Source organism: Winogradskyella ouciana, from assembly GCF_965284585.1.
Classification (GTDB): Bacteria; Bacteroidota; Bacteroidia; order Flavobacteriales; family Flavobacteriaceae; genus Winogradskyella; species Winogradskyella ouciana.
This window is the reverse complement of record NZ_OZ260095.1, coordinates 3,171,927-3,229,597: the sequence shown is the minus strand read 5'-3', so window position 1 is coordinate 3,229,597 and position 57,671 is coordinate 3,171,927. Positions and strand designations below refer to the sequence as shown.

Sequence of the window (57,671 nt, the reverse complement as noted above, 5' to 3'; positions counted from 1 at the left end):
GCAAGCGAGTTATGCAGTTACGCAGGATTAACACCAATAATTAGACAGAGCGGAAGCAGTGTCAATGGACGAGCACGGATTAGCAAAATAGGGAATCAGAAACTAAGAAATCTATTGTTCATGTGCAGTTTTAACGCCTGTAATACAACAAGGCCTGCCGAGATCTTTACGAGCGAATTGTGGCCAAGGGAAAGAGCAAAAAACTGGCATTGATCGCAGTGTGCAATAAGTTGTTAAAACAAGCTTTCGCTATTGCAAAATCGGGTTTAATATATGATGATACTTATAGAAGTACCTTAGTGAAAAATTAATGAGATTTTACTTGTTTTTTACCACAGTACTTTGTTGTACGCAGGCTTTTTATATTTCCATAATTTCATCTCTGCTTTTTAAGCTTGATTTCGGTATTATTTCCATTTTATCTGTGTATTCATCATAATATTTGATGTCAGTATCAGGGAATAAAAGGTCGTCAATATTCAGGTTTTCTATTAAATCGTAATATTGAACCAGTTTCTTCGCTTTTGGAAAAAATAAAGCATTATAGAATAAAAGTAAAAGTTCTGTATTACTCATTTGTGCTTGTAAAAATTGAGAGTATTTTTTAAATTTTTCTTTTATTCCTTTTATAGCGATATTTTCGTTATTGATATAAATCCCAACTTTATCTCCATTCATTTCGTTAACTACGTTGGCACTTATTTCTCTTTCCTCGTTCTCTTTTATATACAACAGAATATGATAGATATTCCGAAAGTAATGGCTCAATTGATTGTTGAATCTGTTGTAAACAATTTTAAAAATTATCTTAGGATATAAAGAAGGATTATCTTCAACTAAATCATATGATATTGAATAATGCTTTTTAAATTTTTTTAAAAATTTTTCACTTCTTTCTTTATCCCAATATTCGTCTTCTATTTCCGAATCTGCTTCTAATATACTTTTAGCTTTTTTCGATTTGGTAAGATTACTCTCTAAGATTTCTTTTTCTTTTAGTAAAATTTCCTTGATTTCTTCAAATGCTGAGTTGCCTCTTGTGTAGTCATTTTGATTAGATTGTGTTTCGTAATTGTAATTTTTTTTCTTTATTTCCGTATTTAGTCTTATTTCGTTTTGGTTTTTTAATAAATTGAAAAAAGTGTTTTCAAATTGTTGAGTTTTAAAAACCAGTCTTGTGTCTTTTAGCTCTTCTAATTGTAGACTTAGTTCTTTACTTTGTAGTCTAAGAGCTAAGAAGAATAATATTACTCCGGCAAAAGACCAAATTGTTCCTACGATTCCACCAATGAAATCACCAATAACACCTGTTAGCTGTTGGTCAATCGACTCTCCACTTTCTATAAGCCTTACAGATGTTGAAATCTTGCCTATGAAAACTATTGTTATGTATATTCCAATGGCTATACTTATAATTGAAATAATCAAAAGTATAATTCCGAAAGAACCATATTTTTTATGGGCTTGTCTTAATTTGTATGATATATAGTCTTTCAATTAGTTCTGTTTTTTAGCTTGCGTACAACGGTCTCGTATAACCGTCAGTTACGGGTTTTAAATTACTATTTTTCGATTAAGCACTGACGCTCGCAATTCCGAGTGGATTCGGACGTAGTCGAATCCGCCGTAATTGCGGTTATACATTGTTGTAAAACGTTTTTTATTTTCCATTTCCTCGATAATTCGGATTCGCCATAAATTCTCCAATGATTTCTCCTTTTTCGTCCACTTTCCAAGCTCCTTTTATGAATTCGGGTGGAATTTCTTGTTTTCCTTCAAATTCTTTGTCCAGAACATAAACCCAACCATTCGGATTATTTTTAGCTTCTTTAATCAGTTCAGGATTATTCTTATTCATCAGATGAAACTTAAAATGGAAAGACTTTAGGATTTATCTCATAAACTATCTGAATGATTATGGTCAAAATTCCAGCGATAATTATTGGTAAAATTGTCCATCGCCACTTCACTTTTTTTGTCATTTGAGTATTCCATATTAATATCAGTCCAAGTGTATAAAATGGAATAGCAAAAATCGTTGATGACGGATTTAATAAAAAAATCGAAGAAAACGCTAATAATTGTTTTCCACCGCCTTTTTTAAACCTTTCAAAATGATATTTAATTCTTTCGCTCAAATGTTTTACAACGTGTTTGTGTATGGTTAGTTGCGTGGTTAAGCAACTAATTTAGTAAACAAAAACGAACGCGAGAAAATTACGAAGGAATTTTCCAAATAAGCACTTGCCAAAGCAATTAATTATACACGTCTTAAGTTTACAATTGATTAAATTAGGTTAATAAACCAGAAAGAACAAAAGAGAGAATTAAGGTTACTATACACGGTGAGACTTAGATCTCGACAACATTGATAATCCTCTCTCTTTTTCTACTCTTATTTCGTTCAGTTCTGTGAGACTTTTAGATCTCGATTTTAAGTTGTTGAAACAGTAGTAGCTCGTTCTTTCCAAAAATCAGTTCTTATGAATAAAGATAAAGAAATTTACGGTATTGACATTAGCAAATCAGTGTTCGATGTTTACAGTGAGAGTGCTGGTCACCTTCAAATGGCAAATGACCAGAAAGGGTTTAAGTTGCTACTGAAAAGCTTACCTGAAAGAGCTTTGGTTGTTATGGAGGCAACCGGTTATTACCATTACAGGTTGGCTCAATATTTATACAAGAAAGGAGTTGAGGTATCAGTAGTTAATCCTTTATGTGTAAAACGTTTTATCCAGATGAAACTGGCCAAGGTAAAGACCGATAAGAGCGATGCTAAGTGGATCTGTGAATATGGTCAAAAGAACGAAGTTCCGCTCTATAATGCCTTAACAGATGTACAGGCAGAGTGCCTGCAACTCTTTAGATTATTGGATGTGTATGTAAAAAAGAGCACGGCGACCAAGAACAAGCTTCATGGTGAAACAACCTTGGATATTCCATCTAGAGTCGTTTATAAATCTTTACAGAGAAACTTAAAACATCTTAAGAAAGAGATTGAAGTATTAGAGCTTAGGTTGCTTGAATTAGTAAAACAAGATCAAGAGCAACAATTGACGTTATTGCAAACCATACCAGGTATCGGTATGAAGACGGCACTGTTTTTAATAGTGGTTACAGATGGATTCAAGAAGTTTGAGAGTGCCTCACAACTTTGCAGTTATGTAGGTATCACACCCACAATAAAAATATCGGGAAGTAGTGTAAGAGGCAGGAGCAAGATCAGTAAGGTTGGGAATAAAAAGCTGAGAAATTTATTATTCTTGGCAGCCTTTTCAGCCTGTAATTACAATAAGGCTTGCAAGGCATTGTTCGATAGGATTGTGGCCAAGGGAAAGAGTAAAAAACTGGCATTGATAGCAGTGGCGAATAAACTGTTGAAACAAGCTTTTGCTATTGCAAAAAGCGGATTGCCATACGATGAAAACTATGTTTCAAAATTAGCTTAAAATTGCTTGTTTTTTAACTCAGTTCTTTGTTGCCAGTAGTTTTTATTCCGCTATAAACTTTTCAAATTCCGATTTATCTATTTTCTGAATTATCGTTGGATTTTCCATTTTAAATTTTCCAGATTCAGTTACCGAAACGATTTTATCATTCGGTTTCTCAATAAAATATTCGGATGTATTATTTCCAAAATTATATTTCGACCACGCAAATGTCCCTTTTTTATTGTCTTTTTTGTAATAATCAGTTTCAGATTCTGCATTTAGAATTCCGTATTCAATTATTTTTTTAAAGTGTCCATCTGTTGATTCAGTTTTCCACCATTGGGTTTCGAACTGTTCTGAATGATATTCTCTATTTTCCCAATTATCTCCAATTTTTGGTATTCCGAGTTTTTCACGTTCCGAATTAAATTCAATTCCGTGATTCTTATTTATCGGTATTACTAATTCGTAGATTGCATTCAAACCAATTAGAATTCCCACGTAAACAAATCCTTTGAATATTCCTATTCCCATAGTTTTAATTGAGAAAGTAAATTCTTTTGGGTCTTTTTTATAGTCATAATAATATGCGATTCCGATCGGCACAATTATTAAAAATATTATCAAAATTCCGTATATCATTCGTGGTTTCTTAAATTACTGGCAACGGTCTCGGCTATGAGTAGTTGCGTTGGTTAGCACTTAACTCTGCAAGTACACACCAAGTTGGAAATTCCGCAGGAATTTCCAAAGTAGGCGAGAACAAGCAATTACTTATAGCCATTGTTGTAAACAGTTTTTTATTCGTTATCGTAAAATTCTATCGTATTCAAGAGTTGTTTTTCGAAGCGATAAATATCATCTACTGATTCGATTTTCTCTCGTGTTTCATTTTTGTCTTGGTCAAACAGACTTATGTACTTAACTCCTCCGTTTAAATGAAGTCGGCAAATTGGTTTTCTGTTGTTATCGTCTAATAAAATTCCGAAATAAGATTGTGTGTCACGATGTACAATTCTTTCTTTTTCGATTTTTCTTCGCAAAATTGCAACTACAATTTGATAGCCTTCCTTTTCTTCTTCGGTAGTTTCAACCTTACTTTTTGGTTGTTCCTCAACTTGCTCTTCCGCTTGTTGTTTTTCCTGCTCTTTGTTCAGTGCGGAATTCAGTCTGTCGTTTACTCTTTCGCTAATTATTTGGTTAAACGCTTTGTTTACGATTTCTGTAAATTCCTCCATTACTTTAGAAGTCAAACGTCCGCTATAAGCTTTGTTTGCAAACAACTTGACAAAATCTTGAGAAGGTTCCGCAATTTCTTGGTCAATCAGAGATTTTATTTCACGAGTGTATTTTAAATTACTTGCATTATCTACAATTGAGGAAATATCAAATTTTGACTTATGGAATTTTTCAATTTCCTTGACAGTACTTTCTTTTAGTTTAGTAATGTCAAATTCCAAAAATGGTTTTTCGTCCATTTTATTGGTTTCTTCCAAATCCGTGTAAAATCTGTATTGTATTCCGTTTGTCAAAAGTGCGAAACGAGTTTTTGAAACGTGGAAGTATCTAAAAAGTTGAGAGTTGTGAACATCTAAATTTTGTTTCCAATGTTTACACTCAACTATTAAAATCGGATTTCCATTTTGAAAAATGGCATAATCAACTTTTTCTCCCTTTTTTAGTCCTAAATCGGCTGTGAATTCAGGTACAACTTCTGTCGGATTGAAAGTGTCATATCCTAAAATGTTAATGAACGGAAGTGTGAAAGCGTGTTTTGTCGATTCTTCAGTGTCGATTTTGTCTTTCAGTTGGTCGACTTTCTCAGCAAGTCCTTTAAGTTGGCTGTGTAATTCCATATGTTTATTTTATTTTCTGTGTTTTTTCAAAATTGTTTACAACGGTCCAGTATATGAAAAGTAGCGCTGAAAAAGTACGCAAACCATTCGGTTGAACTCAAGCCGAATTTTTAAATTTTTTCTATTTATCTTTCTTTTCTCAAATAGCCAAATTTAAAAATTTGGCGACCTCGAAAAAAATGCCCGAACCTCTGTGTTAGCAAATGCTCGCGCTATTTTTTATATACATTGTTGTAAGTAGTACTTTTTGCGTTTCATTACTCAACTATATATAAATATTCTTCAAAAAATAATCTTCTCTCATATCCTTTTTCGTTCAGTTTTCCTCTTTCCACAACTGCACCTCGAATTCTTTTTTTCCCGCTTGTTTCGTAATCCAAGCCAAATTCAGATATATGATGAAATGGGAAATCTAATTCAGACAATTCTGGATGTGGAATTCCGTCGTTTATTAAACTTGGAAATGTATCAAGTTTTATCTCGAAAAAGTTTGAATAATCTTCTTTTAATTTAGCATCATCAAACGGTAAAAGAATATACATATCAGATTCATAACTAATAGTTGGTTCTCTTAAATAAAATCTTAAACGAGTTACTTCTCCTAATGGCGTTGTGTCATTTATTATAGTTTGGTAAAAATTACCTCCGATTGTATCCTTTTCTTTATTAACAAGCCAAATCTGGTTAGCGTATTCTTCTCCATTTATATTTAGATATTCAACAATACTATCTTCAACAATTTTATTTGCTACTTTGAATGAAACTTTTCCAGTCCTGCCAACGTAATTGTCTTTTAAATCATTTTTGTTATCAGATTTACAAGACAAAATGAGAAAACATATAATTAGAAGATAAATATTTCGCATTATTTTTTTTTCAGTATTACTTACAACGGTTTTGTGTATGGCTCGTTGCGGAAAATCAGCTATGATTTTCCGCCGTAACCGAAAGATAGCAAATTGCAATGAATTCCGATTAGGAATTCAGCTGCAATGAGCTATACACGTCTTAAGTTTACAATTGATTAAATTAGGTTAATAAACCAGAAAGAACAAAAGAGAGAATTAAGGTTACTATACACGGTGAGACTTAGATCTCGACAACATTGATAATCCTCTCTCTTTTTCTACTCTTATTTCGTTCAGTTCTGTGAGACTTTTAGATCTCGATTTTAAGTTGTTGAAACAGTAGTAGCTCGTTCTTTCCAAAAATCAGTTCTTATGAATAAAGATAAAGAAATTTACGGTATTGACATTAGCAAATCAGTGTTCGATGTTTACAGTGAGAGTGCTGGTCACCTTCAAATGGCAAATGACCAGAAAGGGTTTAAGTTGCTACTGAAAAGCTTACCTGAAAGAGCTTTGGTTGTTATGGAGGCAACCGGTTATTACCATTACAGGTTGGCTCAATATTTATACAAGAAAGGAGTTGAGGTATCAGTAGTTAATCCTTTATGTGTAAAACGTTTTATCCAGATGAAACTGGCCAAGGTAAAGACCGATAAGAGCGATGCTAAGTGGATCTGTGAATATGGTCAAAAGAACGAAGTTCCGCTCTATAATGCCTTAACAGATGTACAGGCAGAGTGCCTGCAACTCTTTAGATTATTGGATGTGTATGTAAAAAAGAGCACGGCGACCAAGAACAAGCTTCATGGTGAAACAACCTTGGATATTCCATCTAGAGTCGTTTATAAATCTTTACAGAGAAACTTAAAACATCTTAAGAAAGAGATTGAAGTATTAGAGCTTAGGTTGCTTGAATTAGTAAAACAAGATCAAGAGCAACAATTGACGTTATTGCAAACCATACCAGGTATCGGTATGAAGACGGCACTGTTTTTAATAGTGGTTACAGATGGATTCAAGAAGTTTGAGAGTGCCTCACAACTTTGCAGTTATGTAGGTATCACACCCACAATAAAAATATCGGGAAGTAGTGTAAGAGGCAGGAGCAAGATCAGTAAGGTTGGGAATAAAAAGCTGAGAAATTTATTATTCTTGGCAGCCTTTTCAGCCTGTAATTACAATAAGGCTTGCAAGGCATTGTTCGATAGGATTGTGGCCAAGGGAAAGAGTAAAAAACTGGCATTGATAGCAGTGGCGAATAAACTGTTGAAACAAGCTTTTGCTATTGCAAAAAGCGGATTGCCATACGATGAAAACTATGTTTCAAAATTAGCTTAAAATTGCTTGTTTTTTAACTCAGTTCTTTGTTGTACGTAGTTTTTTTATTCATAAATATAAATGTGAGTCATAATCGGTTTGTCCTCTTCAAGATATTTAGTTGTTTTAGCAATTCGGTTTTTTTCGTCGTAAACAGTTGTTAATTTACTAATAAATTCGCCTGTCTCAGTCGTTGCTAATTCCTCTAATTCTTGTCCATTTTCGTTAAGTTTATACTCACAGATTTTTTGAGGTCTATATTCCCAACTTTTGCTTTTGTCTTTTAAGTGTCTTGGATTTCCCTCATAATCGTACCAAGTCATAGTATATTTATAACTGTTTTCTTGATATTCATAGAGTTTAGTCCAAATAAGTCTATCCTCGTCAAAGGATTTCTCTTCTTGGATTCTACTTTGATTGTCATAAGTCCAAACGTATCTATTTTGACTACTCCAATGTTTTTCGGGCGCATTATATTCTATTTTCCGACCAAGGTTATCGTATGAGTAAAAAGTTTCTGAACTTAATTCCCATTGACGTTCCTTTTCAAAGTCGTCAGAATTTAAGTTGTCCTTAAATGGCGTTCCTTTTTTTAATACACGTTTATAATCGTAAGCAATTCTTCTTTCCAATAAGTTTTTGTTATTGTAGAAAAATTCCATTTTTGAACTGTCACAACAAATGCCTTTGAGATTAGGACGATACTTTATAGTTTTTGTAAGCAAAGTATCTATGTAAATATAGGTTGTGTTCACATCGGATATACTATTTGCATTATCAGATTTATAACCTCTATATTCCTCATAGATGACCAAGCTATCTGAATTAAACTTAACCTTTTTGACAATTTTAGTATTCAAGCTGTCAGTTCCCTCGTACTGAAGTATTTTGTAATCAAAATATTTTTCTTGACACGAATAGAATAAGGAAAATAGAAATACTAAAATCAGAAGTTTATTCATTGAGTTCAGGGTTTGGTCAAAATTACGTACAACTCGTATATAACTCTGTATTTACGTTTCTGTTACCCAATATAAGAATTATTTCAAAACCCTTATTAACAATGACCTGAAATAAATTGTATTACCATGTGTTTTGTATAACGTTCGGATTGTTTAAATATCACGATTTATACAAAATACCTGTATAGAAAAGCAAGGTGCTTATGGCTTTATAAAATCCTTGTACTCCTCAAAAAAAGCTTCAAACAAGGTCATATTTACATTAAAGAATTCCATAACTACTTGCCAGGTATTTTTGTTGTGAATGGATACGTTTTGGTCTAATGGCACGTAGATGCGTGAGATTTCCTTGCCATTGTCTAAATAGTAGTCTTCCTCATAAATGGCGTTGGGTAAGTATTCAGACTGTAAGATACCTTTTAAGGCTACCAATTTTTCCCAGCAGTTAATACGGTTTTCTAAATCATCTTCTAGGTCTAGCGCAATTAATGCAGACTTCGTATCAAAATGAAATTTAAAGGATAGGCCTTTTATTTTGGTATTGTACAACAGCCATCCTTGCCTGCCGTTAGGCAGGTTTCTTGGAAATGATTTTCCAAAACTGGTCCAGAATTCCTGGCGGAGTTGTCGGCTTTCTTCTTTACTAAACATTTTAAATAAAATAGGCAATCAATACTCCCAAACAAATCGCAACCAGTTTAGAGAGGTTAAACTTGTGGCCTTCACCGGTTTCAAACAAAATGGTTGTAGAAATATGCAAAAAGATACCGATAACAATCGCATTGACAATATCTAAATAGCCTGTGGCTAAATCGGTATTGTTAGAAATATAGGTGCCTAAAGGTGTCATTATTGCAAAAACCACTAAGAAGCCTATAATCTGTAACTTACTATAATTAGACTGCAATAAAAAGGCACTAATCAGCGCAGCAATTGGAATTTTGTGAATTAAAATACCATAGACCATATCATTATGCTGATGGATCGGGAAACCTTCCAACAAACTATGAAGACAAAGACTTAAAAACAGTAACCACGGAAACTGCGTATTATCCTTATGAATATGTACATGGCCATGCTCAGCACCTTTTGAGAAGAACTCTAAAATAATCTGAAGCAAAATACCGCACATTATAAATAGACCTGTTTGTTTAGCGTTGAGATGATGGTACACCTCTGGCAATAAATCAAAAAGGGTTAATGCCAATAAAAATGCTCCACTAAAAGATAATAATAGTTTGGTGCCAATGGACTTTTGCTTTTTAGTTATAAAAGCAATGACCACACCAATAATTATAGCATAAATAGGGAAGAGGTACTTATTCATTGAATTCAATTTACTTAAAAATCATAATCAACCGTTCAGAGGTTTGAGCATGGTAGGTTTTTAGTTTGTAATCACCAAAAACATCCAACAAATATACTCCGGCTTCTTCAAATAAAGCTTCAAAGTCCTCTAAGGTGAAGGCTTTTACACGCTCTTGAAACTCATAGTGTTCACCATCAGCATCAAAACTAATGTCTTTTACAATGTAGCCATCCTTAACACTGCGATTTTGATGGAAGTCAATACCCTCAACGGTTTTTATATCTTCTGAAACCAATTGATCCATCACGTAGTTGACGTTCATAAAGTCAATGACTCCAAATCCAAAATCGTTGAGTTCTGCCTTTATGGATTTTATCGTTTTGAGGTTACAGGTTTCATCTTCAAAATACCCAAAGCTTGTAAAGAGATTAAAAACGGCATCAAAAGTATCAGGATACGGTTTGCTCATATCATGCACATCAAATCTTAAGGTGTCATTTTCAAACTGCTGGGCGTGTTTTATGCTTTGCTCAGAGAGATCAACTCCTGTAACATCAAAACCTAATTTGTTTAGGTATATGGAGTGTCTGCCTTTGCCACATGCCAAGTCCAATATCTTACCACCTTCTGGTATGTTAAGATAGTTGGTGAGGTTATCCATAAAAAGCTGTGCTTCAGAATAATCCCTGTCCTTGTATAAAATATGGTAGTAAGGCGTGTTAAACCACGAGGCGTACCATTGTTTTGTTGGTTTTGTCATATATATGATATGTCCTGCAAAAATAGCTTAAATTTGCAATCTATTTGCTCGCTATTCGAGTTTTGAATTGAATACCTTATCAAAAAAGCACCAAGACATTTGAAATAAATAGGTTGTGGACTTTGAAAGAATTACATTTTAGTACATGGACAATAATTTTAAAATGGTGGCCAAGACCTTATTTGGCTTCGAAGATATATTAGCAAAGGAATTAACTCAGCTCGGTGCTATGGAAGTAGAAAAGGGCGTGAGAAACGTAAGCTTTGTGGGTGACAAAGGGTTTATGTACAAGACCAATTTGGGTATTAGAACGGCCATTAAAATCTTAAAACCTATTAAGTCCTTTAGAGTAGCAAGGGAAGAAGACCTTTACAAAAATGTAAAGAACATTAAATGGGAAAACTATCTTAAACCTTCAGGTTCTCTGGCTGTTGATGCCACGGTTAACCATAGTGTGTTTACCCATTCGCAATACACGGCTTTAAAGACCAAAGATGCCATTGTAGATCGTTTTAGGGAGATGGATGGTACACGACCTAATGTGGATTTGCGCTTTCCGGATTTAAAAATCAATGTGCATATAGACCGTCAGCGCTGCACCATTTCTTTGGATACTTCTGGTGAATCACTGCATAGAAGAGGGTACAAAACGGCAACCAATATTGCTCCTATCAACGAAGTACTGGCAGCAGGATTAATTATGATGAGCGGTTGGGACGGCCAAACGGATTTTATGGACCCAATGTGTGGTAGTGGTACCATATTGGCCGAAGCGGCTATGATTGCTTGTAATATTCCGCCGAATCTAATGCGAAAGGAATTTGCTTTTGAACGCTGGCAAGATTGGGATGTGGAATTGTTCGAAACCATAGAAGAATCCTTATTGAAGAAAACCCGAGATTTTCACCATAAAATTTTAGGATACGATAAGTCACCTTCGGCTATAAGAAAAGCGAAGGAGAACATTAAAAATGCGCACTTGGATGAATTTATACATATTCAACATGAAGATTTCTTTAAGACCCAAAAGGCAGGTGATGAGAAATTGCACATGGTGTTTAATCCTCCGTATGGTGAACGTTTAGAAAACCTGAATGTTGAAGAGTTTTATGGTAATATTGGTACCACCTTAAAGCATGGTTACCCTAATACCAACGCTTGGCTTATCACATCTAATCTTGAAGCCTTAAAACATATCGGTTTACGACCTTCTCGAAAAATAAAGGTGTTTAATGCCAAGTTAGAGTCGCGATTGGTGAAATATGAAATGTATGAAGGCAGTAAAAAGGCTAAGAAGCAAAACCAAGATTAGGTTTCGGTTTATTTTTTAACGATCCAAATGTCTTGTGGCACCCAACTTTTATGTTCTGAAGATTGAACGATGTGTTCTAAAACTTCAGTTTTACTGAATAAAGATTGCACAAATGCCTTTGGATGAAAAGCAGAGTAAGTGCGATGGCCTTCCTTTACATTTCCTCTTACTACAATATTGCCTTGGTTATAGGTATTAAGTTCCGAGTCATTGAGCTTTATCTTAAAATTATCTCCTTGCATGGTTAAAAGCATGATGCCATTGGGTTTTAAAACACGATATAACTCATTAAACCAATCGTAATGCATTTGCTCAGATAGATGGGTAAATATTGAAATGCCATAAATCACATCCATGGAATCATCTTCGTATGGCAAACTTGCCAACAATTTATTTTTGTTGAAATGGATTCCAGGTAGATTTTTAGAGCACCAAGCAATGGATTTTTCATTGTAGTCCGTGCCAAAAAATTCACAACCGTTATTTATAACTTTAGGCATGTGCCTTATGATGCGTCCAGGTCCACAACCCCAATCTAAAATGCGTTTGTTCTCTAATTCAATGTGATTTTTGAAGTGATCCGTTAAGGATTTTGCCATCTGTAATCCACCGTTATAGTACTTATCGTAATTCATCTGAAACGACTCATACATCAGATAATCTAGTGGTAACTTTACATTAGGATGCTTTTTCTTAAAGGCAGCATTGACTTTGCTGTTCTTATATTTTTGAATACGAAAGCGTAATAAATCCGTTAAGTAGATTAATTTAAATTGTCTTAATAGCGTGGAGATTTTCGCTTTGTTCATTCTTGTTTTTTGAGTTTAAATCAGTGCAAATGTAAACAAAGGTTTATTGTCGTAAGTCTTGTAATTGTAGATTATAATCGTATTGTAAATCCTCATGCAGAACACTTATTTTTTTCTTTATCGAAATGATTTGGCGTTCATAAAGATTGCTTAGCGTTCTATTTCTATGAATAGAAGGTTTAAGCTGGTTTAAGCGTTCGCAAAAATAGAGTAGGAGTTCTACTTCAGTTGTTTTTTTATTGGAATACCGACTGTAAACTCTTATTTGCCTCAATATTTTCCGGATTGTTTTTTTCATGTAGAAATAACTGTCCGTATTCATGCCTTCAAATAACTCGTCTAATGTAGATTTTACACTAGCGATATAGCCATCTTCATCATGGGATTCAAACAGTAAATAGGTGAGTAATGCTTTGTTTTCTTTCTTAAATTTTCCTAGACGTAAACATAGTGCCAACAGGTCTTCCTTTGGTAAGTGCTGAAGCTCTTTTTTTATGGTGACGATAGATTCAATCTTCATATCTATGAGGTGCCTTTTAAAAGGTTAATACTAACCGTAGCCAATTCACTATCTGGGAATCTGGCAAAGTGAGCATCATCTGGTTCTAAACCTGAAAGCTCTGCTATTTTTCTAAACACATCAACCTCAACAATGTACTGATCGCTATAACCATGTGTAGCATCGTAAGCAGTAGCTGCAGTTTTTCCTATATTTTTTGAGACCAACTCAGGACTAATAGTATGTAGTTCTATAATTAAAAGTCCAAATTTTTCTACGTAGGGTTTCCATTTGCTCAAATGTTCTAATAGAGAGGCTTCTACATCATTATTGCTCAACCTACTCCCTTTTGATGCATAAGCACCAGTGGAATCACTTATAATGTTATGGTCGTTTTTTGGTGCTTCCCACACACGATTGTGGTCTAAAAATGTTCTAACGTTTAATAAATCGAGCAAATCAATATTATAATCTTCCTTCAAATCTGAAGCCAAAAGATCTGGCCTTCCAATATCTCCCCAAATGACTTTTGCCCAAATATCTGCTTTTATTAAGTTGGCTCTTGTCACTTTTAAAGCGGCTTTGTTAAAATCTGCACCCACCAAAAATAATGGATGATCATCCAATAGTTTCCCTCTTAAAGTTTGTTGCTCTATAACATTGAAAATATGCTCTATAAACGCTCCATTACCACAGCCCATATCCAAAATGCCTTTGGGTTGCTCGTCAATGGGTCTGTTGAACAAATCGATAATGACTTCATCTATGACCTTAAAATAAGTGGCATGGGCACCACCACTTCCCCAAACATTCATTTCGCGATGTACATGTATTTCGGTATCGCTTGGTGAGTCTGTTTTTAGAACCAGAGGATTGCCAAAGATAAGTTCATCTAGATGTAAAAACGTTGGAATGTAAGACACGGTTACTCCATAGGCACTGGCACGTTTCGCAAAGAACAAGCCTTTATCGGTGAATTGATAAGTATTCTTTTTTTTGTTAAACCAGCCTAAATGGGCTAAGAAATCAAGTATTTTCTTAAAGCTCTCAGGGTTTTTATGATATTCTTCAGCCGTAAAGGAAGCTTCCATAAAGTATTTATGAAAAAGGCCGTTAACACCTAATAGCACAATAATAGGACCTGCGATAACTCCTTCAATATGTTTATAGATTTGGTATTCTATGGAATCTTCATTAGAAATATTGAGACCGTAATTGGTTTCAAATTTTTTAAAGATGCGCTCTAAAACTATAAAAGCATCTGTACTGATCATTTTTTCATCGGCAAAACGATCAGAGTACTTAAGTAAATTAACGGCATCTTCATATAAACCAACCAAACCAAAGGCTTTTTCAGAATTTGAGTTTGTGGTATAAATAACAGTGTTATTCTTATTATCCAATTGCTGATCTAACCACCCTTGAGAACATAAAACACGGAGCGCGACATTGAGATAACCCTCATTGGCATTAAACATTTTGGACAAACTGTGTAATGCAACACTTTTGTTTTCCAATAGGTGATTTAGAATGCCCTTTTTGTAAAGCGAATATGCTGAAGTTGACGTAGCAATACCGTCTAAGTGTCTAAAAATAGTACTCCTCAGTTTGGTTTTATCTGATTTAGTAAGCATGTATGATTGGTTTAGCTATAAATATAAAAAAACCATCACGTATGTAATGGTTTATATAAAAATAATATAGTTTGATTTGTTACCTCAATTTCGGAAAATCACTAGGACTCATTTCGTGCATCACATCATATACAGCTTCAAAAACATCTTCAGTAGAAGGCTTAGAGAAATAATCTCCGTCAGATCCATAAGCTGGTCTGTGCGGTTTTGCCGCTAATGTTCTTGGTTGGCTATCTAAATACTGAAAAGCGTCTTGAGTGTTCAATATATGATCTAGGATATACGCTGAAGCTCCACCTGGCATATCTTCATCGATAACCATTAAACGATTGGTTTTTGCTACACTTTTTACGATGTCATGATTTAAATCTAGTGGCAATAAAGATTGCACGTCTATAACTTCGGCGTCAATACCAACTTCCAATAATTCTTTTGTCGCTTGCTCAACAACCCTAACTGTAGAACCATACGAAACTAAAGTAATGTCTGTGCCTTCTTTTATGGTTTCAACAACACCGATAGGTGTTTTAAACTCACCAATGTTATTTGGTAATGGCTCTTTTAGACGGTAACCGTTTAAGCATTCCACAACAAGCGCAGGCTCATCACTTTCTAAAAGTGTATTATAAAAACCAGCTGCTTTTGTCATATTACGTGGCACCAAAATATGCACACCTCTTATCAGATTTAAAATGCCTCCCATTTGTGAGCCTGAATGCCATATACCTTCTAGACGGTGACCTCTGGTACGAACAATCAATGGTGCTTTTTGTGTTCCTTTTGTTCTGTATCGAACAGTCGCTAAATCGTCGCTTATAATCTGCAAAGCGTACAATAAATAATCGAGATACTGAATTTCTGCTATTGGACGGAGACCTCGCATTGCCATACCAATACCTTGCCCAACTATGGTTGCTTCTCTAATTCCGGTATCAGCGATACGTAGCTCACCATACTTTTCCTGTAAACCTTCAAGCCCTTGGTTAACATCACCAATATTACCAGTATCTTCACCAAAGATTAAGGCTTCAGGGTATTTACCAAAGATTGCATCAAAATTATCACGTATCACCACACGACCATCAACTTGCTCTGGTTGGTTGCTATATGTAGGTTTAACTTCTTTGATGTGAATGGCGGCAGATTCCGTTTCGTTTAAAAGATCAGAGCTGTATTTTGGTTGTACTTCGGCAAAGTAATTTTCAATCCAATTGAGTAAATTTTCTTTGGCTTCCGAATCTTCATTAATTACATAACGCAATGCTTTTCTGGCTGTGGAGATAACATCTTTGCGATTAGGTTCTCCAATAGCATCTAAATCCTTAACCAACTTCTCTATAAATACTTTATTGGAACTTGTATTGGCTAGATTGGTCAACAAGGAAACAGCTTCGTTTTTCTCGCTTATAATTGGTTTTAGATAATTAGTCCAAGCCGCTTTTTTTCCATCTCTAACTTCTTTCTTAATGGTTTTTTCAAGTTCAGAAAGATCCTCTTCAGTAGCAATATTATGAGCTATCATCCAATTGCGCATTTGAAGATTACAATCGTATTCTCTTTCCCAAGTTAAACGTTCTTGGGATTTATAACGCTCATGCGAACCAGAAGTAGAGTGACCTTGTGGTTGTGTTAGTTCTTGCACATGAATGAGTACAGGAACATGCTCTTCTCTGGCAATTTTACCTGCCATTTCATAAGTTTCGATAAGGTTGACATAGTCCCAACCTTTCACTCGTAAAATCTCGTAGCCGTTATTGTCTTTATCACGTTGAAACCCTTTCAGGATCTCAGAAATATTTTCTTTGGTGGTTTGATGCTTAGCATGTACTGAGATACCATATTCATCATCCCAAACACTTATGATCATTGGTACCTGTAATACACCTGCAGCATTGATGGTTTCAAAAAATAAACCTTCACTGGTACTGGCATTACCAATAGTTCCCCAAGCGATCTCATTACCTTGATTTGAAAAATTGGTGGTGTCAATTCCTTTTACATTTCTGTATATTTTAGAGGCTTGTGCCAATCCTAAAAGCCTTGGCATTTGCCCGGCAGTAGGCGAGATGTCTGCGCTTGAGTTCTTCTGTTTGGTTAAATTTTTCCAGTTACCGTTTTCGTCTAAACTATGTGTTGCAAAATGGCCTCCCATTTGGCGACCAGCAGACATAGGCTCTTGCCTTAAATCGGTATTGGCATAAAGACCCGCAAAAAATTGCTCTATAGTGAGTTCTCCAATGGCCATCATAAATGTCTGGTCTCTATAGTAGCCAGATCTAAAATCCCCATTTTTAAAAGCTTTTGCCCAAGCCAATTGTGGAATTTCCTTGCCATCTCCAAAGATGCCAAATTTTGCTTTACCAGTTAAAACTTCTCTTCTACCCAAAAGACTACATTCACGACTTGTTACGGCAAGCTTATAGTCATTTAAGACTTGAGCTTTAAAATCTTCGAATGTAATTTCTGTTTTAATGTCAGAATTGGTCTTCATATGGCGTTAAAATTGGTGTGGCAAAAATACTGAATTACGATGGTTTTTGCAATAGCAAGAAATGTTATAATTCTATAATATTCTCAAAAAACCAACCGTTATTTCATAATATATTCAAAATAACACAAAAAATCAACTTTTTAATAAGAATCTTTTAATACCATTTTCTTCTAAAAAGACCCAATAAAACTTGAGGATCTACAGAAATTATAAAACGAATGCGTTGGTCATAATTGGGTTGAGCAATTTCCCATCCAAGACTAGAATAAATAGGAAAGTAGAGTTCTAAATAATCCTCAACAAGGTTGAGTCTAATACCAGAATCGTAAACGAATTTTGCTGGACTGAATTTGTTCTTCACCAAACCTAAATCACCATAAGCATGGATGTACCTCCAGATGGAAGTGCTAAAATTGGCTGTGGTCATCCATTGATTGGCAAATTGGGTTTCCAATTTGGACTTAAAACCTCCTTCTGCAATAATGATTTGTTGACTAAAAATACCAGCATCTTCTGATCGACCTAAGTAGTTGAGGTCAAAAAGATAATCGGTTGGTCTGTCCAATGCAAAACTGAAAAAATTGGAATTTGGATCTGTGTTGTTATCCAAAAATACGCCAGCGTATAGCCTAAGATTAATATTCCGATTGCTTTGGGTCAATTTTCTAAACTCATAATTAACAGACAACTTACTGAACTTATCCGCTATTTGAAGATCCGTGTTAAATCTAGAAAAGTTGATAATACCTGGATTGGAATGCGTATACCTTAAGTTAAATACACCATAATCTGGCTCATCCAATTCTTCAATTATAGCGTTATTTCCTAACTCTCTACTAATACTTACATAACGGGCTGTGATTCTGTCTACTTGGTCTTTTCTAAAATCGCTATCGTCTCTAAAAGAAAAGGTCAACGAAGGTCTAATCCTTGTAAAAAATGCATCTTGAGCAAAAGACTGATAGCCTGCTGATAGACCGTAGGTAATATCAAATAAATTTTGATTTTCTAAGTTATGCGAATAGAACACACTAAAACCACCCGTGAGTGTTTTAGATCGTGTTGCGTACTGCGGTGAAAACTTATAGTTCAAGCGTTTTCTTAAAATGGTTTTATTATAAACTTTGGTTCCCAATGTAAGCCCATCATAGATATTATTAAACTCTACAAGTGGCATAAAGAAAACCTGGTTGTAGTATGGGTCCTCTATGTCTTTAAACAACCTAAATTGCAAAGGTTTGTTGTTTATAAATGACCCATTGGCTGATTTGTAATTATCACGTTGGTTAAATTCTGGGACCACATTATCGTAGTCTAAAACAAATTTGTCTACGCTGTCCTTGCTCACAGTGATGGTTTTAGACCCTTTTATGTTTTCTACCCATTGCTTTCCAATAACAGAGTCATTACTCAGTTTAAATAAAGAAATAGGCATTGTATTATCACGCTTATTCTTAATGGTTAATTTTATGGAATCACCCAATGTCTCTATACTGTTTATTTTAAAATCGATCTTCTTTCGAGTGCTTACATAATCTGTAAAAAACCAATCAATATTCTTACTGGTTTTAGATTTTAGAAAAGATTCAAAATCAGATATGCTTGCGCGCTTTAATTTATTTTGCTCTAGAAATTCGGTGATGGTTTTGGATAAGTCAATGTCTTCAGAAAACTCATCCAAATAGTTAAGTCCTACGCCAGCTTTATATTTACCGGCAATATTGGCATTAAATTTAATTAATGAGTCTTTAGAAGTGGTTAAAGGCTGGTCTCTGTTTTTTCTGGCGATTTCCATAGAGTAGAGGAAATACTGAAAATTAAAATCTAAATCCGCCCCATGAAACGCCCTTAGGCCCCAGACATCTGATAAAGTTCCAAATAACTTCATATCGGGATAATACGTTTCAACATATTTTATCATAAAATATACTTGCAAACCTTCACTGAGCCAATGTTCTTTTCTTGGATTCAATAAAAGGACGTTGTCGATATATTTTTTTAGCGAGGTCTTTAGTAGTTTCAATTCATATTGAAACTGATCCGGAAATGGTCTCAGAAAATCAGGAAGCTGATTTAGTCCATACAATGGATCTTTGTTATAGTCTATAGAAGATACCAACAATTGCTTATGAGGATATTCTCCCAAATTTTCAGCTAAAAATTGTGTGATTCTATCCGTTAATATCGCCTTATCACTGCCTGGAAGCCCTTTTTCGTTAATATTGGAAATAAGAATGAGGTCGTCGGTTTGTACAAAACCGTAACGTGGAAATTTGTTTAAGGATAGATAGGTGTCCACTCTGTCTTTGCCATGAAGAATTGTGGTTTGCTGCCTGCTTTCAGTATTTGGGTTCATGGCAATCACATCCAATTCTGATGTGGCTCTGTAATTAAGTGGATGGGTGAGCGTAATGGTTACGTCTGCTTTTGGCACATACAAATCGTCGAGATTCTTATTGCTATAATAATGCCACTCTCCATCAAAAACTGCTGGAGTAATATACCAATGCTTTAATTCAAAATCTTTAGTCTTAGTGAAGCCATAATCCGTAAAACTTGCATCAGGTATAACAAGAATATAACTCAGGTATATGTTGTAGGATGCATTTGGTTGTAATGGCTCAGCTAGATGAACCTTAATAACATCAGGATGCGATTTTAAATACTCAAAATTAAGATTAGTGTTATTAACTTGGTCTTTAATGGTAGTAATAAGTGTAAAACCACGTTCCTCACTTTTTGCCAGATGAAATTTAGTGCTGAACTCTTCTTCAAAACGTTTGGCTAACGGAGTGGATTTGTTTGAGAAGCTATTGTTCCAATCGTGGAGATAAATCTCTTTTAAAACCGTATCCGATTCATTTTTGTATGTAATGGTTTGGGTTATGGATATGGTTTTGGTTTCTACATCTGCAATAGCATTAATATCAATTTTATTCTGAGCTAGTGTGACTGCACAAAATAGTAGAAAAGCAATTGATATGAGAAACTTTTTAATCAACGTGAAATAACAAATTTTATAGGTTTAGTTTGAGGTTTAGAGAAGCCAAGAAAATAAATACCATTGCTTAAGTTAGTTGTGTTAAAAACTTGTCGCGCACTTGAGTTGGTTTGAAAAGTTTCTACCACTTGCCCAAGGGAATCATATATATTCAACTCTTGATTAAAAAGTTTAAATGAATTTATGTATATAATTAATTCTGAATCTATTAACGTCTTTTCTAAATTGTAATTTACTGTAATTTCAGAATCACCTAAATCAGATAAAGTAACGTTAGCTTCTAGACTGAGCGTTACAGGTAAATGGTCACTGAAATTGTGAAGCGCATCTCTTATCTCAAACGAAAATTCAGAGCCAGGTACGGCACAATTAGACGAATTAATGGCGCTGTTATAACATGCCGATAAGCCATTGTTGCCATACACTTGGTATGAGTCTGCCACATAGGTTATGTTGGCTGTGCTCAATATGTTTTCTGAGGTTAAGATAAAGTCAAAACGATCATCAAAACCACCTGTTGTACCTCCCATGCCAGATTGTGTTCTGGTGGATTGCGTAAAGACATCCACAAAGTTTGGATTATTATTCCAGCTCCCTACACGGTCAGCAGGATCTGCAAACGTTATGTTGTTAGTGTCTTGTAATAATTGCTGAAAAGCGGGCTCACTGCCTGTATACAGGTTTAGGTCACCGCCCAAAATAACATTCGTGTCGCTGGGAAGCGTATTTAGATATGCATCTAGATCCAAGACCATTTCAAACCGACGCTGTGCATTTACGGTGCCACTAGAGGCCTTTAAATGACAGACTATGACATAAAATTCAACAGGATTTATATCTTGATCGATGGTATTTAACTGAAGTCTGTACACATTAAAATCTCTCAAATCCGTTGGAACAATGATTTCTTCTTCGAGTATAAACTTGGTACTGTCGTAATATAATAGGTTCTGTAAATCATTCTGGTCGCCAGTAGTATCATCAGAGGTATTTGAAACATAAGTGGCCATTTCAAAATTAGGGTTTATAGCTGTTCTAGTTATATTAAGAACAGTATTGGCACCAGTAATATTGTTAAGCTCGCAAACTAAAAACAAATCAGGTTGGTAGTCTGCCAATATAAACTCTAGGTCGTCCTCGCGATTAGGTACGGCATCCTCAAGAGGGTAGTTGAGTAGATTATAGAACATGACCTTAAATGTCTCTTGTGCAGAAACATTTAAACTGCTCACAAGGCAAACCGTTAAAAAACTTAGTATCTTCTTTTTCATAATTTGGGATGCAGTAGTAGTTTTCTAGAAATTAGGGCTTAAGCCATATTCCTTGTAGAAATCGTTGAGGATTTCTATAACTTCATCAGCTGTATCTACAAGATGAATTAAGTCTAAATCCTTAGGGCTAATGTTGTTATTGGCATTTAATAATGTGGTTTTTACCCAATCCATTAAGCCTCCCCAAAATTCCGTTCCGACCAAAATAATAGGAAACGTTTCAATTTTATGGGTTTGTATAAGCGTCATGGCTTCAAAGAGCTCGTCCAAAGTCCCGAAACCTCCTGGCATCACCACAAAACCTTGGGAATACTTTACAAACATAACCTTGCGCACAAAGAAATAGTCAAAATCTAGGCTCTTGTCTCTGTCAATGTAAGGATTATCGTGCTGCTCAAAAGGTAGTTCAATATTTAGTCCCACTGAAGTACCTCCAGCTATATGTGCTCCTTTGTTACCAGCTTCCATAATACCTGGACCACCACCAGTGATAACTCCATAGCCATGCTCAACAATTTTTTGAGCCATTTCCTCAGCCAATTTGTAGTATTTATGGTCTGGTTTTGTACGTGCAGAACCGAATATAGAAACGCAAGGGCCTATTTTACTTAGTTTCTCATAACCATTTACAAACTCACCCATAATCTTAAAAATAGCCCAAGAGTCGTTTGTTTTTATTTCGTTCCAGCCTTTATGTTTGCTTTCTTTTCTCATATTTAATAATTAAATGTCCTCTCAATATAAAAGCCATACGATAATATGGCTTTGTCTTCATTAACACCTCCAAATTTAAGCTAAAAAGAGAGAAATAGAAGTGAATTAACAAAAAAAAGCGCATGGAACTTAATCCATGCGCTTTAGTATTTTATGATTGTCTACTTTATAAAGGTTTTCTACCAGATATAATATTATACAATATTATGATTATGGCAATTACCAATAGAATGTGTATTAAGCCTCCAGTTCCAATTCCCGGAACTATGCCCAATAAACCTAATAACCATACAATAATTGCAATTACCGCTACTAGCCAAAGAATATTTTTCATAATGTTTAATGTATTTGTTAGTTTAATCTAATGTACACAATTAGGAGCATATAATTGCGATATTTGCATTAATTGAGTTAACAAAATTAGTATTTAGGCTATTTTTTGTCTAAACACTGAGATTATTGCAACTCTTTTCTTAAAAATTGAGCTGTATAGCTCTTTTTGTCTTTTATGATTTGCTCAGGCGTACCTTTAGCAACAACCTGTCCACCACCTTTTCCGCCTTCGTAACCAATATCTATTATATAATCTACAGTTTTGATAACATCTAGGTTGTGTTCAATAATGAGAACGGTATTACCTTTGTCTACGAGTTTGTTGAGAACCTTCATTAAAACTCTAATATCTTCAAAATGAAGTCCAGTGGTAGGCTCGTCTAAAATATAGAAGGTATTGCCTGTATCGCGTTTACTTAATTCCGTCGCTAGCTTAATACGCTGAGCCTCACCACCAGATAGAGTGGTGCTCTGTTGCCCTAAAGTAATATAGCCCAGTCCAACGTCTTTTATGGTTTTAAGTTTTCGGTATATTTTTGGAATATGCTCAAAGAAACTAACAGCTTCATTAATGGTCATATTCAACACATCGCTAATGGATTTACCTTTATACCTAATTTCTAGGGTTTCCCTATTAAAGCGCTTACCTTGGCAGGTTTCACACTCAACATAAACATCGGGTAAAAAATTCATTTCAATAACACGTAAGCCACCTCCTTGACAGGTTTCACAGCGGCCACCAGCCACATTAAAACTAAAACGACCAGGTTTGTAACCGCGAATCATCGCTTCAGGAATTTGTGCAAATAACTTACGGATTTCGTCAAAAGTCTTGGTATAGGTCGCAGGATTGCTTCGTGGAGTTCTACCAATAGGAGATTGATTAATGTCAATCACCTTGTCAATATGCTCTAAGCCCTTAATGCTTTTGTATGGCATTGGTCGTTTAACACCATTGAAGTAATGTGCATTCATAATAGGGTAGAGCGTTTCGTTGATTAAGGTAGATTTACCGCTTCCTGAAACACCAGTAACACCAATCATTTTCCCTAAAGGAATCTCTACATCCACATCTTTTAGGTTGTTGCCTGTACAACCTTTAAGCACTATCTTTTTGCCATTGCCTTTACGACGTTGTTTAGGGACTTCAATTGCTTTGGTGCCATTGAGGTAGTCTGCAGTAAGGGTATGATGCTTCAATAATTCTTTTGGTGTGCCTTCACTAATGATTTCACCACCATGCTTACCGGCAAAAGGCCCAATGTCTATCACATGGTCGGCACGTTCTATCATATCCTTATCGTGCTCTACAACAATAACCGAATTGCCCACATCTCTCAGGGAAACCAAGGAATTGATCAGTTTTTCATTATCGCGCTGATGTAATCCAATACTCGGTTCATCCAAAATATAAAGCACACCTACCAATTGAGAGCCAATCTGTGTTGCCAGTCGAATACGTTGCGCTTCACCACCAGACAAGGATTTAGAACTGCGATTTAGGGATAGGTAGGTGAGCCCTACATCCAATAAAAACTGTACACGATTCTTTATTTCCTTAATAATCTCTGCAGATATCTTCTGTTGTTTTTCTGATAGTCTATCGTTCAATCCTTCTAACCATTCACCCAATTCTACCACATCCATTTTTACGAGGTCAGCAATACTCTTGCCATCTACTTTAAAGTAAAGGGATTCCTTACGCAGTCTAGAACCGTTACATACCGAACATTCTACCTTATCCATATAATCCTTTGCCCAACGCACTAATGACGTGGAATTAGACTTATACTGACTTTCTATAAAGTTAGCCACACCTTCAAAATCGATGTTATACTCACGCTTTACGCCCAAAGTTTTACTCTCTACCGAAAAGCTGTCCTTACCACCATATAGAATCACTTGTTTGGCTTCTTCGGGAATGTCTTTCCAGGCGTCATTTAAGGTGAAGTCAAAACGTTGTGCTATGGTATCAAACTGTTTAAAGATCCAGCTTTTCTTTTCTGGGCCATGTGGCGCCAAAGCTCCGCTTCTTATAGACAGCGTTTCATCAGGAACTAATTTCTTTTCATTCACAACATACAATTCACCAATACCATTACAGTTAGGGCATGCTCCTTTAGGTGAGTTGAACGAGAAGTTGTTGGGCTCTGGATTAGGATACGAAATACCAGACGATGGACACATTAAATTTCGGCTAAAATAGCGTGGCTCGTTAGTCTCTTGATCAATCACCATCAGCACATCATCTCCATGATACATGGCTGTATTGATGGATTCCATCAAGCGCTTTTCGTTGTCTTGTGTGTTATCAATCTTTAGACGATCTATTACTATCTCTATATCGTGGGTTTTGTAGCGATCGAGCTTCATGCCTTTTTCAAGGTCAACAATCTCACCATCGGTACGGACTTTTACAAAACCTTGTTTGGCAATCTGTTCAAATAGTTCGCGATAATGCCCTTTACGCGATCGGATAACTGGCGAAAGGATATTGATGCGCTTTCCGTTAAAGGCTTCAAGAATAAGCTCCTTGATTTGCTCATCGCTATAACTTACCATTTTCTCACCCGTTTCATAACTGTAAGCATCCGCAGCTCTAGCGAATAATAGCCTCAAGAAGTCATAGATTTCTGTTATGGTGCCTACTGTAGAGCGTGGTGATTTGCTGGTTGTTTTTTGTTCTATGGCAATAACAGGAGATAGGCCATCAATCTTATCAACATCTGGGCGCTCTAGGCTCCCTAAAAACTGACGTGCGTATGCCGAAAAGGTTTCGATGTAGCGACGCTGCCCTTCTGCATAAATGGTATCGAAGGCCAATGACGATTTTCCACTACCAGAAAGCCCAGTAATAACTACCAGTTGTTCTCTTGGTATGCTGACATCTATATTCTTAAGGTTGTGTACGCGTGCTCCTTTTACTTCAATGGAATCGTCGAAATGGCTCATAAATGGTGTTACTCCTTCTTTTATTTTAGCAAAGGTTCTCCCGTGCCAAATTGGCTTCGGTGAACGAAGGTGCAAAGGTACAATATTTAGTTGTTAATTTAGTGTGAAGGTTTACTCCATAACCTATTAAGACTTGGAGCTATAGCACAAAAAAAGCCTTGAATAATCAAGGCTTGGTGTTTTTCTGTTTCACAGCACAGTTTATGCTTTTGTGGCCATCTCGCCTGCAGCTATGGATTTATCATAATTGGCTTTGACTTCGCTTACGAATCCAAAGAACTTAGAACCATCCTTTTTCTTAAGTATCACGTACGTGTTGTTGTTTTTGTCAGTAATAACTTCATCGACAACTACTGTATTACCGTGTACACTTTTATAATTGGCTACTTTACCACGTTTAGATAATATATTCAGTTTAGGGAACTTTATATAGTTGTAAGATGCTCCATCTTGGGCGTTAATAACAAGTTCATCACCAACTTTTGGTTCGGTCTGTGCACTTAGCATAAAACAAAATCCGAAAAATAATAGCGTAAAAAATAGTTTTTTCATAATTAAATCGGTTTACATTAAGAATGGTATAAAAATATTAAGAAAAACTGAATTTTGCAATGCCTTTAATGCTTTCTTAACATCTATGTTTATGGGCATTTTAGCTTCGTAATACCATGGAATTTTTTAGTTAAACCTATGAAAAGGTAATGCCTCACTTTAATCGACACCATCAAAGGTTGACTTTTTTGTAGGAAAAAACGTTGGTTGACACGGATATGACACGCTTATGACACGGGTTAGATATGGGATAGACATGCTTAAAATTGGGGTCTGAAATTTTTGGATTTTAAGACTTTATCATTAGCTTACTTTTTTTGCATTGCCCAAAAAAGTAACAAAAAAACTCTAGGCCTTGGATTTTCGGCGGTCTTGCTACAAATCGATAACTAAACAAAATGAACTCGCTTAGGCTCAGACAGCATTTTGTTTTACGTCATCTTCTTTGAGCAGACACTCGCCTGCCAAATCCGAGGGCCATTATTGGATTTGTAAAAGCATGATAATTTATAAGTATTTAATTTTACTATTTAATATGACAAAGCTGATTTGATAAGGTTGAGGTTCTTGATATTTGGATACCTACGTATTGTTTAAATGGTAATTAAAATTGTGCAGACCTGCTAAATGCAACGCTAAGGTTAGTGAAGTGTTAAATCATTGCTAAATCTTTGGTTTTAAAGGTGTTTGTGTCGTCCAAATCGCAATTGATACCGTACCTTTAGTAACACCAAATTGTATTTACTATGAAATTACTACATAAGTTAAAAAATAACATATCAAGATTCCGGCGAGGATCATCTTCAAACAGTCAAGGCACTGAGGGTGCAAAACCTAAAAAATTGATTACAAAAGGGTTTTCTAAAGACGAAATTGCTTTTATGTTTATTTAGGTTGAGGCTTCTTTTTTGAGGACTTTTTACCGTTATAACAGTTATTGTGAAACTGATTTAGGTGGGTGAGGTAATCTGCCTGTCGGCAGGCAGGTCTCATTGTTATGCGTTACCATTTATAATACTGCTTAGTCATATATCACTTTACCACTTCGATGCCTTGGCATCCTCGCAGTGACATCACAAATAGAAGTTAAGAAACAATAATGTACTTGAAATTCCGACAGCGTCGGAAACAACGATTTTCAGAAGTAATGAGCCAGTAATAAGGTTAATACCTCAATAAAGAGTTGAAAATAAAGTTATAATTATTGCAAGGAACATTAATGTATTAGCGAGTGGTGCTTTAGCAACTTCCTATAAATCGTTTTGAATTTTTGCTTCGTTTTGTTTCAAGACAAAATGAAGAGAAAAACAAAAATCCCACAGCAAAATTATACATTAAACCGCTAGATTCCGTATCAAGTACGGAATGACAAATGAAGAAAGCAGAAATACAACAAGCAAATCAAACAATAAAATAAATGACCGCGATGATAAGGTATAGCCATAACGGTAGTTACCATCGATTTTTGTTTCCTCCTTCGCTTCACTGCATGTTTTACGCTAAATGATCGAAGGTCGGGAGTTAGGACTCTTTTTGGGGTGTTCGTTTCCTTTATGAGACTGCTTCGTCGCTCATGCTTCGCTTCTCGCAGTGACAGTAGAAATTATAATTCACTATAGGGTTCAATGGTGTATGAAAGCACTCTTGATGCGCTTGCCAATAGCGAGTTTTTCGAATCAATGCTTCACTTCTATTACCAAATATACCTTCTATTGGGTATGGTTTGCCATGATGTCCATTCCTAATTTTGAACATCAGTTAACCCACACTCACGGATTATGAAAACTCTATTAAGCATTTTACTCATAGGTTCATTCTTATTTGGCTCCGCCCAAAATGATTTTATGCCATTTTCCACAAAAGCTTTTTTAAAAAACGATCCTGATTGGACGCAACAGTTTTCTGCACCAGCGACTAGCTATTCTAAAACAGATGCTATTATCAATAACGCCGAAATCATTAAGACCTACTATAAGCCTGTGAAAGGTGCAACATCCATGCGGATTTATAATAAACGCCTCAAAATCCTTACGGAAGGTTTTGCGGATGTTTTGAGTAATTACAAGTTTGCGTCACCCATAATAGCCATGGGCAAGGAATATTTATATCAGAAAGCCGAAGAAGCTGTTGAGGCGAAGGTAGCAGTCGAGAAATCCAAATTCAGGGATAATATTAAATCGGCATTTGATGCCAGTATTGCTCGGAAATTAAAGGCAAATCCTAATGTGTCCTTTGATGAGGCGGTTACTAATTTTTCAGAACAACTGGAACAGTTTTCCGAAGCTTTAAACCCAGAGGACTATGAGATTTTGGCGCCTATTGTAGATCAACAAAGTTTAAAGTACATTAAGGAGAATCGCGATTTCTTCGAAACTAAATTCAAGGCACAAAAGGATGATGTTGACGCGTTGGTGTCCAAAAGTCAAGAGGAACTATCCATGGCCTTTGATGCCAAAATGCAAAGCTTTGAGCACAGTGTTAAAGCCTTTGATAAAAAATTACTCGAAGGTATTAAAGAGAATGCCGAGAGTTTGGCAAAATTCAATGCTGAGGTAGAACGCAAGTTTAAACAACTCGACAAGGATGTTAAGGATATGCGGTCTGATATTATGGAGAATGAAGTACAGATTGCTTCCAACAAAAAACAGATAGAAACCAATAAAGGCAACATTGCCTTGATTTCGAAATTACAAGCCAAGAACGCTGATTTAATTAGTGACAACGCTTTTAAAATTGGAGTGATTACCGATGTGCTTTACGATAATGCAGACATTAATGGTAAGCTAAAAATTTTAGACCTAAAGTATAAAGGGGATACCAGTAATGAAGCTTATAAATCTGCCAAAAAAACCTTAGAGAATATACAGACCATACAGACCTTTCAGAACTACCTGAACAATGCAGGCGATTTTGTTGAACTGGGACAAAATTTGGGGCTGTCGGACAAGGATGCCCAAAATGCCAATAAGGCTATTGCCTTAGGAAATGTGCTCATTAATGGAACTATGGCATTTTATGGTAATCCTATGGCTGGCATTCAAGCTATTAATGGAGCTTTTGCGCTATTTGGTGGAGGAGGAGGAGGCGATCCTCAGTTTGATGCTATTATGGCTGAGTTTGCCAAAATCAACGCAAAGCTCGATGAGATGAACGAAAAGCTAGATGTCATCAATGAGAATATATTGGAACTGCGACAATTGAACGTGGATTTATTTATAGAAAACCAAAAGCGATTCACCAAGATTGATGAAAAACTCATCACCATAGAAAACAAACTAGACCGTATTACACAACTGTTTTATTCTTCAAAGGTTGAAGGCTTAAGGATTGAAAATGTTTCCACCTACAAAACCACTTACGATAGGGTTAGGAATGCAACTACTTTAGACCAATTGCGTAACATATACCAACAAAGTAACGAGTTTAAAACTATTGTAAAGATTGTGTACGACAACACCGTGTTTCAAAGCAGTATGAGTAAGCCATATTTACACTTCAATAGTTTTGATTCCGAAAATACCTGGGAAAATGATATATACCTACCTATGTTACGAATGATAAGAGAAGTGTTTCCGAAAATCAATATGAATGATTTAGAGTATTCCATAGTCAACTTAGAGGCTAATATGGCCATTCCGAGATTGAATACACTTTATGAGGAGGAAAACGTCTTTAAGCAGAACTTACCTGAGGCATTGGATGTTTTAATTTATCCGCAGTCGCTTTTAACCTTAACCGAGTTTGCGAGTTTGGTAGAGCCTTATCTTTATTTTTATGATTCGGATCATGGTGATAATTTCAACATTCCGGAAACAATCAGTATTAATCCTGTACTAAAAAACGAGAATACCAAGATTAAGTTTGAGCATATCCTTTTGGAAAACCGAAAGGCGATAGCGCAGACCAATATCATTTCAGGTGCTGTATTACTGCCTTATTTTAAAAAGCATATCGTGGAGAAGGGTTTTAACGCCTCGCATAAATCTACCATTTACAAGCTGTTGCAATCAGATAATGTGTACCTAAAATTAAATCTCGCCAATTACATCATCAATACCGAACTCACTCTAGAAACACAGATAGCGCAATTGTATGATGTCCTCAATCAAGCGGATTATGACAAGGCATTGCAAGCGGTAAACACCATTAATAAAGATTTCAATTTTGAGAATACCTACTTTAAGCTCAGTCTGGTAGGAAAAGCGCAGAACTTTAGACCTGTACTCACCCTAAAGCCAAGGAATATTGACGGTATAGATGCTTCAAAACAAGAGTTACACCTACCGTTGCCTTCCTTTGAGTATATCCTAGAGCAGAAAGTTCTGTATCCGGAATACCTGCAAGGTCTCCTAGAAAATGAAAACGTCCTCATTAATAAAATTGCCAAATATGACATTATTAATAAGGTAGGGCGGATAGAAAAATATAAGAATTATATCCATTTAAATTAAGCATTATGAAAACACTAAACACCATTGTATTGACCCTGGCCTGCCTGGCTTTGGTATCCTTTACGGTAAGCGAAACGAATACAGCACAAGCGAATTTTGAGGATGTTGGCATTATAAAGCAGTCGCTCCTTAAGCCCGTTCAGTTCAATAAAACCCAAGAGGGTACTTGGATCTTGTTAAACGGCCAAGCCATAGACCGAGGGTCGGCACTCTATCAATTGTTAGACGAGAACTTTGACCTCAACATCCTGACCAAAAAAGGGGATACTTATTATTTGCCCAATGCGTCCGGTGCTTTTATAAGAAGCAGTAACGTTAATGGAGTCGGGTTGGATCCTGATCAAAACAGGTTGGTGGGTTCTGTGCAGTCTAGCGAGGTCGGTCCACACCAACATAAGATAGATTACCCTTTAGAGCAGTCTCCTTGGGGTACCAATGTAATGCCAGACGGAGTCTGGGGACATTATCCAAACAGGGTAAATGCTGGTTTTAGCCAGGGTAGAGGTAGTAAAACCAACACCAAGACCTTAAGCACTAAGGAAACGCGTCCTGTAAATATTACGATGTACACCTATATAAAAATTGACAACTAAATTTTTTTCCTACCTTTAAGGAGGTTTTAATGTACCGCCTCCTTAAACGGTATAGGACCACATAATTCGTTGTTGACTGCACGGAACTGTAAAATTTACCCAGTGTTGGGTATGTACAGCATTGGTGCTTATTGTTATATTTAAACTATTAACCAACTAAACTATACGGATTATGAAAATTAAATTATCATCTCTTATCTTATTATTCATTGTAGGATTACTTCAAGCACAGACTGATCAAATATTGCAAGACAAAGTCTATCGATTTAAATTTGGAACGGAAATTACCGAGTGCAAGGCTGATGGTAAACCTATTTTGATAGTGGCAACAGGAGCACCTGCCGGAGCGGCCCCTAGCGTTCCTAAGACAAAGATTGCAGAAAAGGACTGGAAATTTGAAATTGATAAAGTACTGGGTGATAAAATCGTTATTACCTTTATTAACTGGAAAAATGATAATGAAGAGAGTCTCTTGTTAACGCAACGCAATAATAATTTTGTCCTTGATGATAATAATGATAGAAGATATTTTTTCCTTTCGAAAGAGGACTTAAAAAGTTATGCAGAAGTCGTACCAGCTTTTATAACTATTGAATTTGGTACTGTTACCATCCCTATAAAAATTAGACCAGGTAATGGTGATAATGTTCCTTTGGATTTTTATGGCAATTTTAATGCTGGAGTTGGATTGAATTTCAAAATTAATAAGTTCGCCAGTCTATATTCAGGAATAAGTATTACTTCCGTTCCTGTGGATAGCGAGACTACAAATGGCAATATTACTTCCGCTACCAATGCGGCAGCATTAACGCCAACTCTTGGTCTCATTAAAGAAGTGGGTAAAGTGCAGGTAGGGGTTTTTGCTGGTTTTGATTTTCTGTCGCGCGAATTGGGCAAAAACTGGATTTACCAAGGTAGACGTTGGTTTGGTATTGGAGTAGGGTTCAATATTTTTAGTGTCAGTTCTGGTAAAGAGAATGCGGATCCTCAATAATTATTTTAGGTTAAATGAAGAGACCTGCCTGCCGGCAGGCAGATTGCCGCGCTCGCAATGACAGTTACTTTGATGTTCTAATACTAAAGTCACACGTTTAATTCCGGCCTCGGGTCGGACTAAAACCTTATATCATGTCACAGCAACAACAAAAACTCGCCTATAAAGTGGGCGACATGCTCAATGTTAATTTTCAGGATGAAAAGTCACCTTGGATTACAAGTTCTAAAACCCTAATGAAGTTAATAGGCATTTTAGGCATGCTCTTGCCCATACTTATCTATACCTTCCTTGTTACCAGTGCAGGGCATACGGAAGTATTGGAATCCATCAGTCATTATTTCTATACGCGCTCTAACCCTATATTTATAATTGTTGTGAGTCTTATGGCGATATTCCTGATGATTTACAAGTACAAAGAGCCTATCGACTTTTATTTGTCATTTTTTGCAGGTGTAGCCGCGCTTTGTGTGTTGTTGTTTCCGACCGATAGTATTGTAGATGCCTGTAATGGCTTATGCGGTGGGCATACCATTGCCTTTTTAGAAGATGATAAGTTTAGGGTTGGATTTCATTATGTAAGTGCAGCCGTATTTTTAGGGATATTGACCTATATGTGTTTTTTCCTGTTTACAAGGTCTGATAAGATGAAACCCTTACGATCTACACAAAAAAATAAGCGTAATATTATTTATATTGTTTGTGGGTGTTTAATGACTCTAGCACTGGTTGTTATATTTCTGGGCTTTTTAAAAGTAATACCAGATGATGTGTATAGAGCCCATAAGCTTACCTTTTGGATGGAAACCTTGGCCGTTGAAGCTTTTGGGTTTTCTTGGTTGGTGAAAGGTGAGTTTATTTTGAAGGATAAGTCGTAGGTTAATAAGATTACGACCGTCATTGCGAGCGAGGACGCAGGAAGCGGCAACCTGCCTGCCGGGAGGCAGGTCTCATTCTTGTGTCCGTTACCATTTATAAGATTGCTTTGTCACTTACTTCGGCAAGCTCAGCACATCGCATGCTTCGCTTCTCGCAGTGACGGTTGTATTTGTACGGTTCTTTAATAACAAGAGTGAGACTGCTTTTGTGGTTAAAGGAAAAAAGAGTGAGATCGCTTCGTTCCTCGCGATGACGTTTCAATTGGTGTTTCTCGCTCGCAATGACCCTTCGACTTGTTTCATAAGGTACTTTCAATGAAAATATATTTTCATTTCAGTAATGCTTGGGGCAGGCTGCCAAATGAATCTAGACTACTGATAATTTTTCCCCTATTCATTTTAGTTCCTGCTATTTCTATTTTAATAAATTGGAAGTCATGAATGCTATCGCATTTGCCTTGATGCACTACTGAGTTTAAAACACTGTTTTAAATGAAAGTATATTGCGTAGCAAAACCAAAAAATCAAAACGATTTATTAGGAAGTTACTCATGGAATTTTATTGCTTAAATCGGAATTCGTGAATGCTGTCGCATTTACCAAGGTACCATTCGCTAATGCATTATTGTGTATTGCTTTGATTTTACTTCTAGCTTCAATCCTTGATTCGAATGCAAAAGGATAATATGTGCTCATTATTTCTGAAAATCGTTGTTTCCGACTGTGTCGGAATTGGATTGGGTCACTGTATTATTTATGGCTTTTGGTGAGGTTGTAATCGCTTTTGCTATTTTGCCGATTAGCAGGTCTTTTTATGTGTTTGTTTTCTTGGGTGAGACTGCTTTGGGTTTGCTTGGTGCACTTCGACTACGCTCAGTGACCACGCTCAGTGACCACACTTCGACTACACTTCGACTACGCTCAGTGACCACGCTCAGTGACCACGCTCATTGTGACACATCGCAACATGCCTCCCAGTGATATTTCAAATAGCAGTTAAGAAACCATAATGCACTTGAAATTCCGACAGCGTCGGAACCTGCTGTGAGCAGAAATAGTGAGCTGTATGCCTATTGTCTCTTTAGAAAATCAAGTATTGGATTAAGTGTAACGTTCAAACCTTAAAACATGAAGCACTAGAGTGAACGGTACTAGTAATTTCCTCTTACAGCAAAGCACTTTTTTGGTAGCTTTTTTGGTGCTTCAAAAAAGTACGTAATTTCACTACATTTACAAGGAAATATAAGAAGCATCAACAATGCCCAAAAACAACTCCCTTACTGACGCTATACAAAAACTCATTCAAGCCATACTAAAAGCTTTAGGTCATAACACCACAAAAACCCGTACCTGGCACCAACACGTCGTACCCTACGAAGACGGTTGGGCCGTACGACGCGAAGGCAATCAACGTATTACCTCTAAACATCGAAAGCAGAGCACCGCCATACGCAAGGCGAAAACCATTGCCAAGCGTAAAAAGGCGGATGTGGTCATTCATCGTGAGAGTGGTGGGATTCGGGATCGGATTAGTTATCGGGAGGAATGATAGAACCGTTATATTTTAATGTTACTGTTACTGCGAGGCAGGAGTCTTATAAATATTACTGTCATTCCGAGGAAGAATGACGAAGGAATCTCATGAGGGGTAACTTATGTAATAGACAGATCGCTTCGTGCACTTCGACTACACTTCGACTACGCTCAGTGACCACGCTCAGTATGACACCTCGCGATGACGATTCATAGGGTAATGACGGTTGTATTTATGTATGCCTCACTCGCAATGATATTACTATTGGTGTTTTGTGCAATGGTGTTTCGATTAATGGCTCCCAATGACGTTTCGATTTATGTTTCTCGCAGTGACCACACATATTAATTATAGAAACGCGTGATGAGAAAAGCCATGTAAAATCTTATCCATCTCAATTTCTTTTAAAAATAAAATCGGATAAAACCTTATAAAACTGTAACATTTTGAGTTTTTACAGCTCATTATATATAATCAATCAATCCAACTCAAATGAAAAAATTACTTTTACTCTTCGTATGTAGCTTTATGCTACACGCTACTGCACAGTCTACATTAACTGCCAGTCAATGGCAAGACGACCTTAAGTTTCTACAAGAAACCGTTCATAAAGATTATCCATTTCTGTTTAAAAAAACCACTGCTGAGGAATTTGACGCTGCCGTGGCACAGCTCAATAAAGACATTCCAAATCTACAAGATCACGAGATCGTTGTTGGGTTGTCAAAAATCATAGCCCTTTTTAAGTATGGCCATACCGATATTAGTTTTAGTCACGAACCCTTCGCGTTTAGATATCTGCCATTTAATCTGTACCAGTTTAACGATGGTGTTTATATACAAGGCACACACAAAGACCATAAGGAAGCCCTTGGCGCCAAAGTCATAGCTGTAGAAGGGGTGCCAATTAATAAGGCTTTAGAAGCAATTTATCCTGTGGTGAATGCTGAAAATTCACAATACTTTAAAGCTTTCGGGATTAATTATCTGAAATTTCCGGAAGTCTTGCATGCTACTGGGATGACTTCAGAATTAAAAGAAACGGTTACGCTCACACTTTTGAAAGATGGAACAACCTTTACACACCAGTTTACAGCACTGCCAAAAGGGGAAAGACCGCCAATACGTTATAGTCTTATGCAAACGGAAGGAGATTGGCTAGAGGCCAGAGACCAATCCCAAACTCCACACTATTTAAAACATCTGGACAAGCGCTATTATTTTGAGTTTCTAGAAGACTCAAAAACCGTGTATGTACGCCAGAGTTCTGTGTTTCACGATCCATCGGAAGATATAACCAGCTTTTACAACAGGGTGTTCGATTTTATTGACAACAATGATGTAGAACGCTTGGTCATCGATGTGCGCTTAAACGGAGGCGGCAATAATTTTAACAATAAGGATGTGATTACTGGCATCATTCAATCTGAAAAAATTAACCAAATCGGGAAGTTTTTTGTGATTCTGGGTCGACGCACGTTTTCGGCCTGTCAGAATTTAGTGAACGAAATGGATAATTATACCAATGCCATTTTTATAGGAGAGCCAACAGCTGAGAACATCAACTTTTATGGAGATAACCATACGTTAGCTTTGCCAAATTCTGGCATACCCATCTATCTGTCTTGGGCGTGGTGGCAAGATAAACCACAATGGTTAGACGGCCCTTGGTTGGCACCTCACGTAGCTGTGGATATGAGTTATGAAGACTACAGCACCAATACCGACCCTGTTTTAAAGACAGCATTAGAGTTCAATGCCGACAATTTTGTTGTAGATCCTATGCAATATATGACCGAATTATATCAGAAGGGAGAAGCTGAAAAACTGATGATAGAAACCAAACGCATGGTTGCCGACCCACGCTACAAGTTTTTCGATTTTGAAACGGAGTTAAATAAAACAGGCTATAACATCTTACGACGTGGTAATGCAAAAGAAGCGATTGCGGTCTTTGATTTTGTGACCCAAATTTTCCCCGATTCTGCTAATGCCTGGGACAGTTTGGCCGAAGGCTATCTTAAAGCAGGGGATAAGGACAAGGCCAAAGCCTATTACAACAAAGCCCTACAGATGGATCCTGATGGACCAACGGGACGCAATGCTACAGAAATGCTTCGAGTTATAGCGGAAGGGCATTGATATGGTCTGAAGCGTTGTAACAATATCATGATTGTCATTCCGAGGCCTGTTGCGAGGCACGAAGCAAACTAGGACGAAGCAATCTCATGATGGGCAACCTTGTCATTAAATAGATCGCTTCGTTCCTCGCGATGACGATTCATAGGGTAATGACGGTTGTATTTATGTATGCCTCACTCGCAATGATAATTACTATTGGTGTTTTGTGCAATGGTGTTTCGATTAATGGCTCGCAATTACCGTTCCTTTGGTATTTCGTGGAATGACGGTTCTATTAGTACCTAATGCAGTGCCAATTCAATGAATAATTCTTTTAGGTTTCATTTTGAAAACTATGGGCTTTTTATATCTTTATTGTCCCTTAGAATAATTCTTGTAGCTCAAAACAATAACTTAAATTCTGAAAAATTTTCCCTTTTCAGCTAGATAAATATGGCACTATTCCAAAACTCTGTACTCAACAAATATTTAAAAGGATTAGAATCTGAAAAGGTTAATGAGGCTTACAAGCGATTTGTAAACCATTTCCATAATCCAACCATTCAAGAAAACATACGAAACAATAAAGAGGAACAATACCAAGGCGAATTCTTAATTGACCTTTTTGTAAATGTTTTTGGCTACATAAAAAACCCAACACCTGACTTTAATCTTACAACCGAGTTAAAAAACATAAAAGACTCAAAAAAAACAGATGGAGCAATCCTAAAAGGTGAAAAAGCACTTGCGGTAATTGAGCTAAAAGGTACAAACACTACGGATTTAAGCAAAGTAGAAACCCAAGCGTTTGGATATAAAAATAACCAACCAGGTTGTAATTATGTCATTACTTCCAATTTTGAAAAGTTGCGTTTTTACATAGACAATGCTGTTGACTTTGAAGAATTTAATTTGTTTCAACTCACCAAAGAACGTTTTGATGTTCTTTGGCTTTGTTTGTCCTCTGACTATCTTCTAAAAGACATTCCAAAAAAGATAAAAGACGAATCTTTAACGCAAGAAGAAAACGTCACCAAAAAACTTTACAAAGATTACGCTGCATTCAGAAATGAGATTTTTGATGCCATCCAAAAAGAAAATCCCGAATACGACAAACTAACCTTATTCAAAAAAACACAAAAACTACTCGACCGTTTTCTGTTTATCTTTTTTGCTGAAGATAGATTGCTATTGCCACCAAATTATATTCGTTCCATAGTTAACGATTGGAAGGATTTACGCGATAAATACGATGCGTATACACCGCTTTACGACCGATTTAAAAAGTACTTCGGTTATATGAATATAGGACATAAAGGACATAAACACGACATTTTTGCCTATAATGGTGGTTTGTTTGCACCAGATGCCATACTGGATAACATCAATATCAATGACGAGTTACTGCATAGACACACTCTTAATTTAAGCAACTACGATTTTGAAAGTGAAGTAAGCGTAAACATACTAGGGCACATTTTTGAGCATTCGTTAAACGACATTGACGAAATACAAGCGGAAATTCAGGGAATAGAAACCGAACAAAGCAAAACCAAACGTAAAAAAGACGGAGTCTTTTACACACCAAAGTACATTACCAAATACATTGTAGATAACACTGTAGGCAAACTCTGCGAGGAAAAGAAAATTGAGCTTGATATAACGGACGAAAACTACCAACCAGCCAAACAGCGAAGTAGAAAAAGACTTAAGGCCTTACAAACCTATAGAGATTGGTTGTTACAACTTACCATATGCGACCCAGCCTGTGGTAGTGGAGCTTTTTTAAACCAAGCCTTAGAATTTTTAATAGCCGAGCATGCTTATATAGACCAATTATCAGCTAAGTATAACAAAGATGCTTTAGTGCTTAGCGATGTAGAAAACTCAATTTTAGAAAACAATCTCTTTGGTGTAGATATTAATGAAGAGAGTGTGGAAATAGCCAAACTCTCGCTTTGGTTACGTACCGCACAAAAAGGCAGAAAACTAACCGCATTAAACAACAATATAAAATGTGGTAACAGTTTAATTGACGACCCAGCTGTTGCAGGAGACAAAGCCTTTAATTGGCAAAATGAATTTCCTGAGGTGTTTGCTGAAGGTGGTTTTGATGTGTTGATTGGGAATCCACCTTACGTGAGAGTACAATTTTTGCCGTATAATGAAATTGATTTTTATAAAGCAAATAAGGAAACTGCCCATAAAAGAGTTGATATATCAACATTGTTTTTTGAGCAATCATATGAATTATTAAAAGATAATGGACATCTCTGTTTCATAACATCTAACCAATTCCAGACTACAGAATATGGTTTAGAAACGAGAAGGTTTATTTCTAATAAATTTCAAATACTTAAGATTTTGGACTTTGGTGATTTGCCAGTTTTTGAAGGAGCATTGACATACGTTAGCATTTATTCGATGCGAAAAAGCACACCTAATGACTTTCTATATAAAAGGGTTAATTCTATTTCAGAGGCTCAAATTGGTAATTACATAGGCTTTATAGAAATATCTGTAGATGATTTAAATGAAAAAAAATGGGCTTTGGTTTCTAAAGTTGAATTAGAATTGCTTAAAAAGTTGGAAGGTTTTGAGGAACTTGGAAACTATGGCAATGCTTGGGCAGGTTTATTTACTGGCTTGGATGAAATTATGATGTTTGACGAGGTAGAAATGAATAATTCAGGTATTGAAAAAGATTTGTTCTTGCCAATCATTCGAGCTGGTGACCCAATAAGAAATGGTTTAGCAGTACCAAGCAAGTATGTAATTTATCCATACAAAGAAGATAATGGTAAAACAGTTGTATTTACTGAAGATGAATTATTAAATCAGTTTCCCTCAGGCTACAAATATTTGTTAGAACACAAGGAGAAATTACAGGCAAGAAAAGACTCAAGAAAGACTTTTAAGAATAGAGAAGATTGGTATGCATTGACACGATTTGGTCGAAAAAATATTTTCAATAAATCAAAAATAGTTAGTCCTGGTGAAGTAAAGGAGCATAGGTTCTCGCTTGATAAAACTGGGAGTGGATTTTCTTGTGCAAGAGTTTTTGCCATAACAGTAAATACTGAAATTTCAATTTACAGCTTGCTTTCAATTTTGAATTCGAAATTGATAAAATTCTTTTTACAAAGAAAGTCTTCATTAAAAGCTGGAGGATATTATTCTTATTCTTCAAAAGTTTTAAATTCTGTGCCAATTCCAGACTTAATGGATAAAAAATTAGATTTGATTATAGAAAGCTCAATTAACATCAACCAAATTTTGAATGAATTAGATAAGACATTTATAAATTTATTGTTGTCAAAATATCGCATCTCAAAACTTACAAAAAAACTACAAAACTGGCACGAATTAGACTTTGGAGAATTTTTAAAGGAGTTAGAAAAAGCCCGTAAAAAATCTGCAAAAGAAAATGAAACGGAATACAACAAATTATCCTTAAGCGAAGAAGCAGAGTGGATGCCCTATTTTAACGAGCAAAAACAAAAAGCAGAGGCATTAAAAGCAGAAACAGATAAAACGGACAGAGAAATAGACCAAATGGTTTATGAGTTATACGGTTTAACAGACGACGAGATTAAAATAGTTGAAGAAGCAACTAAATAATGAGTGCAGAAGATAAAGACATACCAGAAATAGAACTATTTACAGATGGTGGTGCAGAACCCAATCCTGGCAAGGGTGGTTTTGGCACCATTTTAAAACATAAAGGCAGGCAAAAGGAATTTTTTGGTGGCTATGAACTCACTACCAATAATAGAATGGAGTTAATGGCTGTTATCTATGGTTTAGAAAAAATAAAAACCAAGGCAAAGGTTACGGTTTATTCAGATTCTAAATATGTTGTAGATGGCATTGTAAAAGGTTGGGCAGAAAATTGGGAAAGGAATAATTGGATAAAACCAAAAGGCAATTTAGTGCTCAACAAGGATTTGTGGGAGAGATTGCTTGATGTTATTGATAAGCATGTCGTTACATTTAATTGGGTTAAAGGGCATGCAGGCCATTTAGAGAATGAACGCTGCGATTATTTGGCGAATCTAGGTATTCACTCAGACCATAAAGTGAAGGATGATGGGTATTTAGAATACTTAGAAAATATAGAGTATTACCAAGTACAGAAAATAGAAAAAGAAGGTGATTTATGTAGAAAGTGCAATACACCTACAGTGAAAAAGAGTCCTAAAAAACGAAAAATAAAACAAAACCAAAATTATTATTATGAATATTACTTGTACTGTCCTAACTGCAGAGCAATGTATATGGTAGAAGACGCAAAGCGAGACCTACCAGATAATAATTCTTTGTTTTAGCCCCAAATAATTAAAATCAATCAATGAAAAACATTACCACCAAAACTGATCTAACCACACTAAATAAGCAGCAACTCAAGGCTGTTTTATCAGAGAGGAAACGGCTACTTGTTTTAGCAGGTGCAGGCTCTGGTAAAACAAAGACATTGCTTCATAAAATAAATTACTTAATAGATGATAAACTCATTAATGCCAAGAATATACTTGCGGTAACATTTACCAAAAATGCAGCGAATGAGATGCTTGATAGGATGATTCAAGATGCAGACAAAACAGGCTACTATGAAGAGTTCCTTAAGACTAAAGGCATAACATTTGAAGATAGACGTATAGAACGCCAAAAGTATCTGAATAAATTTCCATGGTTAAATAGACTAACTATTAAAACAATCCATAGTCTCTGTTATCAAATTATAAAAACCGATGGTGTGCATGTGTTTGATAATAAATTTAAAATAGTAGCAGACCAAAAATCGAGCAGTGAGTTCTTAGGGAGTTCAGCAGAAGAGACGGTTAGCGAAATTATTGAAAAGGTCACGATACAATTATCGCAAAACAAGAATTTTCTCTTAAAGTTAAAGCGCTACATTTTAGATTATTTTGTTGACTTTATCCATAATGACAAAGCAAAAGAAGAATTTAGGCCAGAAGGCAAGTACTTTACGAGTTTAAAAGGGGATAAGGTACGATCAAAGTCAGAACAGTATATTGCAGATTGGTTATATCGTAATAGTATAGACTATGTTTATGAACCCGAGGTAAAGGTTGGTAATTCTGCTTTCCATCCAGATTTTTTTATTCCACAAGCAAATGTCTATTTAGAGCACATTAGTAATTTAAGCCATCCCTCTTTTTGGAAAGAAGGTAAAATGAAGATTGCAGGCAATACCTGTATTAAAACGTATGACGATGCTACGCATAATTCAGCTATTTTTAATAAAGTATTAGACCGAGTAATAAAAGGGAGAATAAGCGATGACTTAAGCTCAGCAACAGTCTTGCACTATGATGAAGAATTTGCGAATTTTCGAAAACAAATTAGACGTTTTTTTAGAGAGGTAAATGAGGTAAGAAATAAAATAGTAAACTCAGAAAAACCAATAAAGCAAATTATTGAGGAAGCATCAAAAAGTGATTATGAAAGGGTTCGGGTGTTCTATGAGTTAGCTATCCCAATTATAGATGCATTTAATGATTATTGTGTCAATAGATCCTATTTAGATTTTGATGGGTTACTGACTAAAAGTATTCAATTACTGGAAGAATATCCTAATATTAGAGATAGATATCAGGCTAGATATAAGCATATTTTGGTAGATGAGTTTCAAGATGTCAATAATTTGCAAGTAAAACTGCTTAATCTACTTACCAAAAAAGAAACCCAGTTATTTTGTGTGGGTGATGATTGGCAGAGTATTTACGGCTTTAGGGGTTCTGAAATTGGGTATATCGTAAATTTCAAAAAACACTTTCACGATTCAGAACTTTTAACCCTCAATTTAAATTATAGAAGTACGGATCCAATAGTGTGTGCATCCACGGAAGCGATTAGAAAGAATAAATTTCAAATTCCAAAAGAAATTAAAGCTGTAAAAAAAGGTGGGCAAAAGATTAAAGTCTTCTATGAGGAGCAAGATGGACAGTCTAATTCTTTTATTTGGGAAACAATTGAAAAGCATATTGGAGAAGGTGTAAACCCAGAAGATATTCTTGTTTTATATAGAAGGTCAGCAATGGCTTATGATTTAAAACAAGCATTAAAGAGTAGCGGTCATAAAATCCAATTTAAGACCATCCATAGCGCTAAAGGTTTAGAAGCTAAGGTGGTGTTCATTTTAGGATTGCATTCTAATAAAGGTGGATTCCCAGACCCTTGGTTACAAGATAAAATCTACCAAGTTATAAAACCTACGGATTACGATCACTTGCTAGAAGAGGAAAGGCGACTCTTTTATGTGGCACTAACGAGAGCAGAAGATTATCTGTATTTAATATCTCAAAAAGGTGCTGTGTCCGAGTTTATCCAAGATATCCCAGATGAGTTTATCTATCAAGATCAACCAGAAAAGAATCTAACTACTAATAATGTTGTGCTTTGTCCAAGTTGCGAATCTAAGCTAGAGACTCATTATAAACATTGCCCGGAATGTGGAAGTAAGGTGAGTGAAGAAATGATAGAATCTCCTAAGCTCTATATTGAAAAGAAAATACAAAACATTGTTGATAAACTACCAATTTCACCTGTTGATGATGAACAAAAATTAAAAGCAAGAGAAAAGTATAGAAGGGCTTATGAACCATGGACTTCCGAAGAAGATAAAATATTAGAAAAATATTATTTGAAGTTTACTTTACGCGAATTTAGTGAGTTATTTGGACGAAGTTTAGGAGGTGTCAAATCAAGAATTAACTTACTAGGTTTAAAATAGATACATTATGACGTTTGAAAATATAAACCGAAAGCTTTCTGCCTTACTTCAACGGCTATTGGCCATGTTTATTAATGGACAGGTTAGTGTTGGTGGAACTGTCATTGGTGAAAAAGCTGTCTTATAAATAATAGTGTCATTCCGAGGAAGAATGACGAAGGAATCTTTTGAGTTATAGCGGACACAAGAATGGGATTGTTTTTTTGGTTAAAGGGAAGAAGAGAGAGATTACTTCGTTCCTCGCGATGACGGTTCAAAGGGCTATGACGGTTCATAGGGTAATAAGGACAAAAAAAATCCCGTACAGTAAAACCATATCACATTTAATCCCTTTTCCGATATAAACCCACTACCTTTAAACCAAAATAAAAAGACTACCAATCCATGGAAATAAAACTAGCAGTACTTATAGATGGTGATAATATCCCATCAGCATACGTTAAAGAAATGATGGAGGAAATTGCTAAATACGGCAACCCAACCATAAAGCGTATTTATGGTGATTGGACCAAGCCCCATTTATCCAAATGGAAAAACATGTTGCTCGAAAATGCCATTACTCCCATACAACAATATGGGTATACCACTGGTAAAAACGCCACCGATTCGGCAATGATCATCGATGCTATGGATATTCTGTATTCAGAAAAGGTCAATGGCTTTTGCCTAGTCTCTAGTGATAGCGATTTTACACGTTTGGCAACCCGTTTGCGAGAAGCAGGGATGCAAGTCTACGGGATTGGTGAAAAGAAGACACCGAGCCCATTTATAGTGGCTTGCGATAAGTTTATCTATATTGAAATTCTTAAGAACCAAGCCGAAGAGAGCGCCTTGGAAACGACAAAAAAATCTAAGGCTTCCAAAAGTAAATACGACAGCGTCACCCAAAAAGATATCAGGCTCATTGCATCGACTATAGAAGATGTTGCCGATGATGATGGTTGGGCGTTTTTAGGAGATGTGGGCAGTTTGTTGCAGAAGAAACAGCCTAATTTTGATTCTAGAAACTATGGTTTTATGAAATTAACTCCTTTGATCAATTCTATTTCCGATTTTGAAATTGAAAGACGTGAAGATTCAAAAGGTCATAAAAAGCTCATTTTTGTAAAGATTAAAGACGTAAAATCTAAGAGTAGGAAACGTTAATGTAAAGTTGGGTAGTAAGAACCACGATTTTCTTTTAAAGAACATCAGAGGGTGAAACTAGGCTGAAAGATAAGACCCTACCTTCAACCACTGGGTTCCGTATCACGTACGGAATCACAAATCATGAAAGCAGAAAGACAAGAAGTAAATCAAACAATAAAATGTAAGAAAACGATCTATTTTTATGTATTACATCAATACTAGATGTATTTGAGTTAATTTTCAAACTAGTAAGTCTGTAAATTTGAGAAGCACTAATGTATATGCAATCTAAATTCGAACACCATGATAGGAAAAGGAACTTTAGTACAGTGGCAATCCAATCGTAAACCTGCAAAGGGTGTGGTTAAGGACTATTACAAATTTAAGACTAAGGATTGGGCAGATAAATATAACTATGCATATCTCATTGAAAAGCCAAATCAAAAGTACGTTCTAAAGTTATCCTCGGATGTGTTTCTTTTCCAAGAGCAATAGGTTGCAAAAAAAGCTTAACCTCAATTACTAATTAATCCTAACATTAACAACTATGAAAACTACAAACTCCATAGAATATTCTAAAAAAGACTACCGTATAGGGCAATCTGTAGAGAAGTTAAATGCTTGGAAACCTACACTATATTATATCTGCGGTATTATTATGCTTATTGGTTTTATAGCTGTCATTGGCTATATGATTTACTGTGCCATTAAAGCATCATAGGTTTAGTTCTAATAGCTACAGAATATCCTAAAGCAGAATTTTTTATATGATAACGTTAGCAACAGCGCTACTTTTTACTTACCATTCATTTATATTGTTAAAATCAAATGCTCTGAAATATCAGGGCATTTTTTATAAATCTCAGATAATCTTAATCCCAATTGAGGACTGCTTTTTGTTTAGAGCATACCATATCCAATGGTTTAGTGGGAGCGTCTAAAAATGCTTTGGCCAAATTAAAAAAGCAATTATTAATAGGCACATGACCGTTATTCTTAAAATTAACATGCTGACTGTTTTTTAACCCTTTGGCAACCGTATTGCCATTTGAAGGTGGTGTCACAGGGTCAAATTCTCCACTTACCAATAATGTAGGTATGGCGGAGTTAACTGCAACCATGGTATTTGATGCTACAGGAACACTGTGCCAGGACGATATAACTTCAGGATCTGCTGAAAACAAGCTGAGTCCCGTATCGCCAAACATCTTATGCTTACTATCGGCATCAAGTTTGCTTTGGTTGTCAAACCTGCCTTCATCAGACGTCATTATGGCATAATACACAGCAAGATTAATAAGAGTAATCCTTGGAACAAAAAGTGTGGTGACGCTACTTATATAGTCGAGATCACGTTGCTCAAGCGCCTTTATGAACTCAGGAATACGTTCAATAGTATCATCTCTATACAGCATTTGGTGCATAAACAGCAACACATCTTGCTGATTAATAATGAAAGGCGTGCCCTGTACATCAATGGAAATAGGATTGTTTTTTAGGTCTGAATACATAGCTAGAAAAGTAGCTTTTAATTCAGGATATTTAGAATGGCAATCTGGAGAGGCTGTACAACGTTCAAACAGCAGATTAAGTGAGTTGTTGAAATTAGAAAACAAGGCATCATACATGCGCAGTTCTAGTGGAAATAAGCCTGAGAGCACTGCTGATCTTACTTTGGCAGGGTAGAGTTCCATATATTTAAGCCCTAAGCGTGTACCGTAAGAGCCACCAAAAAGATTCAGTGTTTTATAGCCCAAATGTTGTCTTAATGCTTCTAAATCCTTGGCATTGGTTGTTGTACTGAATTGTCTTCCGTCGGTTTTAATGCGTTCAACACAGGGTAGGACACTGGCTTTTAATTGAGAAATTTCGTCGTTAATAGTTAGGTCTGCAGCCATAATCTCTAATAGTTTAAGGTTGAGGCCTGGGCACAGTTCTTCTGAAAAACCTACTCCACGCTGATCGAAAAGAATGAAATCGCGGTCAGTATCAAATTGCAACTGACTATAAATATTAGCTAAACTGAGAACGCTACCGCCAGGACCTCCTTGTAAAAATATTACCGGATCATCCTTTCTTTGCTCACTTTTTGAAGTAATCACTAAATAACCCAGTCTTGTCGTTTCTGAGTTACTTGCATCCCAATTCCGTGGCACCTCTACAAAACCACACTGATCTTCGGGTTGGTGATTAGTGTAAGGAAAAGGGCAGTTGTGATTGGATTGCGATTGGCAACTTATAAATACCAAGGAGACCAATAATGAAAGTATAAGCGTACGCATGATTATGATTGATTAATTAGCGTTTTCAAATTAATTAAAAAAAGATTATGACGCTTAAGAATTAACAAAATTATAATTGGACGGTTTAAGCGATATTGTATATTTTAGTCCTCAGAAGTATTGTTAAATTTAAATAGATATCTGCCGAAACTTATCTTTAAGATAGATGAAAGGCGGGAAGAACAGAAAAGATGAAACTACTAGGTATAGGATCGAGAATCAATCACGCAGAACACGGAAAAGGAGTGGTGACCAATGTCACCTCAAAACATTATTGGGTAACCTTTATAGACAAAGGCTTAGAAACTCTAGAATTAGACGATGAATTTGAAGTGATAGAAGCCGCAGAGGATGATGTGGATACCGTAAGCTTCTATGAAGTAGAAAAGAGCCTTAGGGATATTTTAAAGAAATGGTCCGATGTCTCTGAAGTTATATCCATAGCAGACAAATGGAAAGGCGGTAAGCTGATTATGCAACCCGGTGATGAGAATCTAAAGGCTAGTGAATTGCCGATAGACAAATTCTTTCATAAAATTACGATGGTGCGAGATCGTCTCCGTGTAATGGAACAGAAAATCAATTCCAGTAATTTAAATGAACAGGAAAAGATTGATCTACAGCAATATATTACCAGAAGTTATGGTAGCTTAACGAGTTTTAATGTGTTGTTTAAGTTGAAGTCTCAGCAGTTTGTTGGGCAACGGTCTAAATAATAATTGAACGTTATTGCGATCACCTTTTGTGAGGAACGAAGCAAACTAGGGCGAAGCAATTTTTTTAAAGCTATAGAATATTGGTAAAAAGTGATCTGTATACCGACAGAGAGATTGCCGCGCTTTGCTCGCAATGACGGTACATTAATGAGTTATGTTACAAATCTAACCCTTTTACCTCTCCCATTTCTAAACTAAAAAATAACAGCTTGTGAAAGGTTGGCAATACCGCACCACTTTCTGTTTTTATCCAATTCTCCCATGTGGCTTCCAAACCTCCAATGGGTAAAATATCTACCCACATTTGATAGCTTTTAGGTTTACCGGTTTTATCTAAATGCCATAAATAGGAATCACCTGGTGTACTACCACCTGAGGTGTAGGTGACTAAGAGTGCATCCTCTCCATCTTCAGTTTTTACCAATCGACGTTCCGTACCTGTATCAAAGACTTTATAGGGTGCGACCAGCCAAAAGGAATCGTTATTGAAATAGGTTTCTGCCTTGCGAATATAGTCGTGTTTCTCTGTACCGTTGTATTCTTGTTGTCCTGCAAATACCTTGGAGTTGTCCTGATGGGCTAAATCTAAGATCACGGTTATCGCATCCCAAGATACTTCTACGGTGTTGTCGGTTTTGTACCATTTGTAATGGTGAGCTCCTCTAAAGGTCCATTCGAGGTAATCGGTATTGTGGTAAGCTTCTTCGTTTAAGGCTTCTAGCATTTGTGTGGCAAGGGCATCGGCTTGCGCACCTTGCTGACCTGTTGGTAGGTCTTCGTTGTATTTAAAATACATAAACCCGAAGAATAGGAGTGAAGGGAGGGTGAAGAAGATGATGATACCTCCTATGATTTTTAGTATGCGTTTAAGTTTGTTCTTTTTTGGCAAGAATAAAGTTATTAATTAGTATACAAAAATAACATAATTTGAACTGTCATTGCGAGGAAAGAGGAACGATTGACGCGGCAATCTGTTTATTCTTTATGAGATTGCTTCACTTCCACCTTCGCTGAAGCTTCGGTGGACGAGTTGTTCGCAATGACGGTTTTATTTAGTTTGTCAACTTCCTTTTTATACCCTCCGCCAAAACATGCGCAGCTTCAGGATAATTCCTAAACCAAAGTTCAGGCTCAATAACTTCAAGCTCCGCTAAGGCGATGTGGCCATGGTTATCATTAAAGATATCCACTCTAGCATATAAAGGTAATTCTTTACAGGCCTTTACCGTGTCTATCGCAAATTGAATTTCAGCTTTAGTAGGAGTATAGTCATGTACTGTCCCACCAAAATCATCCTGAACCCTAAAATCACCTGCTTTGGCTTTCTTTAATACGGCATGGGTAAACTGTCCGTTGAATACCATCATGGACACTTCTCCTTCAGATACAATGTTATGTTGAAACGGCTGTAGCATCATGGCCTCGTCTTTTATTAATTCAGCAAAAATCGATTCGTGCTCAGCAATGTTTTCAGGGTTCAATTTATAGGTATGCCTTGCCGCACCAGACACACAGGGTTTTATAACGGTGTCCTTCCAATTCATGTCTGTATGTAGTTCCTTTAAGGTCTTATTAGAACCTTGTTCTATAAATAGGGTTTCAGCAATATGAACTCCATTGTGCTTGAGGTCTTGCAGATAGTGTTTGTCAATATTCCAACGAATCAAGGCCTCCGAATTGATTAATGTGGTGACTTTGGACACGTCATTCAACCATTTTGAAAACTTTGGGAAATCATCAAAATAATCCCAAGTCGTTCTGAATAGCACAGCCTTGGTTGACGACCAATCGAAATCAGGATCGCTCCATGCTAACCGAATAACATTCAGGCCTAATTGCCCTAAGGTGTTGGTAATGAGTGCATCTTCTGTTAGGACGTTTTTAGTGTAATCGTCTATGGTGGTTGGGTTAGCGTGTTTTTGGTCGGTGAGGATGACGATGTCGTATTTTGTCATAAAATTTTAAACTTTGTCATGCTGAATTTATTTCAGCATCTAATTGTTTTGAGATACTACCACTTCTGAAACTTTTCATTAAAACATTTGAGTCATTGCGAGGAAAGAAGAACGAATGACGCGGCAATCTGCTTAAATTAAAGAGATCGCCGCGACTCCGAATATATTCGGAATGCTCGCAATGACAGTTGAATTAATTATCAGATTTATAACCTTCTGGGCGTTTCCAACGTACAGGAGCTTTTGGCTCTGGTTGTAGTTCAAACTCATTATTTTTCAATAATCGTAAAGCTTCTTGTACGGCACGTTCCAATTGTGGGTCATTACCTTTTGTGGTTTCTTTAGGATGCTGAATCACTTCAATATCTGGCGCTACACCTTCACCTTCTACAGCCCATTCGCCATCAACATCATAAAAGCCTCCACGTGGTGCGACCATACGTCCTCCGTCAATAAAACGCGGTGTATCCCAAGTCCCGACAAGGCCTCCCCAAGTTTTTGTACCGATTAATGGGCCGAGGTCTTTCATCTTAAACATATACGGCAATAAATCACCACCAGAACCTGCACGCTCGTTAATGATCATCACTTTTGGTCCCCAAATCCCAGCAATAGGTGTTGTCCAAGGGCGTTTGTCACCTGCTTTACTATTAAAATAACCAAAGAGTTCGCGCGACATAATATCTATCATGTAATCTGCCGCAGAACCACCACCATTGTTACGTTCGTCAATCACGACACCTTTTTTATCTTGTTGTGAGAAGTAATATCTGTTGAACGAGGTAAAGCCACCACCACCTGTGTTAGGCACATAGACGTAAGCGAGTTTACCGTTGGACATTTCATCTACCTTTCTGCGATTGTCTTCTACCCAATCCACAGTTCTCAAGCCACGCTCATTACTTACAGGTTTTACTAAAACGGTTCTAGCATTGGTCATTGATGGTTGACTGTTCACCGTAATATTAATTTCCCTTCCGGCAGTTTGCTCTAAAAGTTCATACGGATTAGTATCCGCTGTTAGGGGTTTGCCATTAATGGCCAAAAGGTAATCGCCTTGGTTGACATCAATTCCAGGTTGTGCCAATGGAGCCTTTATATTTGGATTCCAACGCTCTCCCGTATAAATGGTCTTGATTTTATAGTGATTTTTGGAGACTTCAAAATCAGCACCCAATAAACCAACAGGTACAAAATCTACATCTGGAAAATCACCACCAGACACATACGAATGCCCAACTGCAACCTCACCACTCATAATGTCAATCACATAGTTAAGGTCAGTTCTATGGCGCACATGGTCAATCCATGGTGAGTACCACTCGTAAACATCGTCCCAAGGTGCACCATGTACATTGTCCACATAAAGGAAATCACGCATATAGCGCCAGCCTTCCTTAAAGATTTGATGCGCTTCTGCTTTAGGATCTAGCTTAATTTTTATGTTGGTTTTAAGGTTGTCCTTTCCAGGTTTTGGAGGTGCAGCTGCACTGGTCAATACCCAATTTCTATTTTGAAATAATAGGATTGAATTTCTATCGTCTGACGCTACCATTTGGGTGACACCGTCTGCAAAATCCTTGGCTTTACCTTCGTTGAGGTCATAGGTATGTACTTTGAATCCGTTTTCATTCGGAATCGCTTCAGCCACAAACACGGTCTTTTTTTGGTGCCTTTAATAAGGCCACATAATTTCGTGGTGGCATGTCCAAAGCTACGGCTCTGTCAAAAATTCCTGCTTCATCAATGGTGACCGTCACACCATTGGATTTGTCCTTGTCATCGTCTTTATCCTTGTCTCTATCTTTTTTGTCATCTCCTTCATCTTTAGACGCACTGTCTTCCATATCACTTTTAGGTAGGTTAGGTGCCTTATCCTTGGCACTTAAAACAACAGCGTATAAACTTCTGGTAAGGTTAGCAGCAGGATCATAATTACTCATATCTAACCAACCACTTTGTAAACCATAATTGGTACTTGCCAAGGTGTAAAGGTACTTACCGTTGGCATCCCAAACAGGAGAAATGGCATCTGCTATAGGATCTGTGATTTGAATGATTTTCTTTGAATCAATATTATAAGCGAAAATGGCCTTAAAGTGACTCTCTTGTTGTTTGGCATAAGCAATCCACTTGCTGTCTGGTGACCACACTGGATTCATGGAACGGTTAGGATGTGCATAACGATCTGTATCTACCTTGGTGGTCTTTTTTGAGTCTAGATTCACGATCCAAATGTTGTAATGCGTGTCTGTATAGGCAATGTGCTTTCCGTCAGGTGACCAATCGGGTTGAAAGTAGAAGGTCGGGTTTGGTAACTTTATAGCTTCCGTATTCTGACCATTTTGGTCGGCTAACATCAATTGGTACTCACCACCTTTATCAGAAAACCAAGCGATTTTATCACCCTTTGGTGACCATATAGGATTTCTGTCCGCCACACCTGGTGAATTGGTGATGTTTTTCCAGGTCCCATGTTCTTTTGGAACAGTGAAGATTTCACCTCTATGTTCAAAAATGGCACGCTTCCCTTTTGGTGAAAGGTTAGGATTGGATAACTGGGATGCTGAAACATTATCCCATTTGGTACGATAGAAGTTTAAATCGGCATTAACATCAATATTCAATTGATTGGTATTTCCTGAGCTAGGATCATATACATGAAGATAACCTCCTTGCTCATATACAATCTTATTAGCACTGGCATCTAAACTTTTGACATCGAATTTTTTATGAAAGGTGATTTGTGTTTCTTCTTTGGTTGAAGGATCAAACGACCAGATGTTCATGGTATAGTCGCGCTCAGACATAAAAAATACCTTACCATCTAACCAAACCGGGTCTAAATGGCGTTCACCTGTGGGCTGCGATGTTCTAATGAGTTCCTTGGTTTCCATATCCACCACCCAAATTGGCATGGCTTGTCCACCTCTGTAGTTTCTCCATTCGGCATCCCAACCTGTTATTGGTGTATAGGCTAAATGCTTACCATCTGGTGAGAGTTCGCCATAAGCTGCTCTCGGTATCTCCAGAGCTTCTGGTAATCCACCATTGGTAGATACCGTAAAGAATTTATTGGTCATGGTCGGCTGTGCCTCTCTACTCGAACGAAAGAGCACTTTGCCTTCTGGAGTCCACCCTTGCACAAAGTCACCACTAGGATGATAGGTCAATCGTTTGGGTTCACCACCTTCTGATGGTATTACAAATACATCTACATTGCCATCGTACTGAGCGGTAAAGGCAATCATTTTACCATCGCTTGAAAAATGCGGATTGGATTCGTAGCCTTCATCGCTGGTGAGTCTAATGGCAGCACCTCCGTTAACAGAGGCCTTCCAGAGATCATTGGCATACACAAAGACCACATCGTCCCCATGTAGTGTAGGTTGTCTTAATAATTGTGTGCCTTGGGAAAACGTAAATAATGAGTAGCAGAATGCTAGAGTAATGATAATTTGTCGCATTTCAGTTGGTTTTAATATGTTGGTTTGGTTTGAATATATCAGTAGCTATAAATATACGATTTGCGTATCTAGAATTTTAGAAAACAATGTTAAAACATAAAGTGAAGTGTCATTGCGAGAAGTGAGAAACGAACGACGAAGCAATCTTATAAATAGGTAGATTACTTTGGGCAGATCGCTTCGTGCACTTGGACTGCGCTCAGTGTGACACCTCGCGATGACTTTTGCATAATGAGATCGCTTCGTACCTCGCGATGACATTAGCATAATGGAATTGCTTTGACTGATGCCTTGAATGGTAACTAAAACCCAACAGCGGTATCATCACCACGATAGTCTGCACCACCTTCTAGGCTGCCATCATCTAAAACAAGAATGGCTTCAACACGTGCTGTAATTGGCGCAGCTTCCTCATCAATGTTGTAGCCTTTGGCTTGAAGTTGTTGTTTGAGTTCATCTGAAAATAAATCGACTTCCATGCGGATATTGTCTGGTAACCATTGATGGTGTAAACGAGGCGCATCAACTGCTTGTTGCATGGTCATATCAAATTCTACGACGTTTAGAATAACCTGCAAAACAGAGGTGATAATGGTTGAGCCACCTGGTGTGCCTAATACCATGAAGAGTTCTCCATCTTTTTCAACAATGGTTGGTGTCATGGCGCTTAGCATACGTTTTTCTGGAGCAATGCTATTGGCTTCACCACCGATAAGGCCATAAATATTGGGTTCGCCAGGTTTGCTACTGAAATCGTCCATTTCATTATTGAGGAAAAAGCCAAGGTCTTCTGCATATAGTTTTGAGCCGTAACCACTATTTAGGGTTGTGGTGACCGAAACTGCATTTCCAAAGGAATCCACAATGGAGTAGTGGGTTGTTTCTTCACTTTCGTAACCTAGGATTTCGCCATGCGAAATAGAATCCGATGGTGTCGGCTGTTCAAAAGAGAAGTCTTTCATACGATTGTTTAAATACACATCGCTTAATAGTGTTTGCGTTGGTATATCCACAAAATCCGGATCTCCCAAAAAGTAACTTCTGTCGGCATAGGCTCTGCGTTCGGCTTCCACCATCACCTGAATGCTTTTTAAGGAATTGTGTCCATAGGATTTTAAGTCGAAGGGTTCCATCATTTTCATAATCTGGGCTAAACACAAACCACCACTCGATGGTGGCGACATGGAAATGATATTGTAGTCCTTATAATCAAACGTCACAGGGTCTCGCCATTTGGCTTCATAGCGCTTTAAATCCTCAAGGGTCATTATGGTACCTTTTTCTTGAAGATAATTGATGAGTTGTTTTGCTGTTTCTCCTTTATAAAATTCATCACGTCCGTTTTTAGCGATTCGTTTTAAGGTATTGGCAAGGGCCACATTTTTTAAGGTGTCTTTCGGTAGTACATTTTTATTGAATAGAATCTCTTTGCCATTAACAGCTTTGATGACGCTATCATAATCCTGAAGCTTAAGATGTTGTTTTTCAGTCACTTCAAAACCGTTTTCTGCTAAGCTTATTACAGGTTGCAGTAATGTTTCAATAGGAAGTGTACCGAACTTTTCGTGTGCTGCAAAAATACCAGCAATGGTTCCAGGGACACCAACCGCATGTACACCGACTGTACTTTTATCTTTTATGATATTTCCTTCGTCATCGAGATACATGGTTTTTGTAGCTGCCAATGGTGCTTTTTCCCTGTAATCCAAGGCACCAGTTTCACCATCTGCTAAACGATACACCATAAATCCGCCACCACCCAAGTTTCCCGCATAAGGATACACTACAGCGAGCGCCATTTCTGTGGCAAACATGGCATCAAAGGCATTGCCTCCTTGCTTGAGAATATCTATACCAATTTTGGAGGCTTCTTCACGTGCCGTGACTACCATGGCGTTTTTGGTAATTAATCCTCTGTTGTCCTCTTTTGTTGAAGATGGTGAGATTTCATTCTTACAACTCGTAAGACTGATGAGAAGTATTAGAAGTATAAAGCAATGTTTCATAGGTTATGTAATTTTTCAATTTCTATGCGTTTTTTAGTGCTGAAGGCTATAAGTTCAGCAAAGAACTCTGTGAAATCTTTTTCAAAATCTTCGTAGTGCTCTTGTAACTCCTTGGTGGCATTATTCATTCTTGAGACGCCCTTTGTTCGGCGATTCATGCCATTTAATACCAGTTGAATACCATCAACGGTTGCATAGCTCAGCAACCAATTGCCTTCTATCATTACTGGAACCATGCGCTGAAAACGTGGAGGAAGTACCTCTAAGTTGTCATTCAAACTTTTATAAAAGTGATCGACGTAGTCTTCTAAAGGAACGGCTGAGTATTGTTTCCAGTTTTTTGCTAAAAAGTGATCGTAAAAAATATCGACGATGACTCCGCTATAGTGGCTATAGCCTTTGTGAAGACGTTTGGTACTTCGTCTAAAAATAGGATGCGCGTCTGTAAATGTATCTATTTCCCTGTGTAATTGAATCCCGATTTGAATTTCCCTTGGATAATTTCTGTACTTGTTTCCCCTTACACCATCACCTACAAAGTTGCCGATGGTTATGAGTTCATTTTCACCAGAAAGGTATATGTGGGCTAGAAAATTCATAATATTTCCCGTGAACCTGTCTGCCGACAGGCAGGAACGGGAATCTTTAAATGGTCTTGATTTACATTCGTCGAATTTACAAATTCGAATTAAGAAAATTGGATTATACGTTGAGCATTTTGATGTAAATTCAGGTAAAAAATGATTTAAAATTTTAGATTTTTGCCTCGATCCTAAAGGATGAATCGAAAATATTAAGAATATTCTCTTTAGCATCAGGGAAAAATTGATGAAAATGTTCAAAATGCTCAACGAGTTTGTATTAACTATTTATATTTGCTGAAAATGAAACATCTACTAATAATCTGACTATTGCAATTACATTATTAAGATGTTTTATGTGACCATACACTAAATCATTACAAACACATAAAAACTATATGACTTTAATAAAATCTATTTCAGGAATTCGAGGTACTATTGGTGGAGCAGTGGAAGAGAATTTAACGCCAATCGATGCGGTAAAATTTGCAGCAGCTTATGGGACGTGGCTAAAGCAACAGCGTCATAAAGACAACTATAGAGTTGTAGTTGGAAGAGACGCAAGAATTTCTGGGGAGATGATTCAGAATTTAGTGATGAATACCTTGGTAGGTTTGGGCATCCATGTGATTGATGTGGGATTATCCACCACACCAACCGTTGAAGTTGCCGTACCTATGGAACATGCCGATGGAGGCATCATCTTAACGGCAAGTCATAATCCAAAGCAATGGAATGCCTTAAAGCTATTGAACCATAAAGGTGAATTTTTAAATGGTGCAGAGGGACAAAAAATTTTAGAGCTCGCAGAATCCAATGATATGCATTTTGCTGAAGTTGATGATTTAGGGAAAATCACAAAGAACGACGCTTATATCGATTTACATATTGATGAAGTTTTGGATCTGCCTTTGGTGAATAAAAAAGCCATTGAGGATGCTAACTTTAAGGTTGTTGTTGATGGAGTGAATTCAACAGGAGGTATTGCGATTCCGTTGTTGTTAGAACGTTTAGGAGTGCATCCTGTAAAGTTATATTGTGAGCCAACGGGTCATTTTCCACATAATCCTGAGCCTTTAAAAGAGCATTTGGGAGATTTGGCTGAAGCTGTGGTAAAAGAGCGTGCCGATTTAGGTATTGTAGTGGATCCTGATGTGGATCGTTTGGCATTTATGGACGAAAAAGGAGAGATGTTTGGTGAGGAATATACTTTGGTTGCTTGTGCAGATTATGTATTGAGCAAAAACCCAGGCAATACAGTGAGTAATATGAGTTCTACCAGAGCTTTACGCGATGTCACTGAAAAACATGGAGGTTCATATGAAGCCAGTGCTGTAGGTGAAGTGAATGTTGTTGAGCTCATGAAAAAGAACAATGTGGTAATTGGTGGCGAAGGTAATGGAGGTATCATTTACCCTGAATTGCATTACGGACGAGACGCCTTAGTTGGAGTGGCTTTGTTCTTAAGTCTTTTAGCTGAAAAGAAAATGACAGTTAGTGAATTGAGAGCAACCTATCCTAATTATTACATGAGCAAAAAGAAAATACAATTAATACCAGGATTGGATGTTGATGGAATTTTGAATACGATGGAGTCTAATTACAGCCATGAAAAATTAACAACAATTGATGGTGTAAAGATTGATTTTGCAGATAGTTGGGTGCATTTACGCAAGAGTAATACTGAACCTATTATTAGGATATATACCGAAGCACAGTCCCAAGAAGAAGCTGATTCTTTGGCAGACCGTTTTATTGCTGAAATTAAGGCTGTCGCTAATATTTAGTAACTTTGAATATGATTTCTCAAGCTACAAAACAACATACCACTGAACTTGAAGCTTATTTTGAGCCATTCAGGAAACACATTATCGGTCAAGATCAGACCTTTGTGTCTCCTTTTGGTGAGCAACGGATTATCTATACAGATTGGACGGCTTCTGGTCGTTTGTATAGACCCATTGAAGAAAAACTCTGTAACGAGTTTGGGCCATTTGTAGCCAACACGCATACCGAAACAACCGTTTCTGGTACGGCTATGACCAAAGCGTATCACAAAGCAAAGCATATTATAAAAGCTCATGTTAATGCTAATGAAGATGATGTCTTAATTGTTTGTGGTAATGGAATGACTGGCGTTATCAATAAATTCCAGCG

General features: G+C 36.7%; 43 protein-coding genes and 2 pseudogenes (2 of these 45 cut by a window edge). 20 read left to right on the top strand and 25 right to left on the bottom strand.

All coding sequences use genetic code 11. The features are described from left to right. Window positions 1–311 (top strand): annotated as a pseudogene (locus tag ACQ65V_RS14355) (IS110 family transposase); it begins 660 nt to the left of the window's first position. A gap of 49 nt (window positions 312–360) precedes the next feature. Here ACQ65V_RS14355 and ACQ65V_RS14350 read toward each other — a convergent pair. Further along, the gene (locus ACQ65V_RS14350) at window positions 361–1,497 is read right to left on the bottom strand and encodes a putative phage abortive infection protein (protein ID WP_430468455.1); all 1,137 of its coding nucleotides are present in this window, start codon (window positions 1,495–1,497) and stop codon (window positions 361–363) included. Between the two features lie 163 nt (window positions 1,498–1,660). Beyond that, the gene (locus tag ACQ65V_RS14345) at window positions 1,661–1,858 is read right to left on the bottom strand and encodes a hypothetical protein (RefSeq protein ID WP_430468454.1); all 198 of its coding nucleotides are present in this window, start codon (window positions 1,856–1,858) and stop codon (window positions 1,661–1,663) included. 625 nt (window positions 1,859–2,483) lie between these two features. On the opposite strand from ACQ65V_RS14345, the gene ACQ65V_RS14340 reads away from it, so the two are divergent. After that, window positions 2,484–3,449: an IS110 family transposase gene (locus ACQ65V_RS14340; protein ID WP_430468228.1), complete on the top strand. Its 966-nt coding sequence runs from the start codon at window positions 2,484–2,486 to the stop codon at window positions 3,447–3,449. 42 nt (window positions 3,450–3,491) lie between these two features. Here ACQ65V_RS14340 and ACQ65V_RS14335 read toward each other — a convergent pair whose 3' ends face one another. The 3 genes from ACQ65V_RS14335 to ACQ65V_RS14325 all read right to left on the bottom strand — a co-directional run bounded on the left by ACQ65V_RS14335 (window position 3,492) and on the right by ACQ65V_RS14325 (window position 6,252). Then, a complete protein-coding gene (locus tag ACQ65V_RS14335) occupies window positions 3,492–4,073 on the bottom strand; it encodes a hypothetical protein (protein ID WP_430468453.1) in 582 nt (193 codons plus the stop codon). Window positions 4,074–4,231: 158 nt separating this feature from the next. After that, window positions 4,232–5,287 (bottom strand): type I restriction endonuclease, encoded by a 1,056-nt coding sequence (locus tag ACQ65V_RS14330; protein ID WP_430468452.1) that lies wholly within the window; start codon window positions 5,285–5,287, stop codon window positions 4,232–4,234. Between the two features lie 257 nt (window positions 5,288–5,544). Then, on the bottom strand, window positions 5,545–6,252 hold the full coding sequence (locus ACQ65V_RS14325; protein ID WP_430468451.1) for a hypothetical protein: 708 nt from the start codon (window positions 6,250–6,252) through the stop codon (window positions 5,545–5,547). Window positions 6,253–6,507: 255 nt separating this feature from the next. Here ACQ65V_RS14325 and ACQ65V_RS14320 point away from each other — a divergent pair, with 255 nt between their 5' ends. Continuing rightward, window positions 6,508–7,473, top strand: a complete 966-nt coding sequence (locus ACQ65V_RS14320) for an IS110 family transposase (RefSeq protein WP_430468228.1) — start codon at window positions 6,508–6,510, stop codon at window positions 7,471–7,473. Window positions 7,474–7,517: 44 nt separating this feature from the next. Here ACQ65V_RS14320 and ACQ65V_RS14315 read toward each other — a convergent pair whose 3' ends face one another. The 4 genes from ACQ65V_RS14315 to ACQ65V_RS14300 all read right to left on the bottom strand — a co-directional run bounded on the left by ACQ65V_RS14315 (window position 7,518) and on the right by ACQ65V_RS14300 (window position 10,483). Beyond that, on the bottom strand, window positions 7,518–8,414 hold the full coding sequence (locus ACQ65V_RS14315; RefSeq protein WP_430468450.1) for a hypothetical protein: 897 nt from the start codon (window positions 8,412–8,414) through the stop codon (window positions 7,518–7,520). Between the two features lie 201 nt (window positions 8,415–8,615). Continuing rightward, window positions 8,616–9,065: a DUF4268 domain-containing protein gene (locus ACQ65V_RS14310; RefSeq protein ID WP_430468449.1), complete on the bottom strand. Its 450-nt coding sequence runs from the start codon at window positions 9,063–9,065 to the stop codon at window positions 8,616–8,618. Between the two features lies 1 nt (window position 9,066). Continuing rightward, window positions 9,067–9,741, bottom strand: a complete 675-nt coding sequence (locus ACQ65V_RS14305; protein WP_430468448.1) for a ZIP family metal transporter — start codon at window positions 9,739–9,741, stop codon at window positions 9,067–9,069. A 10-nt stretch (window positions 9,742–9,751) separates the two neighbouring features. Continuing rightward, window positions 9,752–10,483, bottom strand: a complete 732-nt coding sequence (locus ACQ65V_RS14300; RefSeq protein ID WP_430468447.1) for a class I SAM-dependent methyltransferase — start codon at window positions 10,481–10,483, stop codon at window positions 9,752–9,754. Between the two features lie 145 nt (window positions 10,484–10,628). On the opposite strand from ACQ65V_RS14300, the gene ACQ65V_RS14295 reads away from it, so the two are divergent. Then, window positions 10,629–11,795, top strand: coding sequence for a THUMP domain-containing class I SAM-dependent RNA methyltransferase (locus ACQ65V_RS14295; protein WP_155087833.1), 1,167 nt, complete (start codon window positions 10,629–10,631; stop codon window positions 11,793–11,795). Window positions 11,796–11,803: 8 nt separating this feature from the next. On the opposite strand, the gene ACQ65V_RS14290 is transcribed toward ACQ65V_RS14295, so the two are convergent. From ACQ65V_RS14290 to ACQ65V_RS14245, 10 genes are all read right to left on the bottom strand, one after another. Continuing rightward, window positions 11,804–12,604, bottom strand: coding sequence for a class I SAM-dependent methyltransferase (locus ACQ65V_RS14290; RefSeq protein ID WP_430468446.1), 801 nt, complete (start codon window positions 12,602–12,604; stop codon window positions 11,804–11,806). Window positions 12,605–12,647: 43 nt separating this feature from the next. Beyond that, on the bottom strand, window positions 12,648–13,124 hold the full coding sequence (locus tag ACQ65V_RS14285) for a hypothetical protein (RefSeq protein WP_430468445.1): 477 nt from the start codon (window positions 13,122–13,124) through the stop codon (window positions 12,648–12,650). Between the two features lie 2 nt (window positions 13,125–13,126). Then, window positions 13,127–14,737: a class I SAM-dependent methyltransferase gene (locus tag ACQ65V_RS14280; protein WP_430468444.1), complete on the bottom strand. Its 1,611-nt coding sequence runs from the start codon at window positions 14,735–14,737 to the stop codon at window positions 13,127–13,129. Window positions 14,738–14,816: 79 nt separating this feature from the next. Beyond that, the gene (locus ACQ65V_RS14275) at window positions 14,817–17,228 is read right to left on the bottom strand and encodes an alpha-ketoacid dehydrogenase subunit alpha/beta (protein WP_430468443.1); all 2,412 of its coding nucleotides are present in this window, start codon (window positions 17,226–17,228) and stop codon (window positions 14,817–14,819) included. 154 nt (window positions 17,229–17,382) lie between these two features. Further along, window positions 17,383–20,229, bottom strand: a complete 2,847-nt coding sequence (locus ACQ65V_RS14270) for a metalloprotease (protein ID WP_430468442.1) — start codon at window positions 20,227–20,229, stop codon at window positions 17,383–17,385. Further along, entirely contained in the window at window positions 20,226–21,500 is a 1,275-nt protein-coding gene (locus tag ACQ65V_RS14265) for a T9SS type A sorting domain-containing protein (RefSeq protein ID WP_430468441.1), read from the bottom strand. Before ACQ65V_RS14265 ends, ACQ65V_RS14270 begins: the two co-directional genes overlap by 4 nt. A gap of 24 nt (window positions 21,501–21,524) precedes the next feature. Beyond that, window positions 21,525–22,214, bottom strand: coding sequence for a TIGR00730 family Rossman fold protein (locus ACQ65V_RS14260; RefSeq protein ID WP_155087826.1), 690 nt, complete (start codon window positions 22,212–22,214; stop codon window positions 21,525–21,527). A gap of 166 nt (window positions 22,215–22,380) precedes the next feature. Next, on the bottom strand, window positions 22,381–22,548 hold the full coding sequence (locus ACQ65V_RS14255; protein ID WP_155087825.1) for a lmo0937 family membrane protein: 168 nt from the start codon (window positions 22,546–22,548) through the stop codon (window positions 22,381–22,383). A gap of 122 nt (window positions 22,549–22,670) precedes the next feature. After that, window positions 22,671–25,499 carry an excinuclease ABC subunit UvrA gene (uvrA, locus tag ACQ65V_RS14250; protein ID WP_430468440.1) on the bottom strand — a complete coding sequence of 943 codons (2,829 nt, stop codon included), beginning with the start codon at window positions 25,497–25,499 and terminating at the stop codon, window positions 22,671–22,673. A 201-nt stretch (window positions 25,500–25,700) separates the two neighbouring features. Further along, on the bottom strand, window positions 25,701–26,051 hold the full coding sequence (locus ACQ65V_RS14245; protein WP_155087824.1) for a hypothetical protein: 351 nt from the start codon (window positions 26,049–26,051) through the stop codon (window positions 25,701–25,703). Between the two features lie 1,778 nt (window positions 26,052–27,829). Between ACQ65V_RS14245 and ACQ65V_RS14240 the strand changes: the two genes are divergently transcribed. The 13 genes from ACQ65V_RS14240 to ACQ65V_RS14180 all read left to right on the top strand — a co-directional run bounded on the left by ACQ65V_RS14240 (window position 27,830) and on the right by ACQ65V_RS14180 (window position 45,228). Continuing rightward, a complete protein-coding gene (locus ACQ65V_RS14240) occupies window positions 27,830–30,502 on the top strand; it encodes a hypothetical protein (protein WP_430468439.1) in 2,673 nt (890 codons plus the stop codon). Window positions 30,503–30,507: 5 nt separating this feature from the next. Beyond that, window positions 30,508–31,095, top strand: coding sequence for a hypothetical protein (locus tag ACQ65V_RS14235; protein WP_430468438.1), 588 nt, complete (start codon window positions 30,508–30,510; stop codon window positions 31,093–31,095). 172 nt (window positions 31,096–31,267) lie between these two features. Beyond that, window positions 31,268–32,089 (top strand): hypothetical protein, encoded by an 822-nt coding sequence (locus tag ACQ65V_RS14230; protein ID WP_430468437.1) that lies wholly within the window; start codon window positions 31,268–31,270, stop codon window positions 32,087–32,089. A 134-nt stretch (window positions 32,090–32,223) separates the two neighbouring features. Beyond that, window positions 32,224–32,967: a hypothetical protein gene (locus tag ACQ65V_RS14225; protein WP_430468436.1), complete on the top strand. Its 744-nt coding sequence runs from the start codon at window positions 32,224–32,226 to the stop codon at window positions 32,965–32,967. A gap of 711 nt (window positions 32,968–33,678) precedes the next feature. Beyond that, window positions 33,679–33,948: a hypothetical protein gene (locus ACQ65V_RS14220; RefSeq protein WP_430468435.1), complete on the top strand. Its 270-nt coding sequence runs from the start codon at window positions 33,679–33,681 to the stop codon at window positions 33,946–33,948. A gap of 277 nt (window positions 33,949–34,225) precedes the next feature. Beyond that, window positions 34,226–34,516 (top strand): DUF2188 domain-containing protein, encoded by a 291-nt coding sequence (locus tag ACQ65V_RS14215; RefSeq protein ID WP_430468434.1) that lies wholly within the window; start codon window positions 34,226–34,228, stop codon window positions 34,514–34,516. A 477-nt stretch (window positions 34,517–34,993) separates the two neighbouring features. Further along, a complete protein-coding gene (locus ACQ65V_RS14210; protein ID WP_430468433.1) occupies window positions 34,994–36,643 on the top strand; it encodes a tetratricopeptide repeat protein in 1,650 nt (549 codons plus the stop codon). Between the two features lie 432 nt (window positions 36,644–37,075). Beyond that, window positions 37,076–40,243, top strand: coding sequence for an Eco57I restriction-modification methylase domain-containing protein (locus tag ACQ65V_RS14205; protein ID WP_430468432.1), 3,168 nt, complete (start codon window positions 37,076–37,078; stop codon window positions 40,241–40,243). Then, window positions 40,243–40,950 carry a ribonuclease HI gene (gene rnhA, locus ACQ65V_RS14200; RefSeq protein WP_430468431.1) on the top strand — a complete coding sequence of 236 codons (708 nt, stop codon included), beginning with the start codon at window positions 40,243–40,245 and terminating at the stop codon, window positions 40,948–40,950. Before ACQ65V_RS14205 ends, rnhA begins: the two co-directional genes overlap by 1 nt. A gap of 23 nt (window positions 40,951–40,973) precedes the next feature. After that, on the top strand, window positions 40,974–43,379 hold the full coding sequence (locus ACQ65V_RS14195; protein WP_430468430.1) for an ATP-dependent helicase: 2,406 nt from the start codon (window positions 40,974–40,976) through the stop codon (window positions 43,377–43,379). 384 nt (window positions 43,380–43,763) lie between these two features. Beyond that, window positions 43,764–44,525 (top strand): NYN domain-containing protein, encoded by a 762-nt coding sequence (locus ACQ65V_RS14190; RefSeq protein WP_430468429.1) that lies wholly within the window; start codon window positions 43,764–43,766, stop codon window positions 44,523–44,525. Window positions 44,526–44,810: 285 nt separating this feature from the next. Next, window positions 44,811–45,002 carry a hypothetical protein gene (locus ACQ65V_RS14185; RefSeq protein ID WP_430468428.1) on the top strand — a complete coding sequence of 64 codons (192 nt, stop codon included), beginning with the start codon at window positions 44,811–44,813 and terminating at the stop codon, window positions 45,000–45,002. A 52-nt stretch (window positions 45,003–45,054) separates the two neighbouring features. Continuing rightward, a complete protein-coding gene (locus ACQ65V_RS14180; protein ID WP_430468427.1) occupies window positions 45,055–45,228 on the top strand; it encodes a hypothetical protein in 174 nt (57 codons plus the stop codon). Between the two features lie 151 nt (window positions 45,229–45,379). Here ACQ65V_RS14180 and ACQ65V_RS14175 read toward each other — a convergent pair whose 3' ends face one another. Further along, entirely contained in the window at window positions 45,380–46,789 is a 1,410-nt protein-coding gene (locus tag ACQ65V_RS14175; protein WP_430468426.1) for an alpha/beta fold hydrolase, read from the bottom strand. Between the two features lie 191 nt (window positions 46,790–46,980). Between ACQ65V_RS14175 and ACQ65V_RS14170 the strand changes: the two genes are divergently transcribed. Continuing rightward, a complete protein-coding gene (locus tag ACQ65V_RS14170; RefSeq protein WP_430468425.1) occupies window positions 46,981–47,505 on the top strand; it encodes a hypothetical protein in 525 nt (174 codons plus the stop codon). A gap of 157 nt (window positions 47,506–47,662) precedes the next feature. Here the strand turns inward: ACQ65V_RS14170 and ACQ65V_RS14165 are convergent, their stop codons facing one another. The 5 genes and pseudogenes from ACQ65V_RS14165 to ACQ65V_RS14145 all read right to left on the bottom strand — a co-directional run bounded on the left by ACQ65V_RS14165 (window position 47,663) and on the right by ACQ65V_RS14145 (window position 55,532). Beyond that, entirely contained in the window at window positions 47,663–48,394 is a 732-nt protein-coding gene (locus tag ACQ65V_RS14165) for a hypothetical protein (protein ID WP_430468424.1), read from the bottom strand. A 163-nt stretch (window positions 48,395–48,557) separates the two neighbouring features. Beyond that, entirely contained in the window at window positions 48,558–49,460 is a 903-nt protein-coding gene (locus ACQ65V_RS14160) for an ATP-grasp domain-containing protein (RefSeq protein WP_430468423.1), read from the bottom strand. 193 nt (window positions 49,461–49,653) lie between these two features. Continuing rightward, a pseudogene (locus tag ACQ65V_RS14155) lies at window positions 49,654–52,927 on the bottom strand (S41 family peptidase). A 302-nt stretch (window positions 52,928–53,229) separates the two neighbouring features. Next, window positions 53,230–54,933: a gamma-glutamyltransferase gene (gene ggt / locus ACQ65V_RS14150; protein WP_430468422.1), complete on the bottom strand. Its 1,704-nt coding sequence runs from the start codon at window positions 54,931–54,933 to the stop codon at window positions 53,230–53,232. Further along, the gene (locus tag ACQ65V_RS14145) at window positions 54,930–55,532 is read right to left on the bottom strand and encodes an ACP phosphodiesterase (protein ID WP_430468421.1); all 603 of its coding nucleotides are present in this window, start codon (window positions 55,530–55,532) and stop codon (window positions 54,930–54,932) included. The genes ggt and ACQ65V_RS14145 overlap by 4 nt, the downstream gene beginning before the upstream one ends. 380 nt (window positions 55,533–55,912) lie before the next feature. On the opposite strand from ACQ65V_RS14145, the gene glmM reads away from it, so the two are divergent. Continuing rightward, window positions 55,913–57,301 carry a phosphoglucosamine mutase gene (gene glmM, locus ACQ65V_RS14140; RefSeq protein ID WP_430468420.1) on the top strand — a complete coding sequence of 463 codons (1,389 nt, stop codon included), beginning with the start codon at window positions 55,913–55,915 and terminating at the stop codon, window positions 57,299–57,301. 11 nt (window positions 57,302–57,312) lie between these two features. Beyond that, a protein-coding gene (locus tag ACQ65V_RS14135) for an aminotransferase class V-fold PLP-dependent enzyme (RefSeq protein WP_430468419.1) crosses the window boundary here: on the top strand, window positions 57,313–57,671 show its start. Its footprint extends 1,147 nt past the window's final position; the window shows 359 of its 1,506 coding nt (coding positions 1–359); its start codon is at window positions 57,313–57,315; its stop codon lies off the right edge, out of view.

Bases quoted from the DNA above. Each gene is read 5' to 3' on its own strand.
- ACQ65V_RS14345 (WP_430468454.1), bottom strand. From the start codon at position 1,858: ATGAATAAGAATAATCCTGAACTGATTAAAGAAGCTAAAAATAATCCG.
- ACQ65V_RS14340 (WP_430468228.1), top strand. From the start codon at position 2,484: ATGAATAAAGATAAAGAAATTTACGGTATTGACATTAGCAAATCAGTG.
- ACQ65V_RS14335 (WP_430468453.1), bottom strand. From the start codon at position 4,073: ATGATATACGGAATTTTGATAATATTTTTAATAATTGTGCCGATCGGA.
- ACQ65V_RS14330 (WP_430468452.1), bottom strand. From the start codon at position 5,287: ATGGAATTACACAGCCAACTTAAAGGACTTGCTGAGAAAGTCGACCAA.
- ACQ65V_RS14320 (WP_430468228.1), top strand. From the start codon at position 6,508: ATGAATAAAGATAAAGAAATTTACGGTATTGACATTAGCAAATCAGTG.
- ACQ65V_RS14315 (WP_430468450.1), bottom strand. From the start codon at position 8,414: ATGAATAAACTTCTGATTTTAGTATTTCTATTTTCCTTATTCTATTCG.
- ACQ65V_RS14310 (WP_430468449.1), bottom strand. From the start codon at position 9,065: ATGTTTAGTAAAGAAGAAAGCCGACAACTCCGCCAGGAATTCTGGACC.
- ACQ65V_RS14305 (WP_430468448.1), bottom strand. From the start codon at position 9,741: ATGAATAAGTACCTCTTCCCTATTTATGCTATAATTATTGGTGTGGTC.
- ACQ65V_RS14300 (WP_430468447.1), bottom strand. From the start codon at position 10,483: ATGACAAAACCAACAAAACAATGGTACGCCTCGTGGTTTAACACGCCT.
- ACQ65V_RS14295 (WP_155087833.1), top strand. From the start codon at position 10,629: ATGGACAATAATTTTAAAATGGTGGCCAAGACCTTATTTGGCTTCGAA.
- ACQ65V_RS14290 (WP_430468446.1), bottom strand. From the start codon at position 12,604: ATGAACAAAGCGAAAATCTCCACGCTATTAAGACAATTTAAATTAATC.
- ACQ65V_RS14285 (WP_430468445.1), bottom strand. From the start codon at position 13,124: ATGAAGATTGAATCTATCGTCACCATAAAAAAAGAGCTTCAGCACTTA.
- ACQ65V_RS14280 (WP_430468444.1), bottom strand. From the start codon at position 14,737: ATGCTTACTAAATCAGATAAAACCAAACTGAGGAGTACTATTTTTAGA.
- ACQ65V_RS14275 (WP_430468443.1), bottom strand. From the start codon at position 17,228: ATGAAGACCAATTCTGACATTAAAACAGAAATTACATTCGAAGATTTT.
- ACQ65V_RS14265 (WP_430468441.1), bottom strand. From the start codon at position 21,500: ATGAAAAAGAAGATACTAAGTTTTTTAACGGTTTGCCTTGTGAGCAGT.
- ACQ65V_RS14260 (WP_155087826.1), bottom strand. From the start codon at position 22,214: ATGAGAAAAGAAAGCAAACATAAAGGCTGGAACGAAATAAAAACAAAC.
- ACQ65V_RS14255 (WP_155087825.1), bottom strand. From the start codon at position 22,548: ATGAAAAATATTCTTTGGCTAGTAGCGGTAATTGCAATTATTGTATGG.
- uvrA (WP_430468440.1), bottom strand. From the start codon at position 25,499: ATGAGCCATTTCGACGATTCCATTGAAGTAAAAGGAGCACGCGTACAC.
- ACQ65V_RS14245 (WP_155087824.1), bottom strand. From the start codon at position 26,051: ATGAAAAAACTATTTTTTACGCTATTATTTTTCGGATTTTGTTTTATG.
- ACQ65V_RS14240 (WP_430468439.1), top strand. From the start codon at position 27,830: ATGAAAACTCTATTAAGCATTTTACTCATAGGTTCATTCTTATTTGGC.
- ACQ65V_RS14235 (WP_430468438.1), top strand. From the start codon at position 30,508: ATGAAAACACTAAACACCATTGTATTGACCCTGGCCTGCCTGGCTTTG.
- ACQ65V_RS14230 (WP_430468437.1), top strand. From the start codon at position 31,268: ATGAAAATTAAATTATCATCTCTTATCTTATTATTCATTGTAGGATTA.
- ACQ65V_RS14225 (WP_430468436.1), top strand. From the start codon at position 32,224: ATGTCACAGCAACAACAAAAACTCGCCTATAAAGTGGGCGACATGCTC.
- ACQ65V_RS14215 (WP_430468434.1), top strand. From the start codon at position 34,226: ATGCCCAAAAACAACTCCCTTACTGACGCTATACAAAAACTCATTCAA.
- ACQ65V_RS14210 (WP_430468433.1), top strand. From the start codon at position 34,994: ATGAAAAAATTACTTTTACTCTTCGTATGTAGCTTTATGCTACACGCT.
- ACQ65V_RS14205 (WP_430468432.1), top strand. From the start codon at position 37,076: ATGGCACTATTCCAAAACTCTGTACTCAACAAATATTTAAAAGGATTA.
- rnhA (WP_430468431.1), top strand. From the start codon at position 40,243: ATGAGTGCAGAAGATAAAGACATACCAGAAATAGAACTATTTACAGAT.
- ACQ65V_RS14195 (WP_430468430.1), top strand. From the start codon at position 40,974: ATGAAAAACATTACCACCAAAACTGATCTAACCACACTAAATAAGCAG.
- ACQ65V_RS14190 (WP_430468429.1), top strand. From the start codon at position 43,764: ATGGAAATAAAACTAGCAGTACTTATAGATGGTGATAATATCCCATCA.
- ACQ65V_RS14185 (WP_430468428.1), top strand. From the start codon at position 44,811: ATGATAGGAAAAGGAACTTTAGTACAGTGGCAATCCAATCGTAAACCT.
- ACQ65V_RS14180 (WP_430468427.1), top strand. From the start codon at position 45,055: ATGAAAACTACAAACTCCATAGAATATTCTAAAAAAGACTACCGTATA.
- ACQ65V_RS14175 (WP_430468426.1), bottom strand. From the start codon at position 46,789: ATGCGTACGCTTATACTTTCATTATTGGTCTCCTTGGTATTTATAAGT.
- ACQ65V_RS14170 (WP_430468425.1), top strand. From the start codon at position 46,981: ATGAAACTACTAGGTATAGGATCGAGAATCAATCACGCAGAACACGGA.
- ACQ65V_RS14160 (WP_430468423.1), bottom strand. From the start codon at position 49,460: ATGACAAAATACGACATCGTCATCCTCACCGACCAAAAACACGCTAAC.
- ggt (WP_430468422.1), bottom strand. From the start codon at position 54,933: ATGAAACATTGCTTTATACTTCTAATACTTCTCATCAGTCTTACGAGT.
- ACQ65V_RS14145 (WP_430468421.1), bottom strand. From the start codon at position 55,532: ATGAATTTTCTAGCCCACATATACCTTTCTGGTGAAAATGAACTCATA.
- glmM (WP_430468420.1), top strand. From the start codon at position 55,913: ATGACTTTAATAAAATCTATTTCAGGAATTCGAGGTACTATTGGTGGA.